We start from the raw sequence: 56838 nt of genomic DNA on the forward strand, positions 1-56838 counted from the left end.
GGTTCGGCGGATGCCGGTGGGGCGGCGGGGCGTTCGGGTTCGGCGGATGCCGGTGGGGCGGCGGGGCGTTCGGTCGTCACGGTGTCTTCGTCTCCGTCTCCGGGGTGAATCGGTCGGCCTGGATCCGGAACATCCGGGCGTAGTCGCCGTCCATGGCGACCAGTTCGTCGTGGGTGCCCTGTTCCGTGACCGCGCCCCGTGAGAGCACCACGATCCGGTCGGCGCGCCGCACCGTCGAGAAGCGGTGGGAGATGAGTACGACGGTCTTGTTCTCGGTGATGTCGAGCAGGAGGTCGTGGAGTTCGGTCTCGCCCCGTACGTCGAGGGCGGACGTCGGTTCGTCCAGGATCAGGACGCCGGCCCCGTGGTACAGCGCCCAGAGGGCCCGTGCGATGCCGACGCGCTGCCACTGGCCGCCGGAGAGGTCGACGCCGCCGAACGCCCGGTCGAGGACGGTGGACCAGCCGTCCGGCAGCTTCGCGACGACCTCGTCGAGCCCGGCGGCGCGGGCGATCTCCTCCAGGGCCGCCGGGGCCGGTTCCTCGTCCGGGGCGCCCATGAGGACGTTCTCGCGCACGGTCAGTCCCCAGCGGATCCAGTCCTGGAAGAGGACCGCGAACTGTTGCCACCACTGTTCGGTGTCGACCCGGGCGAGGTCGACGCCGTCGACCAGGATGCGGCCCTCGGTGGGTTCGTACAGTCCGCCGAGGAGTTTCACGAGGGTGGTCTTGCCCGCCCCGTTGACCCCGACGACGGCGACGGAGCTGCCCGCTTCGAGGGTGAGGTCGAGGTTGCGCAGCACCCAGACGTCCGAGCCGGGGTAACGGAAGCCCACGTTCTCGAAGACGATCGAATGGGCGAGCACGGGGGGTGTGTCCGGCTTCCGCGCGGTCCCGGCGCCCGTGGTGTCGTCCCCGGGGGGCCGGTTCGGGGCGGCGTGCTCCTCCAGTTCGCGCACCTGGCTCAGCAGGGCGCCCCCCATCGCGATGTTCAGCAGGTCCGGGGTGAGCACGGTCAGCCCCACGAGACCGATCGCGGCCACGGCGAAGGTGGTGAACCGGCCGATCGAGAGGTCCCCGTTCCTGGCGTCGAGGGCGAGCAGGACGAACACCAGGGTCTGGGCCACGAGGACGGCTCCGCCGCTGAGCAGGGAGACCCTGGCGACGGTTCCCCGTCCCCCGCGCACCTGGGCGAGAGCGGTGCCCCATTCCCTGCGGTAGCGGCCGACGAGCCAGTCGGCGAGTCCGAAGACCCGGACCTCCTTGCCCATCCCGGGAGTGGTCAGGGTGTCCTTGAGGTACGTGACCCGCCGCATCAGCGCGGGTGTGCTCTCCGCCGATTCGAGGCCCCGCTGGTAGAGGCGGGAGACCGTGGTCATGGCGTACGCGTAGGCGGCCAGGAGGAGCAGGGCCACCCACCAGCGGTAGGCGAACAGGACGAGGGCGCCGAGCACGGCGCCGCCCCGGATCACCGCCACGTTGGCCACGCCCACCACGGCGTCCCTGACCCGGGTGCCGGACATGCCCGCGTTGATGCCGGACACGAGCCCGCGGAACTCCGGGCTCTCCGTGTCCGCGGCGCGTGCGGGGCGTTGCAGTGCGGACATGACCCGCACGCCGACCTGACGGCCCAGCCTGCGGCCCAGCGATTCGGCCCATGCCTGGGACAGCGGGGGCAGTACCTGGAGCAGGAGGAAGACCACGCCGAGCACGAGTGCCGCGGCGGCCGCCCCGCCCGCGAGGAACGGGGTCCCCTCGCCGCGGGCCGTTCCGGCGAGTTCACCGGCGAGCAGGCCCGACGCCACGGCGAGCGCGGCCGGGAGCGCGGCGATCACCGCGATCAGCGCCGTCAGGGCGATGGTGCGCGACCGGTTCGCGCGGACGAGCTCGCCGAGCAGAACGACGGTCGGAGCAGGGGGTCTCCGGGTTCGCCGGTCCTCTCCGGAATCGGCCTCCCGGCCCGGCAGGACATGGTTCTCCGCTGACACGTTCCATCCTTACGTTCGCGGCGTCGGCTCGCGCTCTCGTGGCAAGGGGCCGGGACATCCTGGAACGGGCCCGGTTCACGACGACTGGTTATGCGGAGAGATTCTGCCGCCGCCCCCCTGCCGCAGCCACTACAAGATCAGCCAGTTCATCGGCAAGTTCCGACACCGTTCCGGGACTCCACAGGGCGGGCGGGGACCAGAGTTCGAGGAGTCCTCCGTGGCCCTCCCCCATGCTCAGGGTGAGGTCGTGGCGCAGGTGCAGCGAGGCCCTGGGCAGTGGTTCGACCGTCAGCGGCCCGAGCCGTACGGCCGACATGGTGACGTTGAACTGCTCGGTCCCGACGTTGGTGAGCGGATCCGCGGTGGAGAGCACCGGTCCCGCCGCACGGGCCACCTCCCGGTAGGGCACGTCCGTGTGCCGGAGCGCGGCGAGCACCGCCTCGCTTCCCCGGGCAACGGCCTGTTCGGGGGTGTCGCGCGGGGTCGTCCGCACCACGACGGGCACGGCGTTGACCATGCAGCCCATCACCGGGGCGTCCTGCGGACGGCGCACGGCCACGGGGGCGGCGAAAACGGCCCCCGTCCCCCCCGTGGTCCGGGCGAGGAGCAGCGCCAGGAGACCGGTGAGTCCCATGTAGACGGAGGCGCCGGACCGCGCGCAGGTCCGGGCGAAGGCCGGCCGTTGCGCGTCGGGGACGGGGACCCGCACACCGACCGCGCGCCGTTCGCCGCGGTTCCCGGTCAGGTCCGGATGGCCGAAGCGGTACGGCTCGCGCGGCAGTTCGCGGGCGACCAGGTCCGCCGTCCCGTTCGCGGTGGCGGCCCGTTCCCGCGCCAGCCGGTCGCGCAGCCAGTCCCGGTAGCCGGTGGCCGGGGGCCGCGGCTCGGGTGCCCGGCCCAGGACGCGGGCGCCGTAGCCGGCCAGCAGGGTCCGCAGCAGCACCCCGTGCGACCAGCCGTCGGAGATCAGGTGGTGCACGACGCAGACGAAGAGGTGCTCCTCGGCGGAAAGACGCAGGAGGCGCACCCGCCACAGCGGCCCCTCGCTCAGGGCGAAGGGCTCGGCGGAGGCGAGGGCGACGCAGCGGTCCACCCGGTCCCGGCGGACCTGTTCGGGCAGCGCCGACAGGTCCAGGACCTTCCAGTCGACGTGTTCGGCGTCGAAGACCTGACGGGGCTCGTCGGTGCCGACGATCCGGCACCGGAGCGCCTCGTGGGCCGCCCCGGCGGACCGGGTCGCGTCGTGCAGCGCCCCGGTGTCCAGGGCGCCGGTGAGGCGGAGGACGGCGACGTCGTGGTAGCCCGACAGGCCGGGCGCCAGCTGTTCGGCGAGCCACATTCCCTGTTGTGTCCCGGTCAGCGGCAGCGCCGCCGTGGCCGGCCGCCCGGAGCGGTGGCGCAGCAGCGCGGCCAGCCGCGCGCGGTCGACCGCCGGGGCCCCGTCGCTCACCGCCGTGCTCCCCCGTCCGCGACGAGTTCCAGCGGCAGACTGCTCATGCCTCCGAAGAAGTTGGAGTACACGGGTTCGGGTTCGCCCGCGAGACGGATCTCGCCGACCATCGCGCGGAGTTCCTCCAGGACGACCTTGATCTCCAGCCGGGCGAGGTGGACCCCGAGGCAGAAGTGCGGTCCCGCGCCGAAGGCGAGGTGGGGGTTGGAGGCCCTGGCCGGATCGAGCCGGTCCGGGTCGGCGTGGACCCGCTCGTCGCGGTTGGCGGAGACGTTCCACAGGGTGACGATGTCGCCCGCGCGGATGCGTCGGCCGTGCAGTTCGCTGTCCTCGACGGCCATGCGTCCCTGGTGCATCGACGGCGTGGTCCAGCGCAGGAACTCCTCGACGGCCCGGTCGGCATCCAGCCGTCCGTCCTTCAGCGCCTGCCACGTCTCCGGTCTGCGGGCCAGTTCGTACGCCATGCCGACGATGGTCAGCCTGGTGGTCTCGTCCCCGCCGAGGATGAGGCTGTAGCAGTTGAACACGATCTCGTCGTCGGTGAGCGCCCGTCCTCTGACCCTGGCGGTCGCCAGCAGGCCGGTCACGTCGTCCCGCGGTTCGGCCCGGCGGTCCTCCAGGAGGCCGGCGAAGTAGAAGAGGATGTTGTTCTTCGCCTTCCACGCGTCGGCCTCGGTGTGGTCGGGGGACACCGAGGAGACGGCCGACGAGGTCATGGCCAGGAGGTGCGGACGGTCCGCGACGGGCACGCCGAGCAGGTCACCGATGGCCGTCAGCGGTATGGCCGCGGCCACGTCGCGGGCGAAGTCGCAACGGCCCCGGTCGAGCGCGTCCCGCAGCAGTCGCCGGGCCGCGTCGCGGATGAGGCCCTCGGTGGCGGCGAGCGCACCGGGCGAGAAGCTCCGGGTCAGGAGCCGGCGGAGCGCCGTGTGCTGCGGGCCGTCGGTCACCGAGACCATGCGCCCGCCCGCCGAGTCGCCGTCCCCCCGCAGCGCGTCGAGGACGTTGCCGCGCTCCGAGGTGAAGCGCACGGCGTCGCCGTAGACGGCCCGCACGTCGTCGTGCCGGGTCAGTACCCAGAAGCCTTCCCGCGTGCCCCGGGGCGGCTGCCAGTGGACGGGGTCCTCGTCGCGCAGCCGGCGCCAGACGGGGCCGAGGTCGTGCTCCGCGTGCAGGCGCGGGTCGGCGAGGTCGATCCGGTCGAGGTCCCGTGTCGGGAGGGGTGGACGGTTCATCAGGCTGCTTCCTGGCCGGGAGGGGTGGGGCCGGTACGTCAGGGGAGGCGCACCTGCACGGGCAGGTGGGTCGGCCCGAGCATGAAGTTCGAGCGCAGTTGCCGGGGCGGGCCGTCCGGCTCGAAGCGCAGGCGGCGGGTGGCGATCTCCTGGAGGAGGAGACCGACCTCCATCTGGGCGAGCCCCATGCCGATGCAGCGATGGGCGCCCACGCCGAAGGCGATGTGCCGGTTCGGGGTGCGTCGCACGTCGAACCGGTCCGCGTCGGCGAACTGGCTCTCGTCGCGGTTCGCCGAGGCGTTCCAGAGGGTCACCGAGTCCCCTGCTTCGATCCGTCGGCCGTGCAGGTCGATGTCGCGGGTCGCGGTGCGCTGGACGTAGGCGTTGGTGGAGGTCCAGCGGAAGATCTCGTCGAGCGCGGTCGGCAGGCAGTCCGGTTCGCTGTTGAGCACGGCTGCCTGGTCGGGCCAGTCGATGAGGGTCTGCACCGCGGCGGCGGCGGTGAAGGGCGTGGTCTCGTTGCCCCCGACCGCCACGTTGAGGCAGTTGTAGAGGATCTCGTCCTCGGTGAGGCCGCGGCCGTTGACGGTCGCGTTCAGCAGGATGGTCACCAGGTCCTCGGCCGGTGACCGGCGGCGTTCCTCGACGAGCGCGGTGATGAAGTCGAAGATCTCGACCTGGGTGGCGGCCAGCCCGGTGGCCCCGGCGGAGGAGGACCGGTACGCGGGGTCCTGGAAGCCGATCATGGAGCGGGTGAGCGACAGCAGGTGCAGGGCGTCGGTGCGGCCCAGGCCGAACATGACGGCCAGCAGCCCGGCGGGGAGTTCCGGCGCGACCTCCCGGGCGAAGTCGCCCCCGCCCTCGTTCTGGAACCTGTCGAGAGCGGCGCGGACGCCGCCCCGCACCGCGTGCCTGGCCCGTTCCACCAGCTCGGGGAGGAACGCCTTGTGGATCTGCTGGCGCAGGAGGCGGTGCTGCGGGTCGTCGGACGCGATGAGCATGCGTCCCGACGCGGAGTCGGCCTCCCTGCGGTAGGAGCCGCCCAGGACGGTGCCCTGCCGGGAGGAGAAGGCGGCGGCGTCGACGTACGCGGCCGTGACGTCCTCCATGCGGGTGAGCGCCCAGAATCCGCCCTGCGCCGTGGCGTTCCAGTACACCGGGTGCTCCGCGCGCAGTTCCTTCCAGACGGCGTGCGGGTCGCCCCCGGTGAAGAGGTCGAGATCGGTGAGGTCGATCACTGAGGTGGTCACTGCGGCACCGCCTCCTTCCTGAGCGTGTCGATCAGCCGCGCCTGGTCCTCCAGGACGCTGTGCTCGAACAGGGCCTCGGGGCTGACCTCGACGCTCAGCCGTCGGCCGACCTGCAGGCGTACGCGCACCGCCAGCAGCGAGTGGCCGCCGAGCGCGAAGAAGTCGTCGCTCCGTCCCACGGCCTCGACCGCCAGCAGGTCCTCCCAGACCCGGGCCAGGAAGCGTTCCGTCTCGGTGCTCGGCTCGGCGTAGGCACCGCGCCGGGCCGCCCGGTCGTCCCGGACGTCGAGCAGCGCCCTCCAGTCGCGCTTGCCGTGGAGATCGGCCGGCATGGTCTCCAGGACGACGATCTCCGCGGGCACCAGCGGGGCCGGTACGTCCCGGGACAGTTCGGCACGCAGTTCCCTGAGCACCAGCCGCGTCCCCTCCTGCGGTACGACGAACGCCACCAGCCTGCGTTCACCCGCCTCCCCCGCGGCGGTGACCGCGGCCTCGGACACCCCCGAGCAGCGCAGCAGCAGCTGTTCGACCTCCAGCGGTTCCACGCGGTGGCCGCTGATCTTGACCTGGTTGTCGATGCGTCCGAGGTAGGACACGACACCGTCGGCGTCGCGTACGACCCGGTCGCCCGTCGCGTACATCCGCGAGCCGTCCGCGGCGAACGGGTCGGCGACGAACCGGGTGGCGCTGAGCCCCGGCCGGCCGTGGTAGCCGCGGCCGACGCCCTTGCCCGCCACGTACAGCTCCCCCGGTTCGCCCGGCGGAACGGGACGCATCGCCGGGTCGAGCACATGGAGTCCGGCGCCCTCGAAGGCGCTGCCGATGGGTACTTGCTCCTCGGGGCCGACCGGGCCGTCGACCGGGAAGCCCGTGCAGGCGACGGTCGTCTCGGTCGGACCGTAGAGGTTGAACAGGTCCCCCTCGAAGCCGCCCTCGCGCAGTTGCCGACAGGTGGCGGGAAGGAGGACGTCCCCGCCGGAGCAGAGCAGGCTCAGCGTGGCGAACGCCTCCCGGTCGTGGCGCGCCACGTGGTTGAGGGCGACGGCGGGGGCGAGCATGGCGGTGACACGGCGTCGCCGGATCTCCTTGCCGAGGTCGGTGGCCATCAGTTCGGGGATGCCGGGCGTGACCACGATCTCGGCCCCGCCCGCGAGGGCGCGCCACACCTCGAAGGTGAAGGTGTCGAAGGAGATGCCGGACGCCTGGGCGAAGCGGTGGCCGGGCCCCAGCCGGGGCAGGGCCTCGTCGACGGCGAAGCCCACCATCTGCCGGTGTTCGAGGACGATTCCCCGGGGTGTCCCGGTGGAGCCGGAGGTGTAGAGGAGGCAGGCGCCCGACGCCGGGAGCGGGCGGGCCGGCCCGGTGGGCGGCGTGGTGCGCGGCGGTTCCTCCCGGCCGGGGTCCCACTCCCATTCGATGACGTACGGGACGGTGGCCGCCAGTCGCTTCGCCCAGCCGGGGGCGGTGATCGCCGCGGTGGCGCGGCCGTCCCGGAGCATGTGCTCGCGGCGCCGCCGCGGGTAGACCTCGTCGACGGGGAGGTAGACGGCGCCCGCGGTGAGCACCGCGACCACCGCGACGACCACGCCGACGCCCCGGGGCATGTGGACGGCGACGACGTCGCCGGGTGCCACGCCTTCCTCGGCGAGGCGCGCCGCGAGGGCCTCGGCCCGCTCGGTGAGCTGTGTGTAGGTGAGCCCGCCCGTCGCGTCGCTCACGGCCGGTGCGTCGGGGTGGTGCCGTGCGCTCCGTGCGAGCAGGTCGACGAGTGTCTCCGGGTGGCTCTCCGTCATGTTGCGGCTCCTGAACCGTTCGGTGCGGTGTCCGTGACCGCTTCGGTGAACTCCTCGTCGATCAGCCTGATGAGGGCCGTCGGCGCCGAGAGGTAGGTGAGTTTCCCGCCGGCGAGCACGCGTTGGCGCACCGTGCCGTACGCGTTCCACCGGCTCATGTCGGCCGGTGCCGTCTCGGGGTCGTCCGTCCAGCCGATCGTGGTGATGGGGAATGTCAGCGGTCCGGGCCCGGGGGCCGTGTAGCGGAAGCACATCTCGACGTCCCCGCGCAGCACGCGCACGGCGAGCGGCATCAGTTCGGGCAGGACCTCGCCGCCGCCGGTGGCGTCCACCACGGCCTGGATCTCCTGGGCGAACTGGGTGTCCGTCATGGACGGGTGGAAGACCCCGGTGAGACCCGGGCCCGGTGGCCGGTAGCGCCGTTCGGGCGGCTCGTGCGGGACCTTCGCCGACGAGACGACCAGCAGGCTCGGCCGACGTACGCCCAGGCTCTCCAGCCGGGCGGCGAGGGCGTGGCCGAGCAGTGCCCCCATGCAGTGCCCGAACAGGACGTAGGGCCGGTCCAGGTGCGGCCGAAGGGCCTCGGCGGCGCCTTCCGCGAAGGCGTCGAAGGTCTCGTACGGGGCTTCCCCCACGCGCCCCTCCCGACCGGGGGGCTGCACGGCGCAGACCTCCAGGTCCCCGACGCGGGAGGGCCAGTGCCGGTACGAGGACGCGCCCGTCCCCGCGTAGGGCAGGCAGAAGAGCCGGGCTTCGGCATCGGGGGACGGAGGGCGCAGGAACCACCGTCCGGTCGATCGCATCACTGTCCTCCAAGTCGCGGGCGCACGGGTCGGCGGTCCGGTGCCCGCCGGGCGTGCCCGCTCCCGCGGACCCGCCCGGCGGTGACCGGCCCCCCGTCATCGCAGGGCGGAGTCCTTGGGGCGCTCGGCACGGGCGGTCGCCGCCCGGTCCACCTCGGCGCGGAACCCGGCCAGCGCGCGCACCGGGTCGGTGCCTTCCGCGAAGAGGCACGAGTTGACGAGCACCGACTGGAATCCGCGGCGGAAGGCGTCCCGGACGTGCTCGACGGAGCCGATCCCGCCGTCGAGCATCACCGGCACGGGGCTCCCCTCCAGGAGGGCGGTGACCTCGTCGAGGGACTCGGGGGCGATGCCCCGGCGGGCCCCGATCCCCGACCCCATCACCCGCACCATGGTGCTGCCGAGTTCGACGCACTGGTCGAAGGTGCGCCGGTCAGGTGTGATCAGCGGCCACACCTCGAGACCGTCGTCGATCAGCTCGCGGGCGGCGGCGACGACCTCCTCGTTGACGCCGAGCTTCAGGCCGGGGTCCAGGACCTCCAGCTTGATGACGCGGATGCCGGTGAGTTCGACGGCGCGCCGGGCGCGCTTGACCGCCTCGGCGGCCGTGGTGGGGTGGTTGATGTTGAGGACCGGGCGCAGTCCCAACTCCCCGCCCACGAGGTCGCGCACGCCGCCGAGGGTGGCGTCGGCGTAGCCGACGGGCAGGTCGTCGCCGTCGTCCACGCTGTCGATGGTGTGCGTGTTGACGGCGAGGTAGGAGCACTTGCTGGCCCGGAGCATCTCGACGGCCAGCTGGGTCGTCACTCGGTGGGAGGGCTGGGCGCCGAAGCAGTGGAAGAGGTCTATCACGGTTCTCCTCGGGGCGGGGAGCGGCGGACGGGAAGGGTTCGGATGAGGTTTCGGGGGTCGGCCGGTGTTCACCGGACGACCGGGGTGAGCCAGCCGGGGCGGGCGGGCACGCGGCCTCCGACGCAGTCGCGGTAGGCGCGGTCCAGTCGGTCGAACACGGGCCTTTCGGGCGGGAGTTCGCGGTTCTCGAAGTGCGCGACGGGAACCAGGCCGAGCGCCGTTCCGGTGAGGAAGAGCTCGTCGGCCCCGGCCAGGTCGTCGACGGTGAGCGGCTCCTCGCCGGTGTCGACGCCCAGGTCCTCGGCCAGCCGCAGGACGGTGTCCCGGGTGATGCCGGGGAGCAGGCTCTCCCGGGTCCAGGGGGTGACCAGCCGGCCCGAGCGGACGGCGAAGACATTCGCGATCGTCGCCTCGGCGACCCGCCCGGTGTGCGGGTCGAGCTGTACGGCGTCGTCGTAACCGGCCTCGGCGGCCCGGGTCTTGGCGAGCGCCGACACGGCGTAGTTGCCGGTGGCCTTGACCCCCGTGGGGAAGGTGCGGGGGGACGGCCTGGCCCAGGGGGACACGGTCAGCCGGATGCCGGGTCCCGCGGGGGTCCCGGTGCCGGGCGCGGCCCAGGTCTCCGCGCCGAACCGGAAGGCGAACCGGGCCAGGTCGACGCCCAGTCTCGCCTCGGGCGTGTACAGGACGGGCCGCACGTAGGTGTCGGCGAGGCCGGTGGCCGCCGTCGCCCCGACGATCATGCGGCGCAGTTCGTCCTTCCCGTACGGGTGCTCGATGCCCAGGGCGGCGGCCGATGCCAGGAGCCGGTCGATGTGGTCGTCGAGACGGAACAGCAGTGGTCCGCCGGGGCCGGCGTGGCTCCGTATCCCCTCGAAGACGGCGGTCCCGTGCTGGACGCTGTTGCTGCCGAAGGGCACCGAGGTGAGCCCCGGGGCCCCTTCGACGACCGTGGCCACGGAGACGGCGCCGAGCTGCGGCGAGGCGGCCCGCGGCGTGCTCATCGCCGCTCCAGCAGGGCACGCAGGCGTCCCAGTTCGTCGACGCTCTCCAGTACCTCGGCGCGTGACAGGCCGAAGTCGACCAGGCAGCCCAGCTCGTTGATCCCGGCGTCGACCAGCCGGTCCACGAAGGGCAGGCAGCTCTCCGCGGAGCCGAACAGGCCGGCCGAGCCCATGTAGCGGCGCAGTCCGTGCTCGACGAGGGCTTTCCTGTCCGCCTCCGAGACGTCCTCGGGGCGCACCCCGATGTCCTTGCCCGCGGCGAACTTGGTGAAGAGGCTCATGTGCTCCTGCAGGTAGCGGCCGAGGGGGCCGCGCACCCGTCCGGCCACCGCGTCGGGGTCGGCCGCCAGGTGGGTGTGGAGCATGCAGGTCACGGTGCGGTCCGTCGGCCGGTGCCCCGCTTCGGCCAGCGCCTCGTGGTACAGGCGCACGTGTTCGGCCACGTTCTTGAGGGGCTGTTCCAGCAGCGCGGTCAGCACGTGCAGGTTCAGCCGCCCGGCGGTGCGCCAGGTCTCCGGGTTGCCCGAGCTGGTGAGCCAGACCTCGGGGCTGCGCTGCGGGCGGGGGTGGGTGCGCACCTCGACGGGGCGTCCCCCGGGCCCGGGGCGTACGACGCTGCCGCCGGCCCACAGGGTGCGCAGCTCCGCGAGCCCTTCTTCGAGGACCTGTTTGCGCTCCTCGTATCCCTCCGGGTTCAGGACGAAGTCGTCCGTGTGCCATCCGGAGGCGAGGGAGATGCCGGTGCGTCCCCGGCTCAGCGAGTCCAGTACGCCCCATTCCTCGGCCACCAGGAGCGGGTCGTGCAGCGGCAGGACGACGCTGCCCGCCCGGAGCGCGATGCGCCGCGTCCTGGCGGCGATCGCCGCGAGCAGCAGTCCGGGGCTGGGGTAGGGGGCGCCGAACGCGTTGAAGTGGCGTTCCGGCACCCATACCGCGTCCAGGCCGAGGGCGTCCGCGCGTTCGGCGCATTCGAGGACGAGGTCGTGCTTGTCGCGGACGTTGTCGTCGGTGTCGGCGGAGAAGAAGAAGAGGCTGATCCGGGGTACGACGGCGGTGCGGTCGCCGGCCGGGGCGGGGACGGGGTCGGTGCTCGCCCCCTCGGGCCCGGTCCGCCGGCCCCGCAGCCGCTCGATCAGCAGCCTGCGCTCCTCGTCGAGGCCGTCCAGCACCACGTTCCCCCTGGGTCGCTCGGTCACGGGCGTTCCTCTCCTTCCAGCTCGGCGAGACGGGCGCGTACTTCCTCGTCCGTGAGGGCGGCGACCTCGGCGAGCAGCGCCTCGTCGGCCTCCGCCTCGGTCACTCCGGGTGGCGGCGTCCCGGCGTCCGCCGTACCGGTTCCGGAGTCGGTCGTCCGCGTCGTCGGGCCGGTCCCCTCCGGCGGCCGGGCTCCCAGCGCCTCCAGCTGCGCCGCGAGGTCGGCGACGGTGGGCCGTTCGAAGAGCGCCGTCATCTCCAGCTCCTCGATGCCGTCCTTGCGCATCTGGGTCACCATCTGCATGGCCAGCAGGGAGTGGCCGCCGATCTCGAAGAAACTGTCGTGCAGGCCGAAGCCGTCGTCACCGAGCAACTGGGCCCAGAGCCCCGCCACATAGCGCTGCATCGGGGTGGTCCCCCGCTCGGTGCGGGCCGCGGCGGGCGCGGCCCCGGCCGGGGTCGCCCGGGCCACGGGCTCCGCCGCTGCCGCCGGGCGCGGGCGGGCGGTGTGCGCGCCCGGCGCGAGTCCGTGGCGGACCCGGGCGAAGGGGTAGCCCGGGGTCGAGACGGGGACCCGCTGCTCGCCCCGGTAGTACGTGGCCCAGTCGACCTCACCGCCCTCCAGCCAGTGGTCGGTGAGGACGTCCAGCAGGTCCTGCGGTTCGTCGCCGCTCCCGTCCGCCATGGTCGCGAGGCACACCGTGTCGTCCGTGGCGGCCTGGGCCAGTTTGCTCAGCGAGCGCCCGGGGCCGACCTCGATGAAGACGGTGACCCCGTCCCGGGCGAGGGTGTCGAGTCCGTCCGCGAACCGGACGGGCTGCCGCAGCTGCTGTGCCCAGTAGTCCGGGCTGGTGGCCCGCTCCTCCGTGAGGTAGGCGCCGTCGACGTCCGAGACCACGGGCACGGTCGTGCCGCTCAGTTCGTGTGCGCCGACCGCCTTGGCGAAGTCCGCCGCCGCCCCGTCCATCAGCGGGGAGTGGAAGGCGCGGGTCACATCGAGCCGGCCGTGCGGCACGCCGTCGGCCCGCAGCCGTCCGGCCAGGTCGTCGACGGCCTGCGGGGTCCCGGAGACCACCACCAGCTGCCCGGCGTTGACGGCGGCGACGGAGAGCCCGTCGCCGAGGAGGTCCTCGACCTCCCGCTCGGAGAGGTTCACGTAGAGCATGGCGCCCTCCGGCGCGGCGGCCATCAGGCTGCCCCTCCGTGCCACGAGTTCGGCGGCCGTGGCGAGGTCCATGCCCCCGCCGAGGGAGGTGGCGACCAGCTCCCCGACGCTGTGGCCGAGCATGGCGTACGGGCGGATCCCGTAGTCGAGGAGGGTGCGGCCCATCGCCCACTCGACGGCGAAGAGCGCCGGCTGGGTCAGTTCCGTCCGGGCGAGCACGGCCCGCGCCGCGGCGTCGTCCGGGTCCGCGTGCAGCGCTTCTCGCAGTTCCGGTCCCGTCCACGGGTCCAGCGCGGCGAGCGCCGCTTCGAGGTGTCCGGCCAGGACGGGGTCCCCGGCGGCAAGCCGTGCGCCCATCCCGGGCCGTTGCGCTCCCTGGCCCGGGAACAGGAAGGCGGTGCGCACCGTTCCCCTGGCCCGGGACTCCCGCTGGCGGCGGCTGCCCCGCGCGGACAGCCCGAACGCCACGTCCTCCAGGTCGCGGGCGTGCAGGGCGCGCCGCAGGCGCAGGTCCCTGCGGCCCGTGGCGAGGGTGAAGGCCAGGTCGGCGACGGGGACCTCCGGGTGCTCCCGGGCCCACTGGCCGAGGTTCTGGCTCAGTTCCTCCAGGCTCTCCGGCGCGGCGGCCGAGAGCAGAACGGGATGGCGTCGGCGCCCGGTCGGCCCGCCGGTCCGGCCGACGGGTGCCTCCTCCAGGACGACATGGGCGTTGGTTCCCCCCATGGCCAGCGAGTTGACACTGGCGAGCAGGGGCTGGTCGGACTCCAGCGCGGTGAGTTCGGTGGCCACCCGGAACGGCGAGGTGGCGAGCTCCAGCTTGGGGTTGGGCCTGCGGAAGTTCACCAGCGGGGGGACCCGGCGGTGCTTGAGGCTGAGGACGGTCTTGATGAGGCCCGCCACGCCCGCGGCCGCGTCGAGGTGGCCGATGTTGGGCTTGGCGGAGCCGATCCAGCAGTAGTCACGTGCGTCCGTCGAGGACCGGAACGCCCGGGTGAGGGCCGCGACCTCGATCGGGTCGCCGAGCGGGGTGCCCGTGCCGTGCGCCTCGACCAGGGAGATCTCCTCGGCCGTCACCCCGGCCCGCTGCAGGGCGCGCTGGACCGCGCGGCTCTGGCCGTCGATGCTCGGTGCGGTGAAACTCGCCTTCGCCTGCCCGTCGTTGTTGATGGCCGAGCCCCGGACGACGGCGTGGATCCGGTCGCCGTCCCGCAGCGCGTCGGCCAGCCGGCGCAGCACCACCACTCCGGCGCCGCTGCCCACGACGCTGCCGCCCGCGTCCTCGTCGAAGGTCCGGCAGTGACCATCCGGCGAGGAGGTGCCCCCGGGGTTGGCCAGGTACCCGGCGGCGTGGGGCATGCGGATGGACGCGCCGCCCGCCAGTGCCGTGTCGCACTCCTCGTCGAGCAGTGCCCGGCACGCCATGTGCACCGCGACGAGCGAGGTCGAGCAGGCCGTCTGCACGGCGACGCTCGGGCCCCTCAGATCGAGCTTGTGCGAGACCCGGGTGGTCAGGTAGTCCTTGTCGTTCCCGAGCATGGTCTGCAGGTCGCCGACGAGGGCGACCACGTCGTCGGCGTGCGGCATGACGTTGTGCAGGATGTACGTGTTCATCGTGGAACCGCCGTAGACCCCGACCAGTCCCCGGTGGCGCCTGCTGTCGTACGCCGCGTCCTCCAGGGCGTGGTACGCGCACTCCAGGAACACCCGGTGCTGCGGTTCCATGATCGACGCTTCCCGCGCGGAGTAGCCGAAGAACGCCGCGTCGAAGCAGTCGGCATCGTCCAGCGGGGCCGAGACGTCGACGTAGTGGGGATCGTCCAGCTGCTCCGGCCGGGCACCGTTCGCCAGCATCTCCTCCCGGCTGTGCCGGGCCATGCTCTCGACGCCTTCGCGCAGGTTGCGCCAGAACTCCGTGACGTCCCGGGCGCCGGGCAGCTTCGCCGCCATTCCCGTGATCGCGATCGAGTCGGGATGCTCGTGTGCGGGAATCCGAGTCACTGTACGTCCTTCACTGTCGCTGCTGACAGAACTCCGCCGCGGGGGCGGGATGCCTCTTCCCTCCGTCGTGCGACGAGCGCCTGGGCCAGGTCACGTGGACACGGGTATTCGAAGAGGTGGTGCACGGGGAGAGGGGAGCCGAACGCCGCCTCCAGACGGCCGTGCATCCGCGTGACCACGAGGGAGTGCGCGCCGAGGTCGAACACGTTGGCTTCCGGCGGGACCCGGGGGACGGCCAGCACGGATGCCCACAGCCGGCAGACCGTGTCCTCCACATCGGCGAGGGTGGCGTCCGCGGACACGGGCGTCGCGTACGCGTCGTCCGCGCTGCGCTCCAGCGCGGCGTCGTCCAGCTTGCCGTTCGTCGTCATCGGCAGTCGTTCGAGCACGACGAGCTGTTCCGGTACCAGGGCCGGGGGCAGCTGGTGTGCGGCATGCTCCAGGACCGCCCGGTGCCGGACCCCGGCGCCCGTGACGAAGGCGACGAGCCGGCCGGGCCTGCCCACCACCCTGACCACGGCGCTCGCGATCCCGGGGGCGGACCGCAGCACGTGTTCGACCTCGCCGAGTTCGACGCGGAATCCCCGGATCTTCACCTGCCGGTCGGCCCTGCCCAGAACGACGACGTGGCCGTCGTGGGAGGCGTACGCCCGGTCGCCGCTGCGGTACACGGTCCCGCTGCCGTCGGGTGCCGCGACGAAGCGCCGTGCGGTCAGTTCGGGCCTGCCCAGGTAGCCGTCGGCGACTCCGGTCCCGCCGATGAGCAGTTCCCCGACCGCCCCCACCGGCAGGGGCCTGCCGTGTTCGTCGGCGATCTCGATCCGGGCGGAGGCGGAGGCGCTGCCGGTGGGCAGCACCGGGGGCAGCAGGGCGTCGGGCAGGTCCGCCGGCACCTCGTACATCAGGCAGTTGACGGTGGCTTCGGTGGGGCCGTAGCCGTTGAACAGCCGGCACTCCGCGGGGACGAGGGCCCGCAGACCGGCCACGGTGGAGGCGCGCAGGACCTCGCCGCCGAGGAGCACCAGGCGCAGGTCGGGCAGTGGCTGTCCGGCGGCGATCAGCTCGTCCGCGAAGGACGGGGTGGTGAACAGTACGCTGACCCGTTCGCGGCGCAGGAAGCGGGCGTAGGACAGTGCGTGGGCACGGTCCTCGCGCCGGGGCACGACCACGCAGCCGCCGAACGGGAGGACCGTGAACAGTTCCTGGAGGCCGAAGTCGAAACCCAGGGAGAGCGTCTGCGCGATCCGGGCCCAGGCGCCGAGGCGCCAGGTGCGGCCCGACCATTCGATCAGCGGTTCGATCTGGTCCCGGCGGATCACGACGCCCTTGGGGGCGCCCGTGGACCCGCTGGTGTAGACGGTGAAGGCGGCGGTCGGCCCGTCCGGCTCGGGGGCCGGTGGCTCCGGGGCGGCGGAGGCGGCCTGCTCGATCCCGAGCACCGTGATCTCGTGGGGCAGCCCGCTCACCAGGGCCCGGGCGCGTTCCTCCAGCTCGGCGGAGCTGAGCAGGCAGACGGGGCGGCAGTCGGCCAGCATGTGCCGCAGTCGTTCGTCGGGGAACTCTACGGGGAGCGGGAGGACTCCGAGCCCGGCGCTCCAGGCTCCGTACATGCCGACGGTGAAGTCCTCGGGGGCGGAGACGAGCAGGGCGGCCTGGCGGCTCGCGAGTCCGTCGGCCCGGCTCCGGTCCTCGGGGCCGGCCCCGGCGGGGGCGGACGGCTCGGTGCGGATCCTGTCGTTCATGACCGTCCTCCCGGCTTTTCCGTGACGGCCCGCAACGCGGCCGCGACCCGGTCCACCCGGTCGGTGAACCCGGCGAAGGTCAGAACGCCGTCCGGACCCTCGACCGCGGGGGCGTCGGGCCGTTCCCGGGCCAGGTGCCGCATCCGTTCGAGGACTCCCGGCCGCAAGGGGTCGCCGTCCCGCCGGCCGACCCGTCCGAGCAGTTCGCGGTCCGCCGGGGACAGCACCAGCACGTCCCCCAGGCACCGGTCCTCGCCACCGGTGGCGGAGGTGGAGGCGGCGAGCGCGGCGGCGAAGGTGTCCAGGACGGCGCGGGCCGTCCTTGCGGTGAAGAGGTCGGCGGCGTGGTCGAGGGCGAGGTGGTACCCGTCGTCGAGCGGCGTGATCACCAGGTCGAGATCGCACCGGGTGCTGCGCGCGGGTGTCGGCACGGTGCGCAGGGCCAGTTCGCCCAGGACGAGTTCGGCCTCGTGCCCGGCCAGGGCGGCGAGCAGCCCCGGCGTCCCGGGCAACGGGTTCTCGTGCACCGTGATCATCGATTCGACGAGGGGGGTGCGGCCCGGTTCACGGGTGGGTCCGACCACCTCCACGGCACGTGCCAGGGGGTACATCCCCGCCTCCATCGCCCGGTCGAGCTGCCGGCGCACCTCTTCGGTGAGGGTCGTCAGCGGCTGCTCGGGGTCGATGTCCACGGCGATCGGCGCGGTGTTCGTGCACAGGCCGCCGATGCCTCCGTGGCGCCCGGCGGTGCGTCCGCTGACCGGGACGCCGACGACCACCGGCACCGGGGTGCCGTACCGGTGCAGCGTCGCCGCCCACAGGGCGGTGAGCAGGGCGACCCGGTCCTTCCCCGGAATCGCGCCGATCCCGGTGCGCGGGACCTTCGTGGTCACCCGTCGCCCCCTGACGGCGCGTCGGGCGGAGCGGGGGCTGTCGGTGCGCACGTCCAGCGGGCGGGAGCGGGTCGGCATCAGCGCGCGCAGCTCGGCGTCCCGCTCCAGGGCCGCGGCGGAGCCGGAGTACGCCTCCTGCTCCTCGACATAGGCGTCGTAGGGGGTGGTCCTGGTGAGGAGCACCGGCCGTCCGGTGATCTCCGCCGAGTAGAGTTCGCCGACGTCCCGCATGATCTGGGCGAGCGACCACAGGTCCGTCACCAGGTGGTGGACCACCAGTTGGTACACGGTCCGCCGGGGCGACTGCCAGCGGTGGCACCGCAGCAGCGGCCCCTTCGCGGGACGGAACGGGGTGGCGGCGGCTTCGGCGAGCCGCTCCTCCATCAGTTCGTCCGGCACCGGACGGGGTTCGAGGGCCAGGGCGGCGCGCAGTTCCTCCTCGGCGACGGGGACGCGCCGGGTCCCGTCCGCACCGGTCTCGAAGCGCATGGCCAGTTCGGGCTGCCGGGTCAGGGCGGTGCGCAGCGCCCCGTCGAGCGCGGTGAGGTCGGTGCCCCCGGCGGGCTCCCAGGCGAACGCGATGGTGTACTCGTCGCTCTCGGGCGCGAGCATGTGCAGGAAGAGCAGGGCCTCCTGGGCCCGGGACAGCCGGCCGTGGCACTCGGTGGCCCCGCCCGCGGCGAGGGGGCGCATGGGCTCCGACGCCACGGCGCGCACCAGTTCGTCCGGGGTCATCCCGGCCAGGATCGGCCCGACGGAGAGGTCGCGTCCGCATTCACGGGCGATGCCGGTCGCGATCTGTACGGCTCTGAGGGAGTCGAGGCCGTGGCGGACGAGCGGTTCGTCACCGGGCACGTCCACGCCCAGCACCTCGCGGACGACGCGCCGGACTCTGGCCCGGGGGCCGCCGTCGGTCCCCGGTGCGGGGGCGGCGCCGCTTCCGGCGCGGGCCGCGTCGTACGCGCCGGCGAGGAAGCGGGTGCGGCACTCCTGGCGGCGGATCTTGCCGCTGGTGGTCTTGGGCACCGTGCCGCGCGCCACCGCCACCAGTTCCGTCAGGGCCACGCCGTGGGCGGAGGCGACGGCCCCGGCGAGCCGGGTCCGGTCGGCATCGGTCAGCCGCTCGCCGTCACGGAGTTCCGCGACCACGACGACGCCCTCGCCGTCCGGGGACGCGAACGCCGCCGCGCAGCCGGAGCGCAGGACGTCGGCGTGTGCGCAGACCAGTCGTTCCAGGTCCTGCGGATAGTGGTTGCGGCCGCGGACGATGATCAGGTCCTTGGCCCGTCCGGTGACGTGCAGTTCGCCGTCGGCCAGGAAGCCGAGGTCGCCGGTGCGCAGCCACGTCGCGCCCAGATCCTGTCCGGCCTCCCCGGTGACCGTCGTGCCGAACACGTCGGGGTCCCGCCCGTCGCGGGCCCAGTAGCCGGTGGCGACGCCGGCGCCGCTCACCGCGATCTCGCCGATCCGCCCTTCGGGCAGGGCGCTTCCCGAGGCGTCCACGACGGCCAGGTCGCATCCCCGGGGCACGCCGCAGGACACACCGGAGGTGCCGTCCTCGGCCGTGCGGACCGAAGTGCCCCGGCCCACCGGGACCGAACTCACCAGGAGGGTCGCCTCGGCCAGCCCGTAGCAGGGGACGAACGCCTCCTTGCGGAAGCCCGTGGCCGCGAGGTGTTCCGCGAACCGTTCCAGGGTCGCGCGCGCGACGGGCTCCGCCCCGCTGTAGGCGGTGCGCCACCGGCTGAGGTCGAGGCCGTCCCCGATGGGGCCCTGCCGTTCGAGGGTCTTGTTGACCAGGGCGTAGGCGAAATCGGGTGCGCCGCTGGTGGTCACGCCGTGGCGGTGCACCGCGGTGAGCCAGGACAGGGGACGGCTGATGAAGTCGAGGGGCGAGGCGAGGTACGCCCGGCAGCCCGTGTGCAGCGGATGCAGGATGTTCCCGATCAGCCCCATGTCGTGGTACGAGGGGAGCCAGCTGAGCACGGTCGTGTCCCGGTCGTGCTCGAAGGCGTCGCGGATGGCCGTGAGGTTCGCCGCGAGGTTCCCGTGGCTGACCCTCACTCCCCGGGGCCGCCCGGTCGAGCCGGAGGTGTACTGGAGGAACGCCGGCGCGTCGGGGTCCGCCGGGCCGTCGGCCCGCAACTCCTCCCCGCACGGCTCCCACAGGGCGGGCAGGCCGGTCCGCTGCGACACGTACGCGGCCATGCCCTCGTCGGAGGTCCAGGCCAGCCCGGCGCCGCTGTCGGCGACGATGCGACGGATCCGGGCGATCTCCTCCTCGGTGTTGAGCAGGGGGTAGACGGGGACGGGCACGCAGCCGGCGTACAGGCTGCCGAAGAAGCCGGTCACGAACGTCAGCCCCGGCGGCTGCACCAGCAGGACCCGGTCCCCCGGCACGGTCCGGGTGCGCAGGGCGCCGGCGATCCGTGCGGCGGCGACGTCCAGGTCGCCGTAGGTCAGTGACTCCTCGATCTCGTCGAGACCGGTGAGCCAGGACAGCGCGATCCTGTCCGGGTACTGCGCGGCGTGCCCCCGCAGGGCGGTGAGGACGTCGAGGGCGGGCTCCTCCACGTTCACTTCCCTCCTTCCTCGTCCTCGTGGGCCCCGTGGCCCGGGTCCGTCCCGTGGACTCCGCGGCCCGGTGCGGGCGGCGGGGCCGCGGAGTCCAGGTGCGCGGCCAGATCGCGCAGGCGGGGGTGCTCGAACACCGCGACCATCGGCACCGCCCGGCCCAGTACCCGGCGCAGCCGGCCCGCGAGCCGGATCGCCAGCACGGACTGGCCCCCCAGCAGGAAGAAGTCGTCCAGCGCCCCGATCGGCCCGACGCCGAGCACCGCGGACCACGCCTCGGCGAGCAGGGTCTCCGTGGGGCCCTCGGGTGCCACGAACGCGTCCCCCTCCCGGCCCGCGGTGGCCGCGGGGGACGCGAGTGCCGCCCGGTCCGCCTTGCCGGTCGGCGTGGTCGGAATCCGGTCGACGGCTGCGAACACGGCGGGCGTCATGTAGGCGGGGAGTTCCCGCCGGGCGGCTTCCCGCAGGGCGGCGGCGGGCACCTCCCGTTCGCGGGAGGTGTAGTGGACGGCGATTCCCCGGCCGCCCGGCAGGTCGTCATGGACCGCGGCCACGACCTGGCGGACGCCTGGCACACGCGTGAGCACGGACTCGATCTCGCCCAGCTCGATCCGGTGGCCCCGTATTTTCACCTGGCCGTCCTGCCGGCCCAGGTACTCCAGTTCGCCGCCGGGCTGCCGAACGGCGAGGTCACCGGTGCGGTACATCCTGGTTCCGTCGCCCGCGAACGGGTCCGGCACGAAGCACCGGGCGGTGAGTCCGGGGTTGCCGTCGTAGCCGCGTGCCACCCCGCTGCCCGCGAGATGGATCTCCCCCGGCACGCCGTCGGCGACCGGACGCAGCCGATGGTCCAGCAGGTGGACCCGTACCCCGGGCAGCGCCTCTCCGAGGTGCGGGACGCTGCTCCCGGCCACGGGGGCGACGGTGGAATCCACGGTGCACTCGGTGGGTCCGTAGAGATTGACGGCCCGTACGGAGCCCGCCTCCTCCAGCTCCCGCAGCTCGTCCCACAGGCCGGCGGGCAGGGCCTCGCCGCCGATGAGCATTCTGAGCGGTTCCTCCCGGGGGGCGCGGTCGAGCCGGTCCACGAGCAGAGCGAGGTGGGACGGCGTCACGTCGAGGTCGGTCAGCCGCTCCCGTTCGATGACGCGGGCGAGTTCGTCGGGGTCCTGGCGGACCCGGTCGTCGAGCAGCACCAGTGTGTCCCCGCGGCAGACCCTGCTCCACTGCTGCACCGAGGCGTCGAACGAGACGCTCGCGTTCCATCCCACGCGTCGCGCGGAGCCGTCCGTGACGCCCGCCCGTGCCAGTGCGTCGACCAGGGCCATGACGCTCCCGTGCTCCACGGCCACGCCCTTGGGCCGGCCGGTCGTTCCCGAGGTGTAGAGGACGTAGGCGAGTCCTCGGGTGTCGACGGGCGGGACGGGGGGAACGTCGTCCGGTGCCTCCTGGAGCAGCCCGTCGATCCGCAGGGCCTGGACGTCGGAGGTCGGCCCGGTGCCTGCGGATGTGCCCGCCCGTTGCCGTACGAGCAGTTCCCCCTGCGGCGAGGCGGCCGTCGTCGGGTCCGTCAGCAGCCATCCGGCACCGCTGTCGGCGAGCATGAAGGCGAGCCGTTCCGGCGGCAGTGCCGGATCCAGGGGCACATGGGCGGCGCCGCACCTGAGCACGCCCAGGAGCGCCGTCAGCAGTGCGGTGCCCCGGCCGAGGAGCAGCGCCACCCGCTGCTCCGGCCCGGCGCCCCGGTTCCGGAGCGCGGCGGCCACGGCCCCCGACCCGCGGTCGAGTTCGCGGTAGGTCAGCACCCCGTCCGGTGCGACCAGGGCCGTGCGGTCGGGATGCCTGCGCACGGCGTCGGCGAATCCCTCCGCCAGGGACCGCACCCCGGGGCCCGCCGCCGGGACCGCGCTCCGCCCCTCCAGGGTCAGTGCTTCAGCCATCCTGTCCTCCACTCCTCGCACACCTCGTGGCGTTCGGCCGGAACACGTCAGAACCGGAAGCGGGAGGGCTCGGGGTCCACCGCCGCCACCGCGGCCTCGAAATCACGCCACAGCTGCGGAAGGAGCCGGGCCTCCTCCGGCCGGCCCCCGTCCCGGGCGGCCATGATCCGCTGGCTGATCCGCAGCATCGGGGTGAGCTGCTCGACGGTGACCCCCTTGCCCTCGAGATAGGGCAGGGACCAGAAGTCGAAGTCGTAGAGGGGGAGCCAGACGGATTCGGTCACCCGCTCGAACATGGAGTCCGTCAGCGCGGCGGCCTCGCTCGACGTCATGGACGTGTGCGACCAGGTGTACCCCTCCCCCTCGATCCCGTAGAGCTCGCGGTTGCGGTACACGGGGGACCTCGGGTTCGCCCACCACGCCTGTGCCCGCCAGAAGGTGGGACGGGACTCGTTGAGGAAGTCGACGGTGTTCTGGACGCTCCGCTCGGTTTCGCCCGGGAACCCGACGATGATCGAGGCGAAGCTGGTGATGCCCCGTTCGTTCAGCCGCTCGATGCCCTGCCGGTACTGGCTGTCCTGGGCCAGCTTGTGCATGTTGCCCAGCACTTCCGTGTCCCCGGACTCGATGCCGAGGAACACCCCCGAGCAGCCGCTCTGCGCCGCGAGGTCGAACGCCTCCTCGTCACGGGCGTTGGAGCACCGGAAGTACGAGTACCAGTGGAGACCGAGGTCCTCCTCGATCATCATCCGGCAGATCTCCTTGAACCGCTTCGGCGGCACGTTGAACGTGTCGTCGACGAACACGACGTTGCGCACGCCGTGTTCCGCCAGCGCGCGCAGTTCCTTGCGCACGGTCTCGACCGACGCCGTCGTCAACGCCCCCGCGCGGGAGGGGTAGTCGCAGAAGCTGCACTTGAAGGCGCAGCTCCTGGCGGTCCGGATCTGGGCCGTCGGGCCCACGAGTCCGGGTGAGAAGCCCGCCCAGTCGATGGACCCCTCGTCCAGGCTGTTCGCCTCCGGCCTGCGCCTGGTCAGCTCCCAGGTGTCGGCCGGGCAATGGATCACGTTGGCCACCCGGGTGACGTCCTGGCCGTCCCGCACCGCCCGGACGAGCTGCACGAGGGCCGACTCGCCCTGGGACTCCTGGACGTAGAGGTCGGCCCCCATCGTGAAGAAGAGGTCCTGCGCGGTGTCGGTGATGCCGTCGCGGCACAGGTTGTCGATGAGCGGCCCGCCGATCACGATGCGGCTCCCGGGCGAGTGTTCCCGGACCATCTCCACGATCGGCAGGACCGGGAGCACGTTGACGTAGAAGGTGGTCGTGATCGCGACCACGGCCGGGCGCTCCGCCAGCAGTTCGACCAGCCTGTCCCGTTCCGCGCTGAACAGCGAGACCGGTTCCGCGGTCATGCCGTGCCGGCGCAGGAAGCTGGTCAGGTACAGCGCGGCGAGGTTGAAGACCTCACCCACGTGGTACCGGTCGTCGCGTCCGGTGATCTTGTTCCGTACCGTGCTGAAGGCGTCCATCCACGGCAGGGGGCGTCCGTCCACGGACAGATGCTCTTTGCGGAAGATCTGGTACTCCGGCGACATAGGTCCGGCACGCTCGCTCATTACCCGGTACGCCTCGAAATCACCCTCGTTGTATCCGACGACCACGCAATCCAGACCTGCCACGGAATGCACCCCCGAGGGTTCGATTCGGTACCCGTATACAAAAAAACGCAAACGCGATGAGGACCACCAGGAATCGCACCTTAGGCGGGTCCGGTTGTCGGACAGTTATGTTCGGGTATCCCATGGGGCAGCACACCGGGTTTCACGCTGTCCCGATCGCCCGAATTGACGTACTGAGCACTGATCCGACCTCCGGTGGACACGCCCTTGCCCGTCGTTGGAGAGGTCACGTAACGTCTTCACCAGGGGCAGGCATATGCATCGTGGCAACAAGTGGTCGATGCGTCTGCCGAGGGTTGAAGAAGCTTCAGGGAAGCCGGAGGGAAAGACGTGCGGAACTTCTGGCACATGCGAGCAGCCCAGTACCGCATCTCCGCCAGACAGCCCTGATTCGCACTCCCGGGGCTGGGGCGATCACCCCCGATCCACATCACCACCAGGACGTTCCGTCATTCATACGGGAGAACCGGCCGGCTCGCACGACGCCGGGACCGGTCCGATCGGCATGACCTCAGTCACTGGCAAGGAGCCATGGAGCGATCGATACGCATTCACATGTTCGGAAGTTTTCGTCTCGTCATCGACGAGCAACAGGTGGGGCGCTGGAGGGCCGGAAAGTCACGGGATCTCCTTCAGTACCTGCTGCTTCGGGATGGCCGTGAAGTACCGAGATCGACCCTCTACGAGGCGCTCTGGCCCGATGCCGCGTGGTCCTCCAATTCGAGTTCGCTCAAGGTGGCCGTTCACATGTTGCGTCGAGTACTGGCAGAAGCGGGAGAATCATCGGATCCGGACAGTCCGACGCTCCGTCTCGTCACATCGGAACTCGGCTATTCATTGGAGTCGCGCAACATCTGGCTTGATTGTGACGTCTTCGAGGAGCTGACGGATCGCGGCATGCGGGCGGAGGCCGCCGGACACCGCGAAGAGGCCCAGCGCTTCTTCCGTGAAGCTGCGGAGTTGTACGAGGACGACTTCCTTGTCGGTGTCCACACGGAATGGGCGGCGCTCCGCAGGGAATGGCTGCGCAGCCGGCTTCTCCAGGTCCTGCACAAACTCGTCAACATGGACGTGGAGCGCGGTGAACTGCTCGCCGTCACCCATTGGTGCCGTCGCATGATCGAGCTCGAACCCTTCCACGAGGAGGCGTACCGCACCCTCATGCTGGTCCACGCCCAGCTCGGCCAGCTCAACCAGGTGCGGCGCTGGTACGAGCTGTGCACCGGCCGGCTCCGGGACGAGATCGGCGCCGCCCCCGCGGCCACCACGGTCGACCTCTACCGGCGGGCCATGCGTGGGGCGCTCACCCTCCGCGATTCCATCCCCCTCTGACCCCGCGCCGGACCCGGGCGGTCGGCCGCGGCGGCCCTTCGGCACGTCGTCCCCGGGGGGCCTCGCCGCGCCGACCGCCCTCGCGGTCCCGCACCGGGGGTTCAACGGCCGCCGGACGAACCGGCGTCGGCGAGGGCGAGGCGCAGCTGGGCGAGCGCCCGCCGGTAGGAGTCGTCGGGCCAGGCACCCCGCAGGCTCCGCACCACCCCGCGCAGCCCTCCGTCCTCCCACAGCTCCAGCACCAGGGGGAAGGGGGTGGGGTCCACCGTGTCGCCCGACTCCGTGAACTGACCCGTGGTCACCGCGCAGCCGGGCAGCTCGATGCGTCTGGCCGGGCTCGTCTGCAGTGCGAGCCCCAGGCCCGGCAGGCCCGCGCGGACGTCGAAGCCCTCGTCGCCGAGGAGCGACAGCGCGGTGTCGAAGGGCATCTCCTCGTGGCGCAGCGCCTCGACGACTCCGGCGCGCGCCGCCGCGACCACCTCCTCGTGCCCGTTTCCCGCCACCGTGAGGACGTTCGAGAAGCACCCCACGATGTGCTCGCTGCCGGCCCAGGAGCGGTTCGCCGCCTGCACGGACACCTTCTGCTCCGGCTCACCGCTCAGCCGTGTGCCGAGCCTCGTCATCGCGGCGACCAGGAGCACGAAGAGGCTGGTGTCCTGCCGGACCGCCGCCTCGGCGAGCCGCTGCTCGATGGCCCCCGGCACCTCGAACTCCTCCACCCTCGCCAGGAACCCGTAGTCCCGTTCCGGCGCCGGTGCGATGCGCGGACAGGGCCGGTCCAGGACGGCCCGGATCCCCTCCAGGTGTTCGGCGAGCCGGTCGCCGCGCAGGGTGTCGCGCTGCCACTCGGCGAAGTCCGCGTAGTGCCGGCGGAGTTCCGGCCGGGGGTCGCCCGCTCCCAGTCTCACCGCGTACGCGTGGGCGATCTCATCGACGAGGAGGTCGCAGGACACTCCGTCGAAGGCCACGTGATGGACCGTCCCGACCAGAACCGTCGTGTCGTCCGCAAGCCGTACCAGCCGGAACCGTGCGGGCACCCGCCGTTCCAGGTCGAAGCCCTCGGCGGCCTCCCCCGCCATGATCCGGCGCAGTCCCCTGCCGCCCCGGTCGCGCAGATCGGTCCGCTCCACCGGGACCGGCTGCGTCAGCACCCTCTGGGCGGGCCTTCCGCCGTGCGACTCGATGACGGTCCGCAGCGCGGGCTGCCGGAGCACGGCGTCGTTCACCGCGTGCTCCACCGAGACCAGGTCCACGGCGCCTTCGAAGCGCATCCACCAGACGCTGTTGAAGAAGCCCGCGCCCTTCGCGCCCCGGTCCATCGCGTAGAGCCCCTCCTGGCTGAGGGAGAGGGGGAAATGACGTCCGGCACGTCGTCGTGCCCGGCTGCGCAGGGAGGAGCCGGGCGCGGCCCCGTCCTCGCGGCTCCGGCGCAGGGCGGCCTCGGCGAGTCCGGCGGGTGAGCCATGGGCGAAGAAGTCCCCGAGTCGCAGGGAGACCTGCTCCTTCTCGCGCAGCAGCGACGCCACGCGCAGGGCTTCCAGCGATGTGCCGCCGAGCTCGAAGAAGGAGGCGCCGGACTCCACCCGCGCCTCCCCCAGCACTTCGCGGAAGGCTCCGGCGATCCGCTCCGCGATCGCGCCGGCCCGGTCGGTTCCGGCCCCGGCGGGCCCCTCCCCGCACCGCTGGGGACCGACCGTCAGGCACACGGGCCCGTCGGCCGCCCCCGAGCCCTCCACCCGTACCCGCCGTGCGTCGAAGAGGAACGCGTGTCCCGGCGGCACGTCGGCGCCGAGGCGTACGGCGGCCGGCCCGTCGGGGGCGCGCCGGGGGCGACCGGCCCGGCCAGGACCACGGCGAGCCGCAATCCGCCCTGCTCCCCGCTCGGGCGGCGGCCGTCCGGCAGAGCGCGCAGGCCGTCCGAGAGGGTTCTGAGCCGGGTCCGCGCGAGTTCCTCGGCGGCGCGCCCGTCGACCGCGTGGCTCGCCCTGGCGAGGGCGAGTTCCGCGTCGCCGAACAGCCCCGTGACGAGGGCGTACCCCTCGTCGGCCAGTCGGTGCGCGATGGCGGCCAGGTCCTCGGCAACGATTCCGTGGGTCACCGCGGTTCCGCCCCCTTCCGGTGGCCGTCGGCCGACGCCGCGTCGATGTGCGCGGCGAGGGCGGCCGGTGTCCTGAGCCGGTCGAGGGCCGCGGGCGGCACCTCGACCGCGTAGTCCTTCCGGATCCGCTCCAGGACCCGGCCCACGCCCACGGCCTCCTCCTTCACCGGCAGGTCGTCGTCGAGTCCGTACGACGCGCCGAGCTCTTCGCGGCAGATCCGCAGGACGCAGTTGGCCAGCACCTCCTCGTCCGACTTCACCAGGGTGTGGGCGCCCCTGAAGCCGATCACGAGGACGGGACGCGGGCTGTCGCTCCCGTTGGCCCCGCTCACATGGATGGTGTGGCAGTCGAACAGCGCCCCGCTGCCGGCCGGGAAGTCGGGCTCGATCCGCAGGGGCGCCATTTTGTCGAGGAGCGTCTGCTCCACTCCGAAGTACCGGCTCTGCTGGACGTGCGGGGCGATGCCGAGCCGGTGCGAGCGCCGGTAGAACGCCATGCCGCCGTTGGCGCTCGTGACGTCCACGAGGGGGATCCACAGGTGGACGAAGTCCGGGGGATCGACCGGGACGGTGAAGATCTCCTGATGGGCCGGCAGCGCCCCGGCGCCCGGGGGCTTCGGGAAGGTCTCCACGTAGTACAGGACCGGCTCCCAGGGGACGGCGCGGCGCACCAGGTCCATGAGTCGCGGGTCCTGCGCCACGGTGCGGAACCAGCTGTCGTAGCGGTGCAGATCCAGCAGGCTCCTGAGGGTTCCGTCGTCGTACCGGTCCACGTGCGCGGCCGGCACGGTGTCCAGCACCTCGCGCTCGTACCTGTCGAGAGCCTCCCGGGTGCTCGCGACCTGCTCCGGGTCGAGCAGGGCGTCGAAGAGGACGACGCCCTCCTTTCGGAGCACGGCGTCGGCGTCCGGACTGTCAGGGCTGAGGAAGTTCGCCTTCATCGTGTTCTCCGTCCTCGGTGCCGGACACGCCCTCGTCGTCCTCCTCCAGCGCGTCGAGGGCCTCCAGGTACATCTCGCGGGCCTTTTGCAGCTCTTCCTCGTCGAGGAATCGTGAGAAGGAACTAGGCATCACACACCACCTCCGGGTACGCGACGATAGGAAGTCGGAGTTAGTACGGAGTTACGCGGTTCACCGGCCGCGCAGCGCCTCGGCGACGGCGGCGAACGGCTCCATGGCGGAGGCCGGCACGGTGACGAAGGAGAAGCCCCACCGCTCCCGCCGCTCCAGCAGCCGCTCCACCAGTTGCGCGCGTGTCCCCACGAGGAAGCAGGGGACCTCGTCGATTTCTTCGGGTTCGCAGTCCGTCGCCCGGGCGAGCGCCTCGACGATCGGGCCGGGGCGGGGGGAGACGAAGCACTCCCACACCAGATGGTTGAGCACGGGGCTCCGTCCGGCCGCGTCCGCGGCCTCCCTCACCAGGGCGATCCGCCGGTCCGTGGCCCCGGGCAGGAGGTCCTGGCGGCCCCTCGGTCCGTCCGGTCCGAGGCTCGGCAGGATGCTGACGACATCGGCGGCGCGCGCGGCGAGGCCCAGCGCACGCGGTCTGCTCCCGCCGAGCAGCAGCGGTGTCCCGGGGAGGGCCCGGCCGAACTCCGCGACGGCCCGTTCGAGCCGGTCCAGTCGTACGGCTCCGGGGTCGCGGCCGATGCCCGTGCTCTCGTAGTCGCCCCGGAACCAGCCGGCGCCCGCCCCGAGGAGGGCACGGCCGCCGGAGAGTTCGTGGACGGTCCGGAATTCCTGGACGACCAGCGCCGGGTTCCTCAGGTCGTTGTTCAGCACATAGGTGCCCAGCCGCAGCCGGTCGGACACGAGGGCCGCCGCGGCGAGCGACGGGAGCGGTGCGAGCCGGTGATGGACGTGATCGCTGACGAGGAGCACGTCGTAGCCGAGGGCGTCGCAACGCCGGACGGTTTCGAGCCACTCCCCCGCGGTGCAGTCCGCCTCGGCCACGACACCGAACTCGAATGGGCGCTGGAAGCTCATGCCGCATGGTCGGCCGGGCCGGTTACCCCGCGGTTACATCTGTGGGCGGTGGCCGGGCCCACCCGCCCGTCGTCGGGCCGGTGGTGCGTCATTCGAACCGCCGGGGCCCGCGGACCGCCCCGCCCGCTTCCGTCCTTCGGTCACTTTCCCCCTGAAGCCCCCTGGAAGTACCGATACCGACGACGGGGGCGGCCACTGACATCCGGGCGCGCACCCGATGCCGTCGCACGTCCGCCCCGCGTCGGCCGGCGGGACCTGTGGGGATTTCCGGGAGCGCGTGGTCAGGAGCCGAGGATCCTGCTCTTCTGGGCCGCGAACTCGTCGTCGGTCAGGATGCCCTGTTCCTTCAGCTGCGCGAGTTCCTTGAGCTGGGCGATCCTGCTGTCCATGGCGTCACCGGAGGCGGCGGGCTCCGGTGGCGGCGGTGCCGGTGTGCTCTGTTGTGCCGGTGCGTTCTGCCCGGTGGCCGCCACGTCCTGCGCGGCCCACCGGCCCGCCTGGCGTCGCGAGACCCTGTTGGAGACCGCTGTCGCCGTGCCGGCCACGACTGCGGTCCGGGCGACTCCTCGAAGAAGTCCTGGCATGACCGTCCTCCTTGGCTGCTTTCGAGCTGATCGGCTTCCCCGGCGCCCCGTCCGGTGGCGTCAGGGGGCGGCTTCGCCGACGGCCTGCGCCTCCGCGGCGTCGAGCGAAGCCAGCAGGGCCTGTACGGGAACGCGTCCGCCGGCCACGAGTTGTGCGCCGCCGCGTCGCAGGGCCCGCGCGAGAGGGGCGGCCCAGAGGTTCTCGTAGACCAGGATGCCGGCCGAACTGCCCGGTTCGAGAGCCGTCCCCGCCTCGTCGAGGTCGTCCTGCCCGAGGAGTCCGGACGACGAGCCCTCGAATACCGACAGGTCGAACTCGCCGTCGGCGTCCAGCTCCCTCAGGTCCAGGGCGACGATGCTCCCGTCGATGTCCTTCCGGACGAACAGCAGGTCGAGAACGCGGATGATTCCCCTGTCGACCAGGTCGAGGAGCAGCGGGAAGCCCTCGCCCGTCATGCGGTTGCCCGGGAACTCGATGACCAGGAAGTCGACCGGGCCCATGTCCTCGAAATCTTCGTTCATGACCGCTCCACATTGCTGGAGTACTGGAGGATGATCGTGCCCGCCCCGGCGCGTCCCACGGACGCGACCGGACGGGGCTTCGCACTTCGTCGCGGCGGACGGGTCACGACCGCTTGGCGGCCGAGCGCTTCGGTTTGGCGGACGGTGCGGCCTTCCGGCTCCGGGTGGCGGGCGCGGGCTGTTCGGCCGGAACGCTCCCGGGCTGCTCGGGTCGCTCGGTCTTCCGTGCGGGAGCGCCGGACGCGCCGTCCGTCCGCCATTTCAGTTCGATCTCCAGCTCGATCTCGCCGTCGCCGACCTCGAACTCCACCTCGCTGCGGAACTCGTCGGGCACTCGCATGCTCAACACACCGGTGCCGAGCTCCAGTTCGGCCTCTCCGCCCTTCCGGAACGCGTCGGCGAGTCCCGCCAGCCGCTCCGCGGCCTCACTGCGGGACAAGGAACCCTTCTGTTCGAACTTCAGGTGCTTCACGGCTGCCTCCAGCGGACTGGTCGGGGATCACGGGACGGCCCTCAGTGGCTGCCGCTCAGGACGAGTTCCTTGGCCCGGCGGAATTCCTCGTCGGTGATGTCGCCGTGCGAGCGGAGTTCGGAGAGCTTGGAGAGTTCCTCGGCCCGGCCGGTGCCGCCGCTGCCCGCGGCCTCGCGGATGTAGGCGTCGAAATCCGCCTGCTGCTTGCGGGCGTGTGTGATCTCCCGGCGGCCCATGGCCTTGCCGCGCGCGATGAGGTAGACGAACACGCCGAGGAAGGGCAGCAGGACGACGAACGCCATCCAGCCCGCCTTGCCCCAGCCGCCCAGTGTGTCGTCGCGGACGATATCGCCGATGATCCGGAAAAGCAGGATGAACCACAGGACCCACAGGAAGAACCACAGCATGGTCCAGAAAGCGCTCAGCAGCGGGTAGTCGTAGGCGAGAGTGGTACTCATCTCCGTGCTCCGTTCCGGTCGGTTCCGCGGTGCCGCCCCGATCCGTCTCCAGCGTGCGCGGTCCCGTGCGGGGATGCCTCACCCGGCACGGGTGAGTGCGCCCACCGGCTCCGGGCACGGTCAGTCCAGGAGCCGCCGCAGTTCCACCACGTGGAGGCCCAGCGACTGGAAGCGGGCCAGCAGTCCGTAGAGGTGCGCCTCGTCCACGACGGGGCCGTAGAGCACCGTCTGGTCAAAGATCGTCACGTGCTCCAGTTCGGGGAAGGCGCCGACCAGCGTCTCCGACATGTGTCCATCGACGCGGATCTCGTACTGCATGCTGCGATGGTCCGTCCCGGGCACCCCGGTCGGCCTCACCCCGTGCGGGTGACCCGCGCGTCCGGTTGCGGCCATCACGTCCTCCTCGGCCTCTGCGGGCGCTGCTTCGGCGAGGCGGAGGACCGGCTCGGGCCCGCCGGTCGTGCCGGTCCTGCGGATCCTTTCGGCGGGGTCGGTTCGCCCGCTCCGGGGGCCGGGCCCGCGGTGGGCAGGGCCCGGGTCACCAGGAAGCTCGCCAGTGTGATGCCCCCTGTCGCGAGGACGGCCGTCTTCAGGCCGTTGAGCTGGGCCGAGGCGTAGGACTCCGTGATGGCGTCCACCTCGTGCGGAGGGAGCCCGGCCCGTACGGCCGCCGAGCGGACCTGGTCGGTGGGGACGAAGCCGATTCCGGATTCCAGGGCGATGCTCGTCTCCTGCCGGGCCTTCTCGGAAAGGCGCGGGTCCCGCTCGACCTGTGTGGTGAATGCCTGGGCCAGGGCGCCGATCAGGATCGACCCGATCAGGGCCGTGCCCAGCGCGGACCCCAGGTTCTGGGCGGTGAACTGCAGGCCGCCGACCTCACTGCGCTCCTGCTCCCCCGCGCTGGACTGGACGACGTTGCCGAGTTGCGAGGCGAGCATCCCCATGCCCAGTCCGAGGAGCGCCATGGCCCCGAAGAACTGGCCGTCGTCGATGACCGGGTCGATGGTGGCGAGCAGCCAGACGATCGCCGCCACGAGCAGCGCCAGCGCCACCCGCACGACCCGGCGCGGTCCCGCCCTGCGTCCGAGCCGGGCCCCGCCCAGGGAGGCCACGAGCATGGTGACGGAGACCGGCAGCAGCCGCAGCCCCGTCTGGAAGGCGTCGAGCCCCTGCACCACCTGCAAGTACAGCGGGATGGTGAAGAACAGCCCCAGGAGGATCAGGTTCTGGCTCAGCAGTGTCAGCAGCCCCGAGCGCAGCACGGGTCTGCCGAGCAGGGCCAGGTGGACCAGCGGGTCGTCACCGCGCCCCTCCCGGCGCCGCTCCCAGGTCTGGAAGAGGCAGAGGAGTCCGATTCCCGCCGCGACCACGAACAGGGTGGGGGCGAAGCCGAACACCGTGAAGGGCGGATCGCGCGGCTTCACCCATCCCCAGACGGTGCTCTGCAGCACCCCGAGAACGCCGAGGCCCAGTCCGGCCGCCGACAGCACGGCGCCGACGACGTCCAGGCCGGGGGTCCGGCCCGCCGGGGGCCGCTCCACGACCGCCCGCCGGAAGATCAGTACGCCCAGCACCACCACGACCTCGCCGGCGAAGACCAGGCGCCAGGTGAGGTACGTCGTCACCCAGCCGCCCAGCAGCGGTCCCACCGCGATGCCGGCCCCGGCCAGGCCGCCGATGACGCCGTAGGCGACGGCGCGGTCCCGGCCGCGGTAGGACTCGGCGACCAGGGCCGCCATGGACGGCAGTACGAGGGCGGCACCCAGCCCTTCGATGACCGACCAGCCCAGCGCCAGGACCCACAGGGTGGGCGAGACGGCGGTCAGGGCCGATCCCACACCGTAGACGGCCATGCCGGTCAGGAAGACGCGACGACGCCCCAGGATGTCCCCGATCCGACCACCGATGATCATGAACGCGGCCATGACCAGGGCGTACAGGGTGATGACGGCCTGGATCGCGGTCACCTCGGTGTCGAAGTCATCGACCAGTTGGCTGATGGAGACGTTCATGACGGCGGTGTCCAGCACCATCAGGAACTGGGCCGCCCCCAGGACGATCAGTGCCCGCCACCGGCTCACCCTGTTCACCCCAGCTCGTCGGGCCGGGCGGCCCGGGGACCGGTCGACCGCCCGGCGGAGCGCGCCGCCGCTGCGACGGCCTCGCCCCGCCGCTGCCATCGCACCCGAAACGCCCGCGGACCGCCTCACCCGTCACGGGTGAGCGAGCGCCCGCCCTCGAACACCCCGGCGGCCCGGCGCTGGGGAATCACAGCAGGCCGAGGTCACGGGCCCGACGCACCGCGTCGTTGCGCCGGTGCACCGACAGCTTGCGGTAGACGCTCTTGAGGTGGGTCTTCACCGTGTTGACCGACACGTACAGATCGGCCGCGATGTCCTCGGTCGACATCGTCCGGGCGAGCCGCCGCAGCACGTCGCGTTCCCGTTCGCTCAACGGTTCCACCGGCGGCCCGGCTCCGGTGTCCGGACCGGTCGCGTCGGCGTCCCGTACGACCGCGGGCGCGGGCCGGTCGGCGGTACGGGTCCACGGGGGCACCGTCGCCAGGAAGGGGGCCAGCCAGGGCCCGGCTTCCAGGAAGGGGCGCCGCAGCTCCTCGGGCTCGGCCTGCCGAAGCGCCCGGTCGAGCAGCCGGTGCACGGCGGAGAGGTCGCCCGCCAGCCTCGCGGCCTGTGCCCGCACCAGGGCGGCGCGTACGGTCACCGCCGGTCCGGTGCGTCCGGGGCCGGGAAGGCCGTCGAGCAGGCGCAGGGCCGTGGCGCGGTCACCGGCCGCGAGGTGGGCGCGGGCCGCGCCGACCAGACACGCCGGCTGGTCCGCGGTCACCGCCCGAAGGGCCTCGACGGCGGCGTCCGGGCGGCCTTCGGCCAGGCGGACGGCCGAGGCGACCAGGGCGGCGTGGGCCCGGGCCCAGGGGGATTCCTCGTCGGCGGGGACGGTTCGTTCCGCGACGTCCAGCGCGGCACGGGTACGCCCCTGCGCCAGGAACAGGCGGGCTCCGGCGATGTGGCGGCCCGCGGCCGTCACCGGGTCCGGGGGCGCCGTGTCGGGCATCCGGTCGAGCAGGTCCTGGGCCCGGTCCGTCTCGTCCCGCTCGACCGCGACCGCGGCGAGGACCGCCTGCCCGATCCCGGACTCGGCGGACCGGGGAAGGCCGAAGCGCTCGGCCTCGGCCGCCGCCGCCCGGATCCTGTGCTCGGCCCGGCCCGGCCATCCGTCGAGGTAGTCGATGAGCGCCAGGTGCTCCGAGGACTCCCTCCGGGGCAGGGCCGTGGCGGCGGCTCCGGGGCTCCGGGACACCACCTCGTCGAGGGCGGCCCGCGCCTCGTCGAGGTGCCCGGCCCACAGCCGGGACGAGCCCAGCTGGGTCTGCAGCAGGGCCCAGAGTTCGGGGTGCTGGTCGAGCAGTGCGGTAGGCACCGACCGGAGCAGTGCCGAGGCGGCTCGGGCGGCCTTCTCGGCCCGGTGCGCGGAGCCGGTCAGCCGGCCCGCCGTCGCTTCGAGCAGGGCGCAGCCGAGCCGGGCCGCCGCTCCGTCGCGGGCCCCGGAGGCCAGCTGCTCCTCGGCGTGCCGGAGGTGGTCCAGGCCCCGGTCGAGGTCGTGGCGGGACAGCTCGCACGCGGCGCGGACCAGGTCCGCGGCCGGGCCCGCCCGCTCGGCCTCCGGGCCCGTGAACAGCTTCGTCAGCCCGTCCGGGCGCGGGCCGGTGAGCAGTTGGCCGATCGCCAGGTCGTGCACCAGGGCCTCGGCGACGAACGTCCCGTCCCCCGCGGTGGCGCCGTGGGCCAGCGCCTCCGGCAGCGCCCCGGAGCGCCACAGCCATTGCGCCGCCCGTCGGTGCAGCTGCCGTTCCAGGCCGGGGGAGCGCCGGCGCAGATGGGCCAGGAGGATCTCCCGGAACAGGGGGTGGAGCCGGTACCCCGTGTGCCCGAAGTCCTCGACGAACGTGTTGTCGCGGACCAGTGCGGCCAGGATCGGTGCCGCGTCGCACCGCCCGGTCAGCGCGTCCGCGAGACCGGGCCGGAACCAGTCCAGGACGCTGACCCGGAGCAGCAGGTCCTGGGTCGGGGGCGGCTGCCGCTCCAGGACCTCGGCGAGCAGGAAGTCGGCGATCGTGCTGCGGCCCGCCTCGAACTCCTTCAGGTAGACCTCCGGGTCGTCGGGGCTCAGCCGCGCGGCCAGGGCGCACAGCCGAATGCCCGCCGCCCATCCCCGGGTGCGCTCCACCAGCGCGCCGACCGCGCGGACGGGCAGGTCGAGCCCGTGCAGCCGGAGCAGCGCGGCCGCCTCCTCCACGGTGAAGGCCAGTTCGGCGTCCCGGATCTCGGTCATCTCGCCGGCCACCCGGTAGCGGTGGAGCGGGAGGAGCGGTTCGGTGCGGGTGATCAGGACCAGGTGGAGCCCCGAACCTCCGTGGCGCAGGACGAAGGCGAGCTGCCGCGCGATCTCCGGGGTGTTCGCCCGGTCGAACTCGTCGACGACCACGGTCACGGGCCGGTCGCGGCCGTCGAGCTGCGCGGCGAGCCGGGAGAGCAGTGCGTGGTCGGCCGAGCTCGCCGGGCCCGCCGGGACGGGCGGGCCGGTCGCGGAGGGCATCGGCACGCCTCCGACGCGCAGTGCCCGGAGGAAGTGCGCCCAGAACATGTCGGGCGTCCGGATCGCCGGGTCGAGGGTGAGCCAGGCGGCCGGCGGGTCGAGCCGCCCGGCCCAGTCCGCCACCAGCAGGGTCTTGCCCGCGCCGGCGCGGCCCTCGACCACCGTCAGCGAGGTCCGCGGCACCTGTCCGAGGCGCGCGGTCAGCCGCCCCCGCCGCAGAAACGTGGCGGGCCTGGCCGGCGCGACGAACCGGGTCCGCAGGAACGGGTCCCCGACGGGATCGACATCGGTGCCGTCCGGTCCCTGCGCGAAGTCGTCACGGGGTGCGTCCACGCTCACCACCCTCCGGGGGTTTCAGGGGCAGGCCCCACAGGAACCAGTCTCTTCCCATCTTGGGCATCCGGCCCGGGAACCGGGTGGACGCCTGCCGGGCGGCCGCGGATCCCCGGCCCGCTCCGCCGCCGGGCCCGGCCCCGTACCCGGCCGTGGCCCAGGCCCGTACCCGGATCGGTGGCCAGGCCCGTACCCGGATCCGTACCCGTACAGATTTCGATGGTCAGGCATGAATGGCTTCATCATCTTCCGTTCACCGGGGCACGGCTGCCAGCATCGGCGCACCGCCACCCGTGAGGGAGAAATCCGATGAATCGTCCCCGTTCCCTGCGCTGTCTGGCCGCCCTGGCCGTGGTGGCCCTCGCCGCCACCGCGTGTGGGCGCTCCGGTCAGAGCGATGCCCCGGCCGGAGCCGAGTCCCGGGCCGCCTCCGGCCGGACCGCCGCCGAGCTGCTGCCCGCCCAGGACCGGCAGAAGGGGGTGCTCCGGGTGGCCACCGCGGTCGGCTACCCGCCGATGGAGATGTACGAGCCCGGCACCACCCGGCTCACCGGTGTCGACCCCGACCTCGCCGAGGCCATCGCCGAGCGGCTCGGGCTGAAGCTGGAACTCACCAACGCCGCCTTCGACGGACTGATCCCCGGTCTGGAGTCCGGACGGTTCGATCTGGTCATGTCGTCCATGACCGACAACGCGCAGCGGCGGCAGGCGGTCGACTTCGTCGACTACTTCCGCACCGGCGGCGTCATCATGACGAAGCGGGGCAACCCGCAGGGCATCAAGTCCCTCGCGGACCTCTGCGGGAAGACCGTCGTCCTCGCCAAGGGCAGCTCCAACCTCCACATCGGTGAGGAGCAGAACGCCAAGTGCGGGGAGAAGATGCGGATCTCGCAGAGCGAGGACGCGCCGACCGGGCTGCTGCAACTGGACAGCGGACGCGCGGTCGCGACCATCGTCGACTACCCCGTCGCCAAGACGTTCACCAAGAAGAGCAGCGCGTACGAGGTCCTGCCGGAGCAGTACGGCACCGCCCCCTGGGGCATCGCGTCCGCGAAGAGCCGGAGCGGGCTGCGCGACGCCGTCCGCAAGGCTCTGCAGGAGCTCATCGACAACGGCGACTACAAGAAGATCCTCGACACCTGGGGAGTCGGCGGCAGCGCCGTGCCCGAGGCCACCGTCAACGACGGGCAGTGAGAACAGTCATGAAACTCCAGAAGACGCCGGGCGCCGCCCTCGGCACCCCGCCGGATTCCGCCCCCTCCGACATGGCACAGCCGGAGGACGACCTCTCCCTCCAGGTGACCGGACGCCCGCGTCCCGGACGCTGGCTCGCGGTCCTGGCCGCCGTGCTGTTCGTGGCGTGGCTGGCCTACACCATCATCGTCAATCCCCATCTGCACTGGGACATCGTCGCCAAGTACCAGTTCGACGGTGTGATCCTCAAGGGCCTCTGGGTGACCGTTCAGCTCACCCTCGTCTCGATGGCCCTCGGCATCACCATCGGCGTGGTCGTCGCGGTGATGCAGCTGTCCGACAGTCCGGTCCTGCGGCTCACCGCCGGTGCCTACACCTGGTTCTTCCGGGGCACCCCGCTGCTGGTCCAGCTCATCTTCTGGTTCAACCTGGCCCTGCTGTTCCCCGTGATCAGCATCGGAATCCCGTTCGACGGCCCCAAACTCGTCAGCTGGCAGTCCAACCAGGTGATCACCGGGTTCGTGGCCGCGCTCCTCGGCCTCTCGATCAACGAGGGCGCCTACATGGCCGAGATCGTGCGGGCCGGCATTCAGAGCGTGGATCCCGGCCAGCGCGAGGCGGGTGCCTCCATCGGGATGTCGAACCGTCAGATCCTGTCCCGGATCATCCTCCCGCAGGCGATGCGGGTCATCATCCCGCCGTTCGGCAACCAGTTCATCTCCATGCTGAAGACGACCTCGCTGGTCTCGGTCATCGCCGGCGCCGATCTGATGACCGTCTCCCAGCACCTCTACCTCGCCAACTTCGAGGTGGTCGCGCTGCTCATGGTGGCCTCGATCTGGTACCTCGTGCTCACCACGGTCGCCAGCATCGGCCAGCACGCCGTCGAGCGGCGCTACAACCCCGGTACCGCTCCCGTGCTGCGGAGCAGGATCCTGGCCAATCTCCGGCCCGGACGCGCCAAGAAGGGAGCGACGGCATGAAAGACGTGATCCTCAGGGCCCGCGGGGTCCGCAAACGGTTCGGTGACACCGAGGTGCTGAAGGGCATCGACCTCGACGTCCGCAGCGGTGAGGTGCTCTGCGTCATCGGCCCCTCCGGCTCCGGTAAGTCCACACTGCTGCGCTGCTTCAACCACCTCGAACGGATCGACGCGGGGCGGGTGTGGATGGACGGCGAACTGGTCGGCTACGAACAGCACGGCCCGTCCGGCCGGGTGCTGCGCGAGCGGCGCCCCCGGGACGTGCGGCGCCAGCGCGAACGGATCGGCATGGTGTTCCAGCGGTTCCACCTGTTCCCGCACCGCACGGCGGTGCAGAACGTGATGGAGGGTCCGGTCGCCGTCAAGGGACGGTCCCGTGCGCGGGCCGAGGAGCAGGCCCGCGGGCTGCTGGCCGACGTCGGTCTCGCGGACCGGGCGGACCACTACCCGGGACAGCTGTCCGGCGGGCAGCAGCAGCGCGTGGCGATCGCCCGCGCGCTGGCCATGGAACCCACCGTCATGCTCTTCGACGAGCCCACCTCCGCCCTCGACCCCGAACTCGTCGGCGAGGTGCTCGGCGTCATGCGCGACCTGGCCCGCAGCGGCATGACGATGGTCGTGGTCACCCACGAGATGGGATTCGCCCGCGAGGTCGCCGACCGGGTCCTGTTCATGGACCAGGGCGCCGTCGTCGAGGCCGGGAGCCCCGACCTGTTGTTCACCGACCCGCGTCACGAGCGCACGCGGGCCTTCCTGTCGACGGTGCTGTGATGGGCCGCTCCCCCGATCTGCTGCTGCGCGGCGGCACGCTCGTGGACGGAACCGGCGCACCCGCCCGGGAGGCGGACGTCGCGGTGGTGGACGGGCGGATCGCCGTGCTCCCCGCCGGCGCCGCCGTCACGGCCGCCGAGACCCTGGACGTGACCGGGCGGGTCGTCACGCCCGGCTTCATCGACGTGCACACGCACTCCGACGCCCTCGCGGCGCCGCACGGGGCCGGCGGTGCCGCGGAGCCGCTCGACGACCTCCGCCTCGCCCCGCTGCTCCAGGGCGTCACCACGGAGATCTGCGGCAACTGCGGGACCAGCCTGTTCCCGTCGCTCCCCGAGCGGCTGCCGGAACTCGCCGAGCACCTCCGGGTGACGTTCGGGCTCGGACCGGTACGGCCCGCCGTGGACTTCGACGCGTTCGCCGCCGGTCAGGACCCCGCTCTGCGCCACACCCACATCGCCTCGCTGGTCGGCCACGGCACGCTGCGCGCCGGAGTGATGGGCTTCGCGGCGCGGCCTCCCCGGCCCGCCGAGCTGGACGCCATGTGCGCACTGCTGGACCGGGCGCTGGCCCAGGGGGCGGCCGGTCTGTCCACCGGGCTCATCTACCCTCCCGGCACCTATGCCGACACCGAGGAGATCGTCGCGCTGGCCGGGGTCGCCGCCCGGCACGGCAAGCCCTACGTCACCCATCTGCGCGACGAGATGTCGCAGGTGGAGTCCGCCCTGGAGGAGGCCCTGGAGATAGCGGTGCGCTCCGGCGCCCCCTTGCAGGTCTCCCACCACAAGACCGCGGGCCGGCACGCCTGGGGCGCCACGCTGCGCACCCTGCCCCGGCTGGAACGGGCCCGTGCCGAGGGCGTGGACGTGCTGTGCGACGTCTATCCGTACACGGCGGGGAGCACCGTCCTGCACGCCATGCTGCCCCCCTGGGTGAGCGAGGGCGGCATCGGTGCCCTGCTGGAACGGCTGCGCGGGCCCGGGACCCGCGACCGGATCAGGGCGGACATCGCCCGGGGCGTCGAGGGATGGGAGAACACCGTGGGGAACGGCGGCTGGGACCTCATCTCGGTGGCCGCCGCGCCGACGTCCCCCGAGGCCGAGGGGCGCACCGTCGCCGACCTCGCGGCCGAGCGCGGCGTCGATCCGGTGGACCGGGCGTGCGACCTCCTGCTGGCCGAGCGGGGCGAGGTGACCATCATCAGCCACTCGATGCGCGAGGACGACGTCCGACGGGTGCTCGCCAGCCCGCTGTCGATGATCGGCTCGGACGGCGTCCCCAAACCGGGTCGGCCGCATCCGCGCTGGGCGGGAAGTTTCGCCCGGGTGCTCGGCCACTACGCCCGCGACGAGCGGCTGTTCCCGCTGGAGGCCGCGGTGCACAAGATGACCGGGCTGCCCGCCGGGCGGTTCGGCCTCACCGACCGCGGCACGGTGCGCGACGGCGCCGTCGCGGACCTGGTCGTGCTCGACCCGGCGTCGGTGCGCGACACCGCCGGCTTCGACCGCCCCCTGCTGATACCCGAAGGCATCGATACCGTCGTGGTGTCGGGGCGGATCGCGGCACGGGACGGCCGCCCGACCTCGGCACGGGCGGGAGAAGTGGTGAGAGTCCGATGAGTCTGGCCCAAGTGGCCGCGGCGGCGCGGCGTTCGGCCGCGCTGCCGCTCACCCTGGCCGTCGCCGCCGTGGACATCGACGGCGGCGGCACGGTGGGCGTGGACGAGCACACCGTGCTGCCGGTGGCGTCCGCCTCGAAGCTGCTGCTGCTCGCCGAGGTCGCGCACCGGCTGGACGGCGGGGAACTGGCCGCCGACCGCGTGGTGGAGGTCCTCGACGAGGACGTGGCGGAGGGCACCGGTCTGCTGCGCCGACTGAGCGGGCGCGACTGGACCGTCGAGGACCTGGCCTGGCTGACGGCCTCGGTGAGCGACAACACCGCGACCAACGCGCTGTTGCGTCTGGTGGGGCGCGAGTCCACGGCCCGGCGCGCGCGGGAGCTCGGGCTCGACCACCTCACGCTGCACGACAAGGTCCGCGACGTCCGGGGTCCGGACGTGCCGCCGGTCTTCGCCACCGGCACCGCACGGGACCTGGCCCGGCTGGTGGCGCACGCGGTGCGCGGCACCATGAGCGGCCCGGCGGCCTCCGCCCGGCTGCTGCGCTGGATGCGCGCCAACACCGACCACGGGCTGGTCCCCGCGCTGATCGACCACGACCCGTACGCCCCGGGCTTTCCCGAGCAGCCGGGCGACGGGCTCCTGGTGGCCAACAAGACCGGCACCGACACCGGTGTCCGGGCCGATGCCGGTGTCATCGTCGGCAGGCGCCGGCTGGCCTACGCGGTGGTGGCGCACTGGGACACGGCGTTGGGCCCGAGCACCGAGCGGGCCGCCGTGCACGCCATTCGGGACGTGGGGCGGACCCTCGCGGCCTGCGCCGGACGCCGGACCGCCGACCGGAGGACGGGCACGAACGCGAGCACGGGCTCCGGCTCCGGCTCCGGCTCCGGCTCCGGCTCCGGCTCCGGCTCCGGCTCCGGCTCCGGCTCCGGCTCCGGGGCAGTGTGACCGGTCCCCCCGGTCACGCCCACTGCACCTCCAGCAGCGACCGGATCTCCTCGGCGGCCGACCGCAGGTCGTCGAGGAAGATCCGCAGCAGCGGGTTGCGGTTGGTGGGCCGGGTGGCGACGCCGATGCGCCGGTGCAGCCGGGGATGGTCCAGCCGGCAGACGTGCACGCCGGTGGTGTCACCGATCCCGAGCGCCGGGACGAGTGCGATGCCCATGCCCGCACGGGCCAGGTTGATCGTGACCTGGTAGTGGTCGCTGCGGCAGCGGACCCGGGGGCGGAAGCCCTCCGCCGCGCACGCGCGTTCCAGCACCGGTTCACCGGTGTGGCCGCCGTGCGTGCCGATCCAGCTCTCCCCCTCCAGGGCGGCGAGCCGTACCTCGGCGTGCCGGCCGAGGCGGTGCCGCAGGGGAAGGACCACCAGCTGCGGCTCGTCGAAGAACATCTCCACGTCCACGGTCGCCTGCCGGCACCAGGGGTCGAGCGGATGCTCGAAGACGACCGCGGCGTCGAGCCGGCCCGCCTCCAGGTCGGGCACCAGCTCGTGCGGCTGCCCGAGGATCAGTTCCAGCTCGACCTGGGGCCGGGTCGCCGCGAACGCCGACAGGGCCCGGGGCAGCAGCTCCAGGCCCGAGGAGGCGAAGAAACCCAGCCGCAGGACCCCGGCCTCGCCCTCGGAGTGCGCCCGCAGGTCGTCCTGGGCCACGGCCATCAGGTCGGCGACCGCCTGCGCGTGCTCGGCCAGGCGCACCCCGGCCTCGGTCAGCCGCAGACTCTGCGGCTGACGCTCCACCAACGCCACCCCGAGCTCCTGCTCCAGCCGGGCGAGCTGGTGCGAGATCGCGGAGGGGCTCAGATGCAGCGCCCGGGCCGCGGCCACGATGGTGCCGGTACGGGCGATCTCCAGCAGGACGAGCAGTCGGGCACTGTTCAGCATCGGGTCAGGTTAGGACGTACCGACGCATTGTGCCGCTCCGGCACCAAATCGTTGTACCCGGGTCGGCTCCGGGAGCCCGGCGGACTCGTCCACGTCCAGGCGCAGCAGGTCCTCCTCGGTCTCCCGGCGCACCACGGCGCGGGCGCGGCCGTCACGCACGAAGACGACGGCGGGGCGCGGCAGCTTGTTGTAGTTGGAGGCCATGGCGTATCCGTAGGCGCCGGTGACCGGCGTGGCCAGGAGGTCGTCCACCGCGACGTCGGCGGGCAGGGCCGCGTCGTCGACGATCACGTCACCGCTCTCGCAGTGCTTGCCGACCAGCCGTGCCCGCATGGGCCGGGAGGCGCGCGGGCTGCGCGGCAGGAACACCTCGTAGCGGCTGCCGTACAGGGCGGGGCGCAGGTTGTCGCTCATCCCGCCGTCCACGCTCACGTACGTCCGCACGCCCTCGATCCGCTTGATCGTGCCCACCCGGTAGAGGGTCAGCCCGGCGCGGGCGGCGATGGACCGGCCCGGCTCCACCGTCACCGAGAAGCCCCAGCCCGCGTCGCGCACCGCGGTCCGCACCCGGGCCGCCCATTCGGCGAACGACGGCGGGGTCTGTCCCGCCTCGTACGCGACGCCGAGGCCGCCGCCGACCGTGAGCCGGTGCACGCGGGTGTCGGCGGCGAACCGGGCGACGGCCGCGGCACCGGCCGCGAGTTCCGCCGTGTCCAGCACCTGCGAACCCACGTGCGCGTGGACCCCCTCCAGGACCATCGCCGGGGAATCGGCGGCCCGGCGCACGGCGGCCGCCGCGATCCCGCCGGCGAGGCCGAAGCCGAACTTCGAGTCGTTGCCACCGGTCCGGATCGCCTCGTGCGCGCCGGCGGCCACTCCGGGCGCCACCCGCAGCTGGATCCGGGCGGGCGGCAGGTGCTCCTCGGCGTGCAGCCGTTCGATGCGGTCCATCTCGTCGAAGCTGTCGACCACCAGGTGCCGCACCCGGGCGGACATGGCCGTGCGCAGCTCCGTCGCGTCCTTGTTGTTGCCGTGCAGGACGATCCGGTCGGCGGGCACCCCGGCGTGCAGCGCGACCCGCAGCTCGCCCCCGGACGCGACGTCGAGCAACAGCCCCTCCTCGTGGGCCAGTCGGGCCATGGCCGTGCACAGGAACGCCTTGGAGGCGTAGGCGACGTTGTCCCGGCCGAAGGCGGCGACCGCCTCCCGGCAGCGCCGTCGCAGATGCTCCTCGTCGTACACGAAGAGGGGTGTTCCGAAACGGTGTGCCAGTTCGGTGAGCAGGACGCCGCCGACGGCCAACCCCTCCGGACGGATTTCGGATGTGCCGGGCAGCAGGCCCGATTCGATGGCTGACGTCACGCGTTCCTCCCCAGAAGCCGGATCGCAGCCATCCTGCGGCTTGCGCGGGGGGCATAAAAGCGCATTCTTCTATGGCTGAGCCTCACGCTTTTCGATGCTCGTTCCGTACCTGCGGGTCCGGCCCGCGTCCGTTGTCACACCCCTGTGCCAGGCTCCTTCGTGAACGCCCGGGAGCACCGCTCCCCGGTGACGGCTCCGGCCGTACGATCGCCCGACCCCACGACCGCCCGAGGAGCGCACGTCATGTCCGACACCGATACGGTCCGTACCTCGCTGGAAGCCCTGGCGGCGCTTCTCGCACCGGCCCATCCGGACGTCGCCGAGCAGGTGCTGCACGCCCACGACGATCCCGAGGGCTATGTGCGGGCGCATGCGGACCGGCTGGATGAGCGCGGCATCGACGAGCCCGTCGCGGACCTCGCGTGGATAGCGCTCGTGGACGCGCTCGACGCTCACCGGCTGCTCGTGGAATTCGACTGGAAGGAGGACCCGGAGGAGATCCGGGCCCAGTTGGGGATGCTCGCCTCCCGGCCGTCGGTGGACCCCTGGGTGCTCCTCGACGCCGCCGAGACGTCCCTGCCGACCCACGAGTTCCTGACCGCCTGCGGTCGGCACCATCGCGAGGTCGGCGCGGCGCTCGCCGTGCTCGACATCGAGTCGGACTGCTACCCGGTGGTGTGTCTGCGTGCGGCGCGGGCCGAGGAGCTGACGGCGCTCGCCGCCCGCGCGGGTTTCACCGCCCGGACCCTGGGGGACTGAGGACACCGCCCCGGTCCGCGGTGGGCGGAGGGCCGGCGTCCCGGATCGGCACGGACGGTCAACTCCCCTTCCGGGCAAGGTCCGAAGCCAGCAGGACCTCCTGCGGGGCGAGGGCGGTGGAACCCGGCGCGGTGCAGGCGTACGCCCCCGCCACGGCACCCAGTCGGGCGCATTCCAGCGGGTCCCGGCCGGCGAGCCTCCCGTACAGGAAGCCGCAGACGTACGCGTCCCCCGCTCCGTTGGAGTCCACCACCGGTGCGGACGGGACGGTTGCCGGAATGTGGTGCGGGGTGGAGCCGCCGTCCCGGGTGAGTACGTGGGATCCGTCCGCGCCCGCCGTGGCGATCACGGTGTCCGCGCGGCCCTCGCGGAGGATTTCCCGCATCAGGGCGAAGGTGTTCCCGCCCGCGCCCGCCGCGCTGAGGAAGACGAGGTCGGAGCGGAGCGCGAACTCCCGGTGGTGGTCCGCCAGTCCGTCCCAGTCGTGCAGGTCCGTGGAGACCGGGACGCCGAGTTCCTCGATGTCGTCGTAGAGGAAGCGGGCGAAGTTCATGATGGACAGGTGGACGTGGCGGGTGCGCCGCAGCCTCGGCAGGTAGAAGTCCCGGGGCATCCTCAGGTCGGCCGGGTCGCGCGCGTCGTAGAACGACATCCGGCGTCCGGTCGCGTCCACCAGGTTCACGGCGCGGCGGGTGCCCGCCGCGGAGATCAGCGGGTCGAACTCCACGTCTCCGGCGGCCATTCGCTCGCGCACCTGGGCGCCGATCCAGTCGTCGCCGATGCAGTCGAGGAGTGCGACCTCCAGGCCGAGCGCCCGGGTGCCGAGGGCCACGTTCCCTCCGGTGTGGCCCGGCCACTCCTCGATCGGCCCGACGTGGACCGAGTCGGCGAGCGGGACGGGCAGGGCGTCGACCCGCACGATGGTGTCCACCCCGCTGCCTCCGACGACCAGGACGTCGTACCGCGTGTTCTCTCGGGTCATCTCCGAACCTTTCCGTTCCCGCCGCGGCCCAGTATGCCGTGGCCGAAGCGGCCTTCCACGGCCGCATGCCGTCGTGCCGGACCGGTGGGCCCCTCAGTGGGTACGGAGATGTGCCGACGGGCTCGCAACGATGCAACTCCCTTTCTTCTCCGCTCCCTTGCCCATCGTCTTGTCGCCCCCACGGGGAAAACGGGAGGGCGGCACCGGACGTGTGTTGTCCCGGGCCCGGGAATTCGACCGGGTGCGGCTCGTTCTTCCGCCTCGGGCGCTTCCGGAACCACCACGGAAATTCAATCCTGGCGCGGAAACCAAAATGATCGGTCCCGCTCCGACGGAAAACCCGGGTCCATGGCGAAGGCCGAATGTCCGGCGGAAGGTCTCGTGAATGTCGTCGCCGAAATCCGGCGCGGGTAAAGTGACCGGCCGAACCACCGGGAGGGCGCCGATGAGGACGTTGGCAGGGATACGGGGACGGGGACGGGCCGGGACGTTCAGGGTCCGGACGGGCACGGCACTCGCGGCCCTCGTGCTCCTCGGTGGCGCGGGAACGGCCGTCGCGGCCGGCCCGGGCACCGCGCCGGGCGTCACGGCAGCGCCCACCACGACCACCGCCGGCGGGGGCGCGACCCAATCCGAGCGCCTGGCCGAGGAGCTCCGCAAGGATCCGGTGTACGTCTCGGCCGACCGTCCCCGCAGGCTGCCGCGCTCGCTCTCCCCGAAGATCGCCGCCCTCGCCGAACGCACCGGCGTGCCCACCTACGTACTGGCGCTGCCCGCGGGGGACGCCACGCTGCTCGCGCTGGTGCACGACCGGCTCGGCAAGGACGGCCTTTATGTGCTGATCAGCGACAACGGCACCATCACCGCCTCCGCGTTCGGCGTCGACGTACCGGTCGACGAAGCCCGCCGCATCGCCCTGTACGGCACCCCGTACGGGGCCGGACCGCTCGCCGCGTTCGAGTCCTTCGTCGACGCGATCGCCTCCGGCCACGACCGGGCCGCCGCCGAGGCCGACGAGTTGCACGACCGGTACCACGAGCACGACAAACCCGATCTGTACATCAGTCCCACCGACCGGCAGAACCAGAACCTGCTGCTCGGTCTGGCCGTGGTGGTGCTCCCGGGCCTGGTGCTGGCCCTCGGCATCCGGCTCTCCTACCGCCGTCCCGGCCGACCGCGACCGGCCGGGGGCGGAAAGACCGGGAACGAGAAGGCCGTCGGCGGTCCGAGGCGCCCGGCCGTCGTCCTGGACAAGGGCCCCGCCAAGCGCTCGGGCACGACCCCGGGCAAGGGTCCGGCCGGGCGCTCGGGCAGAGCCCCGGCGGAACCGAAGGCCCGGACCCGTACCGGTTGGCCCGCCGCCCGCCGTCGCGGTGTGCTGCCGGTGACGTTTGTGGCGACGGTGGCCGCCGTGTTCGCCGTGGTGCTGTCCGCGCCCACCGTCTTCCCGCAGACCATCGACAGCCCGTACCTCGACGTCACCCGGGCCGACCTGGACGCCCGGGTGGAGGAGGTGGCCGAGGGGCTCGCCACCGGACCGGTCTACCAGGACCCGTCCGCCGCGGACGTACTGACCGGGGCCGACCTGCCCGCGCTCCAAAAGCGGATCGCCGAACTCGCGCCCAAGGGCCCGGTGCACGTACTGGTCACACCGTCCGACAGCGACGACGAGAGCGGCGGCGACGACGGCCTCCTGCTCGCCCTGGTCCACCGGCGCACCGGCCAGGACGGTGTCTACGTACTGGTCGATCCGGTGTCCGGCCGGATCGCCCTGGAGACCTTCGGCACCGACCAGGACGCCGCACGGCGCTTCGGGCTCCTGCCGTACGACGTCCGCCACCCGGAGTACCGCAGGGACGGCGACCTGCGGGTGATGCCGCGGCTCGACCGGACCCTGGACGCCGTCGCCGCCGCCCGGCCGAGCAAGGGCTACGACCCCGCGGCCCGCGACACCGAACTGCCCCCGCTGCACGACAACCGGCTGCCCGGCCTGTTCAGCAGCGACTTCGGGCCCGGGATCGGACTCGGCGTCATGCTGCTGGGCGTGCTGCTGCTGATCGCCTGGCTGGGGATCGTCATCGCGCGGGCCGTGCTGGAACGCCGCCGCGCCCGCGCGGCCGACCCCTCGCCACCGCGGCACACCGTCCCCCGGCCCGCCGCCGCGCTGCCGTCCGTCCGGCAACTGCGCGCCTGGGCCGCGGCCGACGTCCGCGAACTCACCGGACAGCTGGCCGCCGCCGAGCAGGACGCGCCCGGCCGCGCCCGCGCCTGGGACTGCCTGGATGCCGCCGGGCTGCTGGCCGACACCGGCGACGAGGCCACCGGGGCGGGTGACCTGGCCGCCGTCGTGGTGCTCTCCCGGGCCGGACTCGACGCCCTCCGGGGGCACCTCCACTCCTCCCTCTGCCGGCTCAACCCGCTGCACGGCGAGGCCACCGGCGGCAAGGTCCCGGGGTGGCTCACCGGTCTCGGCATCGGCCCCGGGTCCGCGCGGCTGTGCCCCGCCTGCCGGGACGCCCTGCGCGGCGTCGCCCGGGGCCCGGCCTCCCGCGAGCACGAAGCCACCGAACGGCTGCTGCGGCTGCCCGGGACCGGCGGCCATGACCGGACCGCCTGGGACGAGGCCGGACAGGTCCTGCCGGCCGCCCGCGAAGGCATCGAAGCACTCGTACTCAGGGCCAGGGAGTCCGCCAGTGTCCAGTGAACGAATGACCGACGACCGTCCGTCCGGTGCCTCCCGCGGCCGTGCGGCCGGGCTGCTCGCCACGCTGCTGCTGGCCTGCGCGGTGCTGCTCGGCACCGGCGCCCCCGCCCGTGCCGAGAGTGCCGGGCCCGGGCCGACCGCCTCGACGATCGCCGGGGCGCTGGCCACCGACCCCGTCTACGTCGACCCGTTCTACTCGGCCGCGGTCACCCCCACCCAGCAGCGGGCCCTGGCCGATCAGATCGCCGCGACCGGCCTGCCGATCAAGGTGGTGCTGGTGCCGCTGAAGAAGGGCGACGCCTTCGACGGCAGCGCCCGCGCCCTCGCCTCGGTGGTCAAGGAACGGCTCGGCCTGCGGAAGCTGATCCTGATCACCACCGACGACTACGGAAAGTGGCTCAGCGGCACCGAGTGGCCCACCGACGCCCATCAGACCCGCGACGCCGCCGCCGCGGTCGGCTTCCTGGACGAACTCGACGACGCCGGGCTGGCCGCCCGGGTCGGCAGGGCCGTGGAACTGATCGAGGACGGCAACGGCACCGAGGTCTACGAGGCCGAGACCGCCGAGCTCGACAAGAAGTACTCGGCCCGGCCCGAGAACGACGGGAGTGCTTCCGGCTCCTTCGGCGTCCCGGGGACCCTGCTCGTGGTCGCCTCGGTGCTGGTCCTCGCCGGCGGCGGGGTCTTCCTGGCGCGTCGCCGCCGCTCGCCCCGGCACACCGCCTTCGCCTTCCCCGACGCCGTCTTCGCCGCCGACGAGGCCGCCGACGAGGCGGGGCTGCGCCGCCGGGCCGCCGACGAACTGCTCGCCCTCGGCGAGGCGGTGGAGGACACCGACGGCGCCGCCACCCCGGGCCTGGGCCGGGCCCTGGACGCCTACGACGCGGCCGGCCGGGTGCTGGACGCCGCACGGGGGCTGCCCGACCTGGCCGGAGTACTGGCCCTGGTGGCCGAGGGACGCTCCGCCCTGGCCCCGGCCCCCGGACTCCCGCTGTGCTTCTTCGACCCCCGGCACGGCACCGCGGTCCGCCGGACCACCTGGCGCCCGCTCGGCCGCCGGGAGCGGGTCGACGTCGCGGTCTGCGAGGACTGCGACCGGGCCCTGCGCGCCCGCCGGTCGCCGCAGGTGCTCGCGGTCCGGGACCGGGGCCGCACCGTGCCCTACTTCGAGGTGCCCGCCGCGCGCAGCCTGTGGGCGGCGACCGGTTACGGTTCCCTGCTGTCCGGCCCCGACGACACCCTCGCCGCCCGGGTCGGCTCCGGCGAGTTCAGCCGTGCCCGGCGGCGGGCCGAGGACCACGACGCGGCCGGGGGCTGAGCACCGCGTGCCCCTCGGCCGGGCGCCGGTTCCCCGAGGGGACCGGCGCTCCGCCGTTCCGCCGCCCGCCCGGACCGTACGGAGGGGGATGCGTCCCGCGGCGAGTGCTCTTCGCAGGGCCTCGTCGAGGATGTGGCGCGGTCGGCCGGCGGTGCCCGCCGGTGCCCGGTCAGGAACCGGCACACCGCGCGGCCCTCCGGCACCGACGGTGGCCGGTCGACGAGGGCCGTCCGCGGGAAGATCGCCCGTGGTGGCGGCTATCCGACCGTCGGGGCGTGGAGGTCCAGCCGCTCCCGCACCTCGCGGTGGACGACGTCGGCGGCTTCCGGGGCGGCGTCCAGGAGCGTGGCGCACAGGGCGAGGGTCGCGTCGACGTCGCCCGCACAGTACGGGGCCAGGGTCGCGACGACCTTGCGCAGGTTGTCCGGCACCCGCCCGTACGGCGTCTCGGGCGCGCGCGAGGCGATGGCCCCCGCCACGGCCGGGCCGTCGGCGGGGAGTTCGTCCAGGCTGCCGGTCAGCAGGTCGAGGAAGCCGCATGCGGCCGCCGTCCGGGCCCTGGCCCGCAGGGCGAGCGGGCCGGAGCCCAGGAACAGGGAACCGAAACGCCCGTGTTCCGAGGTCCTGATGCCCTCGACGAGTTCACGGGCCCGGTCGACGTGCCCGCCCTCGAACACCGCCTCGGCGAATCTGCCCTCGAAGGTGAGAGCCGTCTCGCTCAGCCCGTCCCGTTGCCCGTCGTGGGCGGAATCGTCCCGCTCCCCCGGCGCGTAGGGGTCGCCGCCGACCGGAATGTTCATGGCCAGCCAGTCCTCGGCCTCGTCGGCGAAGAGGGCACCGGCGTGCCGGAAACCGGCGACGGCCTCGTCGTACATGCCGAGACGCGCGTGGAGTTCGGCGAAGAGGAACCCCCTGCGACACTGCTCGAAACCGATCGCGGGGCCGTGCTTCCGCAGGTCCGCCAGGCGCTCCAGCATCAGTTCGGCCAGCTTGTCCGCCCGTTCGGTGTCGCCGTGGTCCAGAAGCACTCTCCTCAGTCCCAGGTGCACCCCGATGGGTACGTCCGGGGACATCGCCTGCCGGAGCGCCTCCTCCGGCCGGCCCTGCTCGGCCAGGACGAGGATCCGGGCCCTGTCGTTCCTGAGGCCGAACGCATCGAGGAGGTTCAGGGCGCCCCGCCGGTCGCCGCGTCCGACCAGCCGATCGGCCGCGGCCGTCACGCGTTCGGCGCGCCGCCCGCCCATCCGTTCCGCGGCCGTCCTCGTGGCGGCTCCGTCCCGGACCCCCGAGAAGTGGACGGCCAGGGACTCGTACCCCGCGTCGGGTCCACCGGCGGACGGCCCGTCGAAGTCCGGGGGATCCGCCCAGAACAGGGCCCGCGCGACACAGTGCGCGACACGTCCGCCGTCCTCCCCGCGTCCGTCGTTCTCGCGTCGCTGATGGGCGGCCGCCAGCCGGGCGTACAGGACCGCCATCCCGGAAGGGGCGAAGCGGAGGTCCGTGCGCCGGTCGCTCAGCAGCTCGCACACGAGTCGCCCGGCCTCCGCCTCCAGTTCCGAGGCCCGTCGCTCCGGCAGGACCTCCGACAGTTCGCGGGAGATCCGCAACAGGTACGTCGCCAGGTACCGGTGGGACGTCGTCCGCTCGCGGAGCAGGGCCACGCAGTCGTCCAGGAACGCGTCCGCGCGAAGACCCTCGCCGTGTTCGTGGAACCGGCGGATGAGGTCGACGGCGATGGTCACGCCGTCGTGGCCGTGGAAGGCGAGCATCTCGCGGGCCAGGTCCTCCGCGTCCGTGACGCGTCCGGCGCGCACGCACTCACGGGCGATCTCCAGGACGAGCCCCTGCTGGCACGGGCCGTGGACGAAGTCGTCGTGCGGTGGGGTCACCGGCTGGAGGAGACCCTCCGTGTCGAACAGGTCGGGCCGGCCTCCCAGCAACCGGCGCATGGTGCCGTCGGCCAGGTCGTCGGCGCCGGAACGTCTCGCCAGCCGGGCCCCGTTCAGGTCCACCCACAGCCGCTCGTACGGCGTCATGTCGCGCGGGCGCAGCAGGTCCATCGCCTGCGACGCCCGTTCCGCCTCGTGCCGGGCGGCCGTGTCGACGGGCGGGCGCACCGACGCCAGTGCCGAGGAGTACTCGATCGGGAAACGCGACAGCCGGACGAGCATGCCCGGCCGTTCCCCGGACCGCTCCCGCGGTACCCAGGACAGGGCCATCGCGTGCACCGCCTCGACCGTGGCGTTCCTGCCGTACGGCTGCCGCGCCAGTTCGGCGGCGATCCGCTCGGCGACGCGGTGGGGCGGAACCGGCCCCGTCCGTTCGGCCGCCGACCACAGCGCGTGGCCGTGGAGCTTGGCGCGTGCCTCGACGGACTCGATCCGCCACGCCGCGTCCATCCCCCGCTCGACGGCCCCCCGGTCGAGCAGATGCCGTGCCAGCATCCCCGTGTGGAACTCGTCGAGCAGCCCGGCCCCATGGACCGTCGCCGGATCGTCGCCCTCCTCGGGCTGCAGGCCCGCGAGGAGAACGGCCGCCAACCCCTGTGACCGCTCCGGCAGTTCGTCGCGGTGGGTGGCGTCGAACCACCGGAGGTGCTCGGCGCACTCACCGAACCGGCCGTCCTTCCGGAGCCGATGAGCGATCATCAGCTGCCACAGGGCACCGTGTTCGTACGGGTAGGCGCCCGCCAGCTCGCGGGCCGCCTCCGGGCCCGTGTCGGCGAGCACCGCCAACGGGTCCTCGGCCAGGAGGCGGGTGGCCCCGGCCCGGCGCAGCAGCACCGGGGCCACGGCGGTGAGGTCGTCGGTCCGGACGGCGGACGCGAGTGCGTGTCCGAGGTGCTCCAGGTCCGCGCCGGAGAAGGCGGCGGCCCTCGTCCCCGGGCTCCCGACGGTGGCCAGCACATGGGCGCAGAGCTCCTCGTGCATGCCCGCCCGGTGGAGGTGGTGGCTGTAGTGCCTGGACAGGTAGGGGTCGTCGGCCTTCCCGGCGAGGAACGCCGTGCCCACGGCCCGGTGCGCCTCGACCGGGTGGACGCGGTGCCGGGTGCCGGACAGGAGGTGGGTGCGGAAGGACTCGTGGTAGATCCGCACCGCGTCGCCCTCGCGTCGGGTGAACTCGCCGATGTCGGCGAGGGCGTCCTCGACGTCCGAGAGGTTCCTCGTGGTCACGGCCGCGAGGAGTTCGGCGGTCATGCCGGGGGCGCGGGCGACTGCCAGCAGGGTCAGGACCGGCCTGACGGTGCGCCATGCGAGGGACGCGAAAGCCCGGTCGAGGAAGTCGTCGTACACCTCGCCGAGGTCGCCGGGCAGTTCGACGGCGTCGATGTCCGCGTCCTGCCGGTCGGTGTCCAGGGACGAGATGACGTGACGGGCGTAGAGGTAGTTGCCCGCCGCCCCGGCCGCGATCCTCGACGCGAGGGTCCGTCGGGACCGTGCCCGGGCCCCGGGGCGGTGTTCCCCGTCGCGGTCGGCCGCGCGGAGGTGTGATCCGTCGCGGGTCAGGCGGGCCAGGCAGTAGTCGTGGACGTCGTCGGTCCCGGCGGGCGCGTCGTGCGCGAGGTGCACGCGTCGGCCCCCGATGCGCCGGAGCGCCGGTTCCTCGACCTCGCGGCTGGTCAGCAGGATGCGGAAGTCCAGTCCGGTACGGCGCAGGCCCGAGGTCATGTGGGCGAGCAGCGTGATGACGTTCTCGTGGGAGTCGATCGACCGTGCCTCGTCGAGCGCGTCGACGACGAGGACGACGGCCGGTGGATCCGGCATGTCCTCCAGTGGCTTGCGCACCAGGCGGTTGAAGGCCGAGCGCGCTGACTCCGCCCCCAGCCGCAGGGACTCGACGTTGATCCCGCGGATGTGCGCGCCGGGCTCGGCGGAACCGACCGTCACGGTGGCGTTGAGGGTCGGGCCGGGCTCCGCGCGCGTCAGCCCGGCGAAGTGCCCGTCCCGGCGGATCAGGGCGTCGACCAGAGCCGTGACGAGGCCGTGCCCCAGGAGCGTGTCGTCGTCGTCCGCGCGGCACAGGTGCCCGACCACGACCGTGGAGGCGTCGCCCGGTCCGATCCTGTTCAGCAGTTCGAGCGCCAGGGCCGTCTTGCCGGAACCCGGCTGACCGACGATCAGGAGCGGTTCGTCCCCGCGCCGGGCCAGATGGTCGAGTGCGCGCTCCACGATCCAGGAGCGTCCGACGAACTCACCGTCCCCGCGCTCCCGTTCCGGTGCCATCAGCCGATGTCGCCCTGGATCTCGACCCCGGACACGGTGCCGCCGCGCGCCACCGTCCCGGCCACGACGCTGCCCTCCACCCGGCCGGAGTTGACGCCGCGGGCGCGCACGCCGGCCACGTCACCGGCGATCTCCTCGGCCCGCACCCGGCCCGACACCGCGAGCTCCCGCTCCGTGCGGGTCTCGCCCGCGAAGGTGAGGCGCCTGCCGTAGACCGCCTCGAGGATGTTCCGTACCGCGTCGGCCGTCTCCAGCAGGGTCCGGTCCTCGGGGTCGATGTCGGTGATGCCGTTCGCGTACGGTGCCAGTACCTGCCAGAACGCGGTCAGGTCCGCCCGGAACCGCTGGACGACCTCGGTGTCCGCACGGGCCGGCTCCACGGTCGCGGGGAAGAGCCCGGGGTGGGTCACGTCCAGCGTCACGGGGTCGCTCGCGCCCGCGCCCTCGGCGTCGTCCGCCCCGTCGCGGCCCCTGCGGCGCTGGAGCAGTTCCCCGGCCTGTTCGTAGAGGAACCTGACGCCTTCCGTGAGGACGACGGAACTGAGGACAGCGAGCGTGATCGGTTCCATGAATGCCTCCTCGGGCCACCTGCGCCAGATCGTATTACCGCCCGTGCGCGGATGTGGCGGAACCCCGGGCATTCCGCGGCTTCCCCGGTGGCACGCCGTGTTCACCGGTCGCCACCGGTCCTCACCTCCGCCAGGGAAGAGCCTCGATCGATGCGATGTCGCCCGCCGCCAGAAGACGGAAGAGCCGAAGGGTCTCCTCGCGGCCGGCCACCCGCATCTCCCCCGGAGCCGTCGCGGCCGCCGGGTCGTCCTCCACGTTCTCCCAGATCAGCAGGCCGTCACGGAACGCGCTGAGGGACCAGCCGCTCTCGTGGGACAGCGACACGTCGGGGTGTTCGTCGTCGGCGTCCGCCAGGCCGTCCAGCACCCGCCCCATCGCCTCCGGACCGGGTTCGTCAACCGTCCCGCCCATGACGTCGTACATGAAGTGACTCATGGATCCATTGCCTCACACCGCGCCCCGCGGTCGCCGCCCGGCCGGGGCCATGCGGTCGTTTTCCCCCGCCTCAGGGCCGGTAGACGCACTCCGCCAGCGTCGCGTGCTTCTTCCAGCCCAGCGTCTCGTACAGCGCGCGTCCGGCGTCGGTCGCGCCGAGAATGCCGAGGACCGCGCCCGCCTCCAGGGCACGGTCGGCGAGCGTGCGCATCACGAAGCCGCCCAGCCCGCGCCGCCGATGGGCCCCGTCGGTCACCACCCGGTCCACGACCACCTCCTCGCCGAGGAACGCCATCTGCCCCTGGGCCGCCGTCGCCCCCGCCCCGTCCAGCACCCGGACACGGGTCACGGCCCCGGCGGTCTCCAGGGTCGCGGTGTACCCCTCCGGCGCGACCGGGTTCGTGGCCATCAGGTCCATCACCATCAGATGCCCGGTGTCCTCCCAGGCCATCACCCAGTCCCGGGGCAGCCAGGGTTCGATCCGCTCCGGTTCCGCGGGCGTCTTCATCCACGTCCGCGGCGCGGTCACCGAGGCGGCGGCACTGCGGACCAGCGACTCCTCGGCCTCGGGCAGGACATGACGCCCCACCTCGACGGGGCTGTCGGCCACTTCGATGTGGACCCCCCAGGGCTTCTCGACCGGCGGAGGCGTCCGCCGGGAGACGGCCCAGCCCGCCGCCCAGGTCCTGACCGTGTTCGCAACCATCGAGCCCTCCCGGACCGGCGGCCGAACCACCGATCAAGTAATGGTCATTTCATCGAAGCAAACATTACTTCGCCGGATGGTTCGCGGCAGTCGTTTTCCTCGCCGGGTTGGACGGGCCGCGACGAACTCCCCGGCACGAAACGCCGGTTCGGTACTCGCGGCCAGCCTCGGACACGGTCGCTCCGGCCGCTTGTAACATGGCGGGCGACGAGGCCGGAAGGGAACCAAACCATGCACGCTGGTGTCGACGCCGACTCCCTCGACCGGGCCACGGAGGACTTCCTCGCGGCACGCCCCCGGCTCTTCGGCATCGCGTACCGCATGCTCGGCAGCGCCGCCGAGGCCGAGGACATCGTGCAGGAGGCGTGGCTGCGGTGGCAGCAGGCGGACCGTACGAACCTCCTCGAACCCACGGCCTACCTGACCACGATCACCACGCGCCTGGCGATCAACCTGGCCCGGTCCGCGCGGGTGCGGCGGGAGTCGTACGTCGGCCCGTGGCTTCCCGAACCGGTCGACACCGCCCCGGACCCGCAGCTGGGGGCGGAGCGGGCCGAGGCGCTGGAACTGGCGGTCCTCCTCGTCCTGGAGAAGCTCAACCCGGTGGAACGCGCCGCCTACGTCCTGCGGGAGGCCTTCGACTACCCGTACGGGCGGGTCGCCGAGATCCTGGAGACGAGTGAGGTCAACGCCCGTCAGCTGGTGAGCCGCGCGCGCAAGCACCTGACCGCCGAGCGCAGGCGACGTGTCAGCCCGACCGCCCACCGGCGCCTGCTGGAGGTGTTCCTCTCCGCGGCGCGGACGGGTGATCTGGCGGTGCTGGAGGACGTACTCGCCTCGGACGTCGTCAGCTACTCCGACGGCGGCGGGATACGCGGGGCCTCGAAGATCCCGGTCGTCGGGCGGCTGCACGTCTCCAAGTACCTCGCGGCCTTCGCACCGCGCTTCTGGCCGCAGGCGGACGTCCGGTGGGTGGAGGCCAACGGGCGGGCGGCCGTGCTCGTCTCGTCCGGCGGGAACGCCATGGCCCTGCTGTGCGTCGACGTGTCCGCGGAGGGCATCGACCGGATCATGTGGGTGATGAACCCGGCCAAGCTGTCGCCCTACGTGGAGTCCCTGGACGGCTGATCGCCCGCCCGTTGGCCTCCACCCACCGGACGTCCGCCTGCGGCCAGAAGCGCGGTGCGAAGGCCGCGAGGTACTTGGAGACGTGCAGCCGCCCGACGACCGGGATCTTCGAGGCCCCGCGTATCCCGCCGCCGTCGGAGTAGCTGACGACGTCCGAGGCGAGTACGTCCTCCAGCACCGCCAGATCACCCGTCCGCGCCGCGGAGAGGAACACCTCCAGCAGGCGCCGGTGGGCGGTCG

43 protein-coding genes and 1 pseudogene are annotated in these 56838 nt (G+C 73.0%); 10 read left to right on the forward strand and 34 right to left on the reverse strand.

Annotated elements, in window-relative coordinates; all coding sequences use genetic code 11:
* Nucleotides 1–76: 76 nt before the first annotated feature.
* From EAO76_RS21530 to EAO76_RS21595, 14 genes are all read right to left on the reverse strand, one after another.
* Nucleotides 77–1987: an ABC transporter ATP-binding protein gene (locus tag EAO76_RS21530; RefSeq protein WP_148837594.1), complete on the reverse strand. Its 1911-nt coding sequence runs from the start codon at nt 1985–1987 to the stop codon at nt 77–79.
* 88 nt (nt 1988–2075) lie between these two features.
* Complete coding sequence (locus EAO76_RS21535) at nt 2076–3437, reverse strand: condensation domain-containing protein (RefSeq protein ID WP_148837595.1); 1362 nt, start codon at nt 3435–3437, stop codon at nt 2076–2078.
* A complete protein-coding gene (locus EAO76_RS21540) occupies nt 3434–4672 on the reverse strand; it encodes a cytochrome P450 (protein WP_148837596.1) in 1239 nt (412 codons plus the stop codon). Before EAO76_RS21540 ends, EAO76_RS21535 begins: the two co-directional genes overlap by 4 nt.
* A 38-nt stretch (nt 4673–4710) precedes the next feature.
* Nucleotides 4711–5922 (reverse strand): cytochrome P450, encoded by a 1212-nt coding sequence (locus EAO76_RS21545; protein ID WP_262375638.1) that lies wholly within the window; start codon nt 5920–5922, stop codon nt 4711–4713.
* On the reverse strand, nt 5919–7715 hold the full coding sequence (locus EAO76_RS21550; RefSeq protein ID WP_148837597.1) for a non-ribosomal peptide synthetase: 1797 nt from the start codon (nt 7713–7715) through the stop codon (nt 5919–5921). The genes EAO76_RS21545 and EAO76_RS21550 overlap by 4 nt, the downstream gene beginning before the upstream one ends.
* Nucleotides 7712–8518 carry a thioesterase II family protein gene (locus tag EAO76_RS21555; RefSeq protein ID WP_148837598.1) on the reverse strand — a complete coding sequence of 269 codons (807 nt, stop codon included), beginning with the start codon at nt 8516–8518 and terminating at the stop codon, nt 7712–7714. The genes EAO76_RS21550 and EAO76_RS21555 overlap by 4 nt, the downstream gene beginning before the upstream one ends.
* 96 nt (nt 8519–8614) lie before the next feature.
* Entirely contained in the window at nt 8615–9370 is a 756-nt protein-coding gene (locus EAO76_RS21560; RefSeq protein ID WP_148837599.1) for a thiazole biosynthesis family protein, read from the reverse strand.
* A 68-nt stretch (nt 9371–9438) separates the two neighbouring features.
* Nucleotides 9439–10374, reverse strand: coding sequence for an aminotransferase class IV (locus EAO76_RS21565; protein ID WP_148837600.1), 936 nt, complete (start codon nt 10372–10374; stop codon nt 9439–9441).
* Nucleotides 10371–11570, reverse strand: a complete 1200-nt coding sequence (locus EAO76_RS21570; RefSeq protein ID WP_148837601.1) for a MupA/Atu3671 family FMN-dependent luciferase-like monooxygenase — start codon at nt 11568–11570, stop codon at nt 10371–10373. The genes EAO76_RS21565 and EAO76_RS21570 overlap by 4 nt, the downstream gene beginning before the upstream one ends.
* The gene (locus EAO76_RS21575; protein ID WP_262375639.1) at nt 11567–14731 is read right to left on the reverse strand and encodes a type I polyketide synthase; all 3165 of its coding nucleotides are present in this window, start codon (nt 14729–14731) and stop codon (nt 11567–11569) included. Before EAO76_RS21575 ends, EAO76_RS21570 begins: the two co-directional genes overlap by 4 nt.
* The gene (locus tag EAO76_RS21580) at nt 14728–16473 is read right to left on the reverse strand and encodes a non-ribosomal peptide synthetase (protein WP_148837602.1); all 1746 of its coding nucleotides are present in this window, start codon (nt 16471–16473) and stop codon (nt 14728–14730) included. Before EAO76_RS21580 ends, EAO76_RS21575 begins: the two co-directional genes overlap by 4 nt.
* Nucleotides 16470–19946, reverse strand: a complete 3477-nt coding sequence (locus EAO76_RS21585) for an AMP-binding protein (RefSeq protein WP_148837603.1) — start codon at nt 19944–19946, stop codon at nt 16470–16472. Before EAO76_RS21585 ends, EAO76_RS21580 begins: the two co-directional genes overlap by 4 nt.
* Nucleotides 19943–21880: a non-ribosomal peptide synthetase gene (locus EAO76_RS21590; RefSeq protein ID WP_148837604.1), complete on the reverse strand. Its 1938-nt coding sequence runs from the start codon at nt 21878–21880 to the stop codon at nt 19943–19945. Before EAO76_RS21590 ends, EAO76_RS21585 begins: the two co-directional genes overlap by 4 nt.
* A gap of 47 nt (nt 21881–21927) precedes the next feature.
* Nucleotides 21928–23559, reverse strand: a complete 1632-nt coding sequence (locus EAO76_RS21595; protein WP_148837605.1) for a PhpK family radical SAM P-methyltransferase — start codon at nt 23557–23559, stop codon at nt 21928–21930.
* Nucleotides 23560–24114: 555 nt separating this feature from the next.
* On the opposite strand from EAO76_RS21595, the gene EAO76_RS21600 reads away from it, so the two are divergent.
* The gene (locus tag EAO76_RS21600; protein ID WP_262375644.1) at nt 24115–24891 is read left to right on the forward strand and encodes a BTAD domain-containing putative transcriptional regulator; all 777 of its coding nucleotides are present in this window, start codon (nt 24115–24117) and stop codon (nt 24889–24891) included.
* 101 nt (nt 24892–24992) lie between these two features.
* Here EAO76_RS21600 and EAO76_RS21605 read toward each other — a convergent pair whose 3' ends face one another.
* The 12 genes from EAO76_RS21605 to EAO76_RS21655 all read right to left on the reverse strand — a co-directional run bounded on the left by EAO76_RS21605 (nt 24993) and on the right by EAO76_RS21655 (nt 35964).
* The gene (locus EAO76_RS21605; protein ID WP_148837607.1) at nt 24993–26597 is read right to left on the reverse strand and encodes a condensation domain-containing protein; all 1605 of its coding nucleotides are present in this window, start codon (nt 26595–26597) and stop codon (nt 24993–24995) included.
* Complete coding sequence (locus EAO76_RS21610) at nt 26588–26989, reverse strand: hypothetical protein (protein ID WP_148837608.1); 402 nt, start codon at nt 26987–26989, stop codon at nt 26588–26590. The genes EAO76_RS21605 and EAO76_RS21610 overlap by 10 nt, the downstream gene beginning before the upstream one ends.
* Nucleotides 26986–27930 (reverse strand): phytanoyl-CoA dioxygenase family protein, encoded by a 945-nt coding sequence (locus tag EAO76_RS21615; RefSeq protein WP_148837609.1) that lies wholly within the window; start codon nt 27928–27930, stop codon nt 26986–26988. The genes EAO76_RS21610 and EAO76_RS21615 overlap by 4 nt, the downstream gene beginning before the upstream one ends.
* Nucleotides 27905–28060 carry a hypothetical protein gene (locus EAO76_RS44710; RefSeq protein ID WP_187438731.1) on the reverse strand — a complete coding sequence of 52 codons (156 nt, stop codon included), beginning with the start codon at nt 28058–28060 and terminating at the stop codon, nt 27905–27907. The genes EAO76_RS21615 and EAO76_RS44710 overlap by 26 nt, the downstream gene beginning before the upstream one ends.
* A 60-nt stretch (nt 28061–28120) precedes the next feature.
* Nucleotides 28121–28975 carry an LLM class flavin-dependent oxidoreductase gene (locus EAO76_RS21620; RefSeq protein ID WP_148837610.1) on the reverse strand — a complete coding sequence of 285 codons (855 nt, stop codon included), beginning with the start codon at nt 28973–28975 and terminating at the stop codon, nt 28121–28123.
* Between the two features lie 281 nt (nt 28976–29256).
* Complete coding sequence (locus EAO76_RS21625) at nt 29257–29559, reverse strand: SHOCT domain-containing protein (protein WP_148837611.1); 303 nt, start codon at nt 29557–29559, stop codon at nt 29257–29259.
* A 60-nt stretch (nt 29560–29619) separates the two neighbouring features.
* Nucleotides 29620–30081: a DUF6325 family protein gene (locus EAO76_RS21630; RefSeq protein ID WP_187438732.1), complete on the reverse strand. Its 462-nt coding sequence runs from the start codon at nt 30079–30081 to the stop codon at nt 29620–29622.
* Between the two features lie 103 nt (nt 30082–30184).
* A complete protein-coding gene (locus tag EAO76_RS21635; RefSeq protein WP_148837612.1) occupies nt 30185–30553 on the reverse strand; it encodes an amphi-Trp domain-containing protein in 369 nt (122 codons plus the stop codon).
* 41 nt (nt 30554–30594) lie between these two features.
* Complete coding sequence (locus EAO76_RS21640) at nt 30595–31011, reverse strand: SHOCT domain-containing protein (protein ID WP_148837613.1); 417 nt, start codon at nt 31009–31011, stop codon at nt 30595–30597.
* Nucleotides 31012–31131: 120 nt separating this feature from the next.
* Nucleotides 31132–31329, reverse strand: a complete 198-nt coding sequence (locus tag EAO76_RS21645; protein WP_148837614.1) for a hypothetical protein — start codon at nt 31327–31329, stop codon at nt 31132–31134.
* A gap of 74 nt (nt 31330–31403) precedes the next feature.
* Nucleotides 31404–33092 carry an MFS transporter gene (locus tag EAO76_RS21650; protein WP_148837634.1) on the reverse strand — a complete coding sequence of 563 codons (1689 nt, stop codon included), beginning with the start codon at nt 33090–33092 and terminating at the stop codon, nt 31404–31406.
* Between the two features lie 187 nt (nt 33093–33279).
* Nucleotides 33280–35964, reverse strand: coding sequence for a LuxR C-terminal-related transcriptional regulator (locus tag EAO76_RS21655; RefSeq protein WP_187438733.1), 2685 nt, complete (start codon nt 35962–35964; stop codon nt 33280–33282).
* Nucleotides 35965–36267: 303 nt separating this feature from the next.
* On the opposite strand from EAO76_RS21655, the gene EAO76_RS21660 reads away from it, so the two are divergent.
* Genes EAO76_RS21660 through EAO76_RS21680 form a run of 5 tightly spaced genes read left to right on the forward strand, consistent with a single transcriptional unit; the run spans nt 36268 to nt 41474 of the window.
* Entirely contained in the window at nt 36268–37152 is an 885-nt protein-coding gene (locus EAO76_RS21660) for an ABC transporter substrate-binding protein (RefSeq protein ID WP_148837616.1), read from the forward strand.
* An 8-nt stretch (nt 37153–37160) separates the two neighbouring features.
* Entirely contained in the window at nt 37161–38135 is a 975-nt protein-coding gene (locus tag EAO76_RS21665) for an amino acid ABC transporter permease (protein WP_262375641.1), read from the forward strand.
* Nucleotides 38132–38905: an amino acid ABC transporter ATP-binding protein gene (locus tag EAO76_RS21670; protein ID WP_148837617.1), complete on the forward strand. Its 774-nt coding sequence runs from the start codon at nt 38132–38134 to the stop codon at nt 38903–38905. Before EAO76_RS21665 ends, EAO76_RS21670 begins: the two co-directional genes overlap by 4 nt.
* A complete protein-coding gene (locus tag EAO76_RS21675; protein WP_148837618.1) occupies nt 38905–40524 on the forward strand; it encodes an amidohydrolase family protein in 1620 nt (539 codons plus the stop codon). Before EAO76_RS21670 ends, EAO76_RS21675 begins: the two co-directional genes overlap by 1 nt.
* On the forward strand, nt 40521–41474 hold the full coding sequence (locus EAO76_RS21680; protein WP_148837619.1) for a serine hydrolase: 954 nt from the start codon (nt 40521–40523) through the stop codon (nt 41472–41474). The genes EAO76_RS21675 and EAO76_RS21680 overlap by 4 nt, the downstream gene beginning before the upstream one ends.
* 13 nt (nt 41475–41487) lie before the next feature.
* Here EAO76_RS21680 and EAO76_RS21685 read toward each other — a convergent pair whose 3' ends face one another.
* Entirely contained in the window at nt 41488–42411 is a 924-nt protein-coding gene (locus EAO76_RS21685; RefSeq protein WP_148837620.1) for a LysR family transcriptional regulator, read from the reverse strand.
* Between the two features lie 9 nt (nt 42412–42420).
* Nucleotides 42421–43773 carry a diaminopimelate decarboxylase gene (gene lysA, locus EAO76_RS21690; protein WP_148837621.1) on the reverse strand — a complete coding sequence of 451 codons (1353 nt, stop codon included), beginning with the start codon at nt 43771–43773 and terminating at the stop codon, nt 42421–42423.
* A gap of 243 nt (nt 43774–44016) precedes the next feature.
* On the opposite strand from lysA, the gene EAO76_RS21695 reads away from it, so the two are divergent.
* Nucleotides 44017–44532 carry a DUF6630 family protein gene (locus EAO76_RS21695; protein ID WP_148837622.1) on the forward strand — a complete coding sequence of 172 codons (516 nt, stop codon included), beginning with the start codon at nt 44017–44019 and terminating at the stop codon, nt 44530–44532.
* A 58-nt stretch (nt 44533–44590) separates the two neighbouring features.
* Here the strand turns inward: EAO76_RS21695 and EAO76_RS21700 are convergent, their stop codons facing one another.
* Nucleotides 44591–45514, reverse strand: coding sequence for a carbohydrate kinase family protein (locus EAO76_RS21700; RefSeq protein WP_148837623.1), 924 nt, complete (start codon nt 45512–45514; stop codon nt 44591–44593).
* 445 nt (nt 45515–45959) lie between these two features.
* On the opposite strand from EAO76_RS21700, the gene EAO76_RS21705 reads away from it, so the two are divergent.
* Together EAO76_RS21705 and EAO76_RS21710 are read left to right on the forward strand one after the other, a co-directional pair.
* Nucleotides 45960–48218 carry a hypothetical protein gene (locus EAO76_RS21705; RefSeq protein WP_148837624.1) on the forward strand — a complete coding sequence of 753 codons (2259 nt, stop codon included), beginning with the start codon at nt 45960–45962 and terminating at the stop codon, nt 48216–48218.
* A gap of 4 nt (nt 48219–48222) precedes the next feature.
* The gene (locus EAO76_RS21710; protein ID WP_262375642.1) at nt 48223–49536 is read left to right on the forward strand and encodes a hypothetical protein; all 1314 of its coding nucleotides are present in this window, start codon (nt 48223–48225) and stop codon (nt 49534–49536) included.
* 257 nt (nt 49537–49793) lie between these two features.
* Here the strand turns inward: EAO76_RS21710 and EAO76_RS21715 are convergent, their stop codons facing one another.
* From EAO76_RS21715 to EAO76_RS21730, 4 genes are all read right to left on the reverse strand, one after another.
* Complete coding sequence (locus tag EAO76_RS21715; RefSeq protein ID WP_148837625.1) at nt 49794–53759, reverse strand: ATP-binding protein; 3966 nt, start codon at nt 53757–53759, stop codon at nt 49794–49796.
* Complete coding sequence (locus EAO76_RS21720) at nt 53759–54328, reverse strand: hypothetical protein (protein ID WP_148837626.1); 570 nt, start codon at nt 54326–54328, stop codon at nt 53759–53761. The genes EAO76_RS21715 and EAO76_RS21720 overlap by 1 nt, the downstream gene beginning before the upstream one ends.
* A 121-nt stretch (nt 54329–54449) precedes the next feature.
* Nucleotides 54450–54764, reverse strand: coding sequence for a hypothetical protein (locus EAO76_RS21725; protein WP_148837627.1), 315 nt, complete (start codon nt 54762–54764; stop codon nt 54450–54452).
* A gap of 70 nt (nt 54765–54834) precedes the next feature.
* A complete protein-coding gene (locus EAO76_RS21730; RefSeq protein WP_148837628.1) occupies nt 54835–55470 on the reverse strand; it encodes a GNAT family N-acetyltransferase in 636 nt (211 codons plus the stop codon).
* A gap of 231 nt (nt 55471–55701) precedes the next feature.
* On the opposite strand from EAO76_RS21730, the gene EAO76_RS21735 reads away from it, so the two are divergent.
* Nucleotides 55702–56598 (forward strand): RNA polymerase sigma-70 factor, encoded by an 897-nt coding sequence (locus EAO76_RS21735; protein WP_148837629.1) that lies wholly within the window; start codon nt 55702–55704, stop codon nt 56596–56598.
* On the opposite strand, the pseudogene EAO76_RS21740 reads toward EAO76_RS21735, so the two are convergent.
* Nucleotides 56540–56838 (reverse strand): annotated as a pseudogene (locus EAO76_RS21740) (hypothetical protein); the annotation flags it as partial. The gene EAO76_RS21735 and the pseudogene EAO76_RS21740 sit on opposite strands and share 59 nt — an antisense overlap.

The organism is Streptomyces sp. sk2.1 (assembly GCF_008120935.1).
Taxonomy (GTDB): Bacteria; Actinomycetota; Actinomycetes; order Streptomycetales; family Streptomycetaceae; genus Streptomyces.

Bases quoted from the DNA above. Each gene is read 5' to 3' on its own strand.
- EAO76_RS21640 (WP_148837613.1), bottom strand. From the start codon at position 31,011: ATGAGTACCACTCTCGCCTACGACTACCCGCTGCTGAGCGCTTTCTGG.
- EAO76_RS21705 (WP_148837624.1), top strand. From the start codon at position 45,960: ATGAGGACGTTGGCAGGGATACGGGGACGGGGACGGGCCGGGACGTTC.
- EAO76_RS44710 (WP_187438731.1), bottom strand. From the start codon at position 28,060: ATGCCTAGTTCCTTCTCACGATTCCTCGACGAGGAAGAGCTGCAAAAG.
- EAO76_RS21670 (WP_148837617.1), top strand. From the start codon at position 38,132: ATGAAAGACGTGATCCTCAGGGCCCGCGGGGTCCGCAAACGGTTCGGT.
- EAO76_RS21645 (WP_148837614.1), bottom strand. From the start codon at position 31,329: ATGCAGTACGAGATCCGCGTCGATGGACACATGTCGGAGACGCTGGTC.
- EAO76_RS21630 (WP_187438732.1), bottom strand. From the start codon at position 30,081: ATGAACGAAGATTTCGAGGACATGGGCCCGGTCGACTTCCTGGTCATC.
- EAO76_RS21665 (WP_262375641.1), top strand. From the start codon at position 37,161: ATGAAACTCCAGAAGACGCCGGGCGCCGCCCTCGGCACCCCGCCGGAT.
- EAO76_RS21720 (WP_148837626.1), bottom strand. From the start codon at position 54,328: ATGGAACCGATCACGCTCGCTGTCCTCAGTTCCGTCGTCCTCACGGAA.
- EAO76_RS21695 (WP_148837622.1), top strand. From the start codon at position 44,017: ATGTCCGACACCGATACGGTCCGTACCTCGCTGGAAGCCCTGGCGGCG.
- EAO76_RS21615 (WP_148837609.1), bottom strand. From the start codon at position 27,930: ATGAAGGCGAACTTCCTCAGCCCTGACAGTCCGGACGCCGACGCCGTG.
- EAO76_RS21735 (WP_148837629.1), top strand. From the start codon at position 55,702: ATGCACGCTGGTGTCGACGCCGACTCCCTCGACCGGGCCACGGAGGAC.
- EAO76_RS21680 (WP_148837619.1), top strand. From the start codon at position 40,521: ATGAGTCTGGCCCAAGTGGCCGCGGCGGCGCGGCGTTCGGCCGCGCTG.
- EAO76_RS21660 (WP_148837616.1), top strand. From the start codon at position 36,268: ATGAATCGTCCCCGTTCCCTGCGCTGTCTGGCCGCCCTGGCCGTGGTG.
- EAO76_RS21550 (WP_148837597.1), bottom strand. From the start codon at position 7,715: ATGACGGAGAGCCACCCGGAGACACTCGTCGACCTGCTCGCACGGAGC.
- EAO76_RS21685 (WP_148837620.1), bottom strand. From the start codon at position 42,411: ATGCTGAACAGTGCCCGACTGCTCGTCCTGCTGGAGATCGCCCGTACC.
- EAO76_RS21580 (WP_148837602.1), bottom strand. From the start codon at position 16,473: ATGAACGACAGGATCCGCACCGAGCCGTCCGCCCCCGCCGGGGCCGGC.
- EAO76_RS21625 (WP_148837611.1), bottom strand. From the start codon at position 29,559: ATGCCAGGACTTCTTCGAGGAGTCGCCCGGACCGCAGTCGTGGCCGGC.
- EAO76_RS21725 (WP_148837627.1), bottom strand. From the start codon at position 54,764: ATGAGTCACTTCATGTACGACGTCATGGGCGGGACGGTTGACGAACCC.
- EAO76_RS21590 (WP_148837604.1), bottom strand. From the start codon at position 21,880: ATGGCTGAAGCACTGACCCTGGAGGGGCGGAGCGCGGTCCCGGCGGCG.
- EAO76_RS21555 (WP_148837598.1), bottom strand. From the start codon at position 8,518: ATGCGATCGACCGGACGGTGGTTCCTGCGCCCTCCGTCCCCCGATGCC.
- EAO76_RS21600 (WP_262375644.1), top strand. From the start codon at position 24,115: ATGTTCGGAAGTTTTCGTCTCGTCATCGACGAGCAACAGGTGGGGCGC.
- EAO76_RS21700 (WP_148837623.1), bottom strand. From the start codon at position 45,514: ATGACCCGAGAGAACACGCGGTACGACGTCCTGGTCGTCGGAGGCAGC.
- EAO76_RS21730 (WP_148837628.1), bottom strand. From the start codon at position 55,470: ATGGTTGCGAACACGGTCAGGACCTGGGCGGCGGGCTGGGCCGTCTCC.
- EAO76_RS21710 (WP_262375642.1), top strand. From the start codon at position 48,223: ATGACCGACGACCGTCCGTCCGGTGCCTCCCGCGGCCGTGCGGCCGGG.
- EAO76_RS21675 (WP_148837618.1), top strand. From the start codon at position 38,905: ATGGGCCGCTCCCCCGATCTGCTGCTGCGCGGCGGCACGCTCGTGGAC.
- EAO76_RS21620 (WP_148837610.1), bottom strand. From the start codon at position 28,975: ATGAGCTTCCAGCGCCCATTCGAGTTCGGTGTCGTGGCCGAGGCGGAC.
- EAO76_RS21565 (WP_148837600.1), bottom strand. From the start codon at position 10,374: ATGAGCACGCCGCGGGCCGCCTCGCCGCAGCTCGGCGCCGTCTCCGTG.
- EAO76_RS21540 (WP_148837596.1), bottom strand. From the start codon at position 4,672: ATGAACCGTCCACCCCTCCCGACACGGGACCTCGACCGGATCGACCTC.
- EAO76_RS21715 (WP_148837625.1), bottom strand. From the start codon at position 53,759: ATGGCACCGGAACGGGAGCGCGGGGACGGTGAGTTCGTCGGACGCTCC.